The 57,671-nt window shown below is 40.6% G+C and carries 41 protein-coding genes and 3 tRNA genes (1 of these 44 running past the window's edge); 29 read left to right on the forward strand and 15 right to left on the reverse strand.

From position 1 onward, the window contains the following. Nucleotides 1–336: 336 nt before the first annotated feature. Entirely contained in the window at nt 337–759 is a 423-nt protein-coding gene (locus ACRD69_RS20865) for a helix-turn-helix domain-containing protein (protein ID WP_430817085.1), read from the reverse strand. 176 nt (nt 760–935) lie between these two features. Here ACRD69_RS20865 and ACRD69_RS20870 point away from each other — a divergent pair, with 176 nt between their 5' ends. Then, complete coding sequence (locus tag ACRD69_RS20870; RefSeq protein ID WP_430817086.1) at nt 936–1,139, forward strand: hypothetical protein; 204 nt, start codon at nt 936–938, stop codon at nt 1,137–1,139. An 83-nt stretch (nt 1,140–1,222) separates the two neighbouring features. Continuing rightward, nucleotides 1,223–1,420, forward strand: coding sequence for a hypothetical protein (locus ACRD69_RS20875; protein ID WP_430817087.1), 198 nt, complete (start codon nt 1,223–1,225; stop codon nt 1,418–1,420). Between the two features lie 439 nt (nt 1,421–1,859). On the opposite strand, the gene ACRD69_RS20880 is transcribed toward ACRD69_RS20875, so the two are convergent. Beyond that, complete coding sequence (locus ACRD69_RS20880) at nt 1,860–3,188, reverse strand: sensor histidine kinase (RefSeq protein WP_430817088.1); 1,329 nt, start codon at nt 3,186–3,188, stop codon at nt 1,860–1,862. Then, nucleotides 3,178–4,545, reverse strand: coding sequence for a sigma-54-dependent transcriptional regulator (locus ACRD69_RS20885; RefSeq protein ID WP_430817089.1), 1,368 nt, complete (start codon nt 4,543–4,545; stop codon nt 3,178–3,180). The genes ACRD69_RS20880 and ACRD69_RS20885 overlap by 11 nt, the downstream gene beginning before the upstream one ends. A gap of 178 nt (nt 4,546–4,723) precedes the next feature. Between ACRD69_RS20885 and ACRD69_RS20890 the strand changes: the two genes are divergently transcribed. The 15 genes from ACRD69_RS20890 to ACRD69_RS20960 all read left to right on the forward strand — a co-directional run bounded on the left by ACRD69_RS20890 (nt 4,724) and on the right by ACRD69_RS20960 (nt 29,773). Further along, nucleotides 4,724–5,974 carry an efflux RND transporter periplasmic adaptor subunit gene (locus tag ACRD69_RS20890; protein ID WP_430817090.1) on the forward strand — a complete coding sequence of 417 codons (1,251 nt, stop codon included), beginning with the start codon at nt 4,724–4,726 and terminating at the stop codon, nt 5,972–5,974. Between the two features lie 101 nt (nt 5,975–6,075). Next, on the forward strand, nt 6,076–6,777 hold the full coding sequence (locus ACRD69_RS20895) for an ABC transporter ATP-binding protein (protein WP_430817091.1): 702 nt from the start codon (nt 6,076–6,078) through the stop codon (nt 6,775–6,777). A gap of 339 nt (nt 6,778–7,116) precedes the next feature. Continuing rightward, complete coding sequence (locus ACRD69_RS20900) at nt 7,117–9,519, forward strand: ABC transporter permease (protein ID WP_430817092.1); 2,403 nt, start codon at nt 7,117–7,119, stop codon at nt 9,517–9,519. A 27-nt stretch (nt 9,520–9,546) separates the two neighbouring features. After that, nucleotides 9,547–11,895: an ABC transporter permease gene (locus ACRD69_RS20905; protein ID WP_430817093.1), complete on the forward strand. Its 2,349-nt coding sequence runs from the start codon at nt 9,547–9,549 to the stop codon at nt 11,893–11,895. A gap of 35 nt (nt 11,896–11,930) precedes the next feature. After that, nucleotides 11,931–14,252 carry an ABC transporter permease gene (locus tag ACRD69_RS20910; protein ID WP_430817094.1) on the forward strand — a complete coding sequence of 774 codons (2,322 nt, stop codon included), beginning with the start codon at nt 11,931–11,933 and terminating at the stop codon, nt 14,250–14,252. A gap of 28 nt (nt 14,253–14,280) precedes the next feature. Next, the gene (locus tag ACRD69_RS20915; RefSeq protein ID WP_430817095.1) at nt 14,281–16,650 is read left to right on the forward strand and encodes an ABC transporter permease; all 2,370 of its coding nucleotides are present in this window, start codon (nt 14,281–14,283) and stop codon (nt 16,648–16,650) included. Nucleotides 16,651–16,746: 96 nt separating this feature from the next. Further along, nucleotides 16,747–19,080 carry an ABC transporter permease gene (locus tag ACRD69_RS20920; protein WP_430817096.1) on the forward strand — a complete coding sequence of 778 codons (2,334 nt, stop codon included), beginning with the start codon at nt 16,747–16,749 and terminating at the stop codon, nt 19,078–19,080. A 197-nt stretch (nt 19,081–19,277) separates the two neighbouring features. Continuing rightward, the gene (locus tag ACRD69_RS20925; protein WP_430817097.1) at nt 19,278–21,599 is read left to right on the forward strand and encodes an ABC transporter permease; all 2,322 of its coding nucleotides are present in this window, start codon (nt 19,278–19,280) and stop codon (nt 21,597–21,599) included. 26 nt (nt 21,600–21,625) lie between these two features. After that, nucleotides 21,626–23,965, forward strand: coding sequence for an ABC transporter permease (locus ACRD69_RS20930; RefSeq protein ID WP_430817098.1), 2,340 nt, complete (start codon nt 21,626–21,628; stop codon nt 23,963–23,965). Nucleotides 23,966–24,007: 42 nt separating this feature from the next. Next, the gene (locus tag ACRD69_RS20935; protein WP_430817099.1) at nt 24,008–24,694 is read left to right on the forward strand and encodes an ABC transporter ATP-binding protein; all 687 of its coding nucleotides are present in this window, start codon (nt 24,008–24,010) and stop codon (nt 24,692–24,694) included. A 28-nt stretch (nt 24,695–24,722) separates the two neighbouring features. Beyond that, on the forward strand, nt 24,723–26,009 hold the full coding sequence (locus tag ACRD69_RS20940; protein ID WP_430817100.1) for a serine hydrolase domain-containing protein: 1,287 nt from the start codon (nt 24,723–24,725) through the stop codon (nt 26,007–26,009). An 888-nt stretch (nt 26,010–26,897) separates the two neighbouring features. Next, on the forward strand, nt 26,898–28,487 hold the full coding sequence (locus ACRD69_RS20945; protein WP_430817101.1) for a hypothetical protein: 1,590 nt from the start codon (nt 26,898–26,900) through the stop codon (nt 28,485–28,487). Further along, on the forward strand, nt 28,481–29,023 hold the full coding sequence (locus ACRD69_RS20950) for a hypothetical protein (RefSeq protein WP_430817102.1): 543 nt from the start codon (nt 28,481–28,483) through the stop codon (nt 29,021–29,023). The genes ACRD69_RS20945 and ACRD69_RS20950 overlap by 7 nt, the downstream gene beginning before the upstream one ends. A gap of 21 nt (nt 29,024–29,044) precedes the next feature. Further along, nucleotides 29,045–29,413, forward strand: coding sequence for a hypothetical protein (locus tag ACRD69_RS20955; protein WP_430817103.1), 369 nt, complete (start codon nt 29,045–29,047; stop codon nt 29,411–29,413). A gap of 18 nt (nt 29,414–29,431) precedes the next feature. Continuing rightward, entirely contained in the window at nt 29,432–29,773 is a 342-nt protein-coding gene (locus ACRD69_RS20960; RefSeq protein ID WP_430817104.1) for a single-stranded DNA-binding protein, read from the forward strand. Nucleotides 29,774–29,846: 73 nt separating this feature from the next. On the opposite strand, the gene ACRD69_RS20965 is transcribed toward ACRD69_RS20960, so the two are convergent. Continuing rightward, nucleotides 29,847–32,060: a DUF748 domain-containing protein gene (locus ACRD69_RS20965; protein WP_430817105.1), complete on the reverse strand. Its 2,214-nt coding sequence runs from the start codon at nt 32,058–32,060 to the stop codon at nt 29,847–29,849. 161 nt (nt 32,061–32,221) lie between these two features. On the opposite strand from ACRD69_RS20965, the gene ACRD69_RS20970 reads away from it, so the two are divergent. Continuing rightward, nucleotides 32,222–34,552 (forward strand): TonB-dependent receptor, encoded by a 2,331-nt coding sequence (locus ACRD69_RS20970; RefSeq protein WP_430817106.1) that lies wholly within the window; start codon nt 32,222–32,224, stop codon nt 34,550–34,552. 78 nt (nt 34,553–34,630) lie between these two features. On the opposite strand, the gene ACRD69_RS20975 is transcribed toward ACRD69_RS20970, so the two are convergent. Beyond that, entirely contained in the window at nt 34,631–36,064 is a 1,434-nt protein-coding gene (locus ACRD69_RS20975) for a glycoside hydrolase family 125 protein (RefSeq protein WP_430817107.1), read from the reverse strand. Nucleotides 36,065–36,119: 55 nt separating this feature from the next. Beyond that, a complete protein-coding gene (locus ACRD69_RS20980; RefSeq protein ID WP_430817108.1) occupies nt 36,120–38,504 on the reverse strand; it encodes a glycoside hydrolase family 3 C-terminal domain-containing protein in 2,385 nt (794 codons plus the stop codon). Between the two features lie 286 nt (nt 38,505–38,790). Here ACRD69_RS20980 and ACRD69_RS20985 point away from each other — a divergent pair, with 286 nt between their 5' ends. Both ACRD69_RS20985 and ACRD69_RS20990 read left to right on the forward strand, forming a co-directional pair. Beyond that, nucleotides 38,791–39,354 carry a YceI family protein gene (locus ACRD69_RS20985; protein WP_430817109.1) on the forward strand — a complete coding sequence of 188 codons (564 nt, stop codon included), beginning with the start codon at nt 38,791–38,793 and terminating at the stop codon, nt 39,352–39,354. A gap of 202 nt (nt 39,355–39,556) precedes the next feature. After that, nucleotides 39,557–41,458, forward strand: a complete 1,902-nt coding sequence (locus ACRD69_RS20990; protein WP_430817110.1) for a methyl-accepting chemotaxis protein — start codon at nt 39,557–39,559, stop codon at nt 41,456–41,458. A gap of 82 nt (nt 41,459–41,540) precedes the next feature. Here the strand turns inward: ACRD69_RS20990 and metK are convergent, their stop codons facing one another. Beyond that, nucleotides 41,541–42,794, reverse strand: coding sequence for a methionine adenosyltransferase (gene metK / locus ACRD69_RS20995; RefSeq protein WP_430817111.1), 1,254 nt, complete (start codon nt 42,792–42,794; stop codon nt 41,541–41,543). Nucleotides 42,795–43,175: 381 nt separating this feature from the next. Between metK and ACRD69_RS21000 the strand changes: the two genes are divergently transcribed. The 6 genes from ACRD69_RS21000 to ACRD69_RS21025 all read left to right on the forward strand — a co-directional run bounded on the left by ACRD69_RS21000 (nt 43,176) and on the right by ACRD69_RS21025 (nt 45,386). After that, nucleotides 43,176–43,247 (forward strand) — tRNA-Glu (locus tag ACRD69_RS21000). A 38-nt stretch (nt 43,248–43,285) separates the two neighbouring features. Continuing rightward, a complete protein-coding gene (rpsT, locus tag ACRD69_RS21005) occupies nt 43,286–43,537 on the forward strand; it encodes a 30S ribosomal protein S20 (protein ID WP_430817112.1) in 252 nt (83 codons plus the stop codon). Between the two features lie 12 nt (nt 43,538–43,549). Continuing rightward, nucleotides 43,550–43,621, forward strand: a tRNA-Glu gene (locus ACRD69_RS21010). Nucleotides 43,622–43,652: 31 nt separating this feature from the next. Continuing rightward, nucleotides 43,653–43,724 (forward strand) — tRNA-Glu (locus ACRD69_RS21015). A gap of 89 nt (nt 43,725–43,813) precedes the next feature. Next, nucleotides 43,814–44,512, forward strand: coding sequence for a RadC family protein (gene radC, locus ACRD69_RS21020; RefSeq protein ID WP_430817113.1), 699 nt, complete (start codon nt 43,814–43,816; stop codon nt 44,510–44,512). Nucleotides 44,513–44,516: 4 nt separating this feature from the next. Further along, entirely contained in the window at nt 44,517–45,386 is an 870-nt protein-coding gene (locus ACRD69_RS21025; RefSeq protein WP_430817114.1) for a hypothetical protein, read from the forward strand. Nucleotides 45,387–45,459: 73 nt separating this feature from the next. On the opposite strand, the gene ACRD69_RS21030 is transcribed toward ACRD69_RS21025, so the two are convergent. The 4 genes from ACRD69_RS21030 to ACRD69_RS21045 form a co-directional block, all read right to left on the reverse strand. Further along, on the reverse strand, nt 45,460–45,930 hold the full coding sequence (locus ACRD69_RS21030; protein ID WP_430817115.1) for a DUF4268 domain-containing protein: 471 nt from the start codon (nt 45,928–45,930) through the stop codon (nt 45,460–45,462). 12 nt (nt 45,931–45,942) lie between these two features. Beyond that, nucleotides 45,943–46,128 (reverse strand): hypothetical protein, encoded by a 186-nt coding sequence (locus ACRD69_RS21035; protein WP_430817116.1) that lies wholly within the window; start codon nt 46,126–46,128, stop codon nt 45,943–45,945. An 11-nt stretch (nt 46,129–46,139) separates the two neighbouring features. After that, on the reverse strand, nt 46,140–47,360 hold the full coding sequence (locus ACRD69_RS21040) for a hypothetical protein (protein WP_430817117.1): 1,221 nt from the start codon (nt 47,358–47,360) through the stop codon (nt 46,140–46,142). Nucleotides 47,361–47,466: 106 nt separating this feature from the next. Continuing rightward, entirely contained in the window at nt 47,467–49,020 is a 1,554-nt protein-coding gene (locus ACRD69_RS21045; protein ID WP_430817118.1) for a methyl-accepting chemotaxis protein, read from the reverse strand. Nucleotides 49,021–49,581: 561 nt separating this feature from the next. Between ACRD69_RS21045 and ACRD69_RS21050 the strand changes: the two genes are divergently transcribed. Together ACRD69_RS21050 and tpx are read left to right on the forward strand one after the other, a co-directional pair. After that, the gene (locus ACRD69_RS21050) at nt 49,582–52,677 is read left to right on the forward strand and encodes a cytochrome c biogenesis protein (RefSeq protein ID WP_430817119.1); all 3,096 of its coding nucleotides are present in this window, start codon (nt 49,582–49,584) and stop codon (nt 52,675–52,677) included. 138 nt (nt 52,678–52,815) lie between these two features. Further along, nucleotides 52,816–53,313 (forward strand): thiol peroxidase, encoded by a 498-nt coding sequence (gene tpx, locus ACRD69_RS21055; protein WP_430817120.1) that lies wholly within the window; start codon nt 52,816–52,818, stop codon nt 53,311–53,313. 176 nt (nt 53,314–53,489) lie between these two features. Here tpx and ACRD69_RS21060 read toward each other — a convergent pair whose 3' ends face one another. From ACRD69_RS21060 to ACRD69_RS21075, 4 genes are all read right to left on the reverse strand, one after another. Then, the gene (locus ACRD69_RS21060; RefSeq protein WP_430817121.1) at nt 53,490–54,767 is read right to left on the reverse strand and encodes a tetratricopeptide repeat protein; all 1,278 of its coding nucleotides are present in this window, start codon (nt 54,765–54,767) and stop codon (nt 53,490–53,492) included. A 151-nt stretch (nt 54,768–54,918) separates the two neighbouring features. Then, nucleotides 54,919–55,185: a hypothetical protein gene (locus ACRD69_RS21065; RefSeq protein ID WP_430817122.1), complete on the reverse strand. Its 267-nt coding sequence runs from the start codon at nt 55,183–55,185 to the stop codon at nt 54,919–54,921. A gap of 692 nt (nt 55,186–55,877) precedes the next feature. Beyond that, nucleotides 55,878–56,069: a hypothetical protein gene (locus tag ACRD69_RS21070; RefSeq protein ID WP_430817123.1), complete on the reverse strand. Its 192-nt coding sequence runs from the start codon at nt 56,067–56,069 to the stop codon at nt 55,878–55,880. A gap of 651 nt (nt 56,070–56,720) precedes the next feature. Beyond that, on the reverse strand, nt 56,721–56,885 hold the full coding sequence (locus tag ACRD69_RS21075; RefSeq protein ID WP_430817124.1) for a hypothetical protein: 165 nt from the start codon (nt 56,883–56,885) through the stop codon (nt 56,721–56,723). A gap of 174 nt (nt 56,886–57,059) precedes the next feature. Here ACRD69_RS21075 and ACRD69_RS21080 point away from each other — a divergent pair, with 174 nt between their 5' ends. After that, nucleotides 57,060–57,671, forward strand: the 5' portion of a protein-coding gene (locus tag ACRD69_RS21080; RefSeq protein ID WP_430817125.1) for a helix-turn-helix domain-containing protein. 372 nt of this gene lie beyond the right edge of the window; only the first 612 of its 984 coding nucleotides appear in the window; it begins with the start codon at nt 57,060–57,062; its stop codon lies beyond the right edge, outside the window.

Consider the following 57,671-nt stretch of genomic DNA (forward strand, 5'->3'; position numbering starts at 1 on the left):
TATGAGCATATTGAACAATAATAACAGTAAAGAGTAGCTTTTTGTAAGGAGGAGAGCTGATTTACATGATGCATAGATCTATACGTTTATAAAACTTCTTTTCGAACACTAAAAGGCAAAGCGCAGCGACGCCCTGGGGGTGTGTCATGTAAATAAATACCGGTGCAACAGCAATTGTTATTCAACACCACGGTGCTGATGCGCGAAGGCAATTCGACGATTCATCAATTCGACAGTTCATCAATTCGACAACACCAGGCAGACCAATTATGAAACTTTTATTGGCTGATTTTGATCAAATGAACAGAAGTGGTTGCCAAGTGCATCTCCAACTGCTTATTTGCTCTCAGCCTTCATTAGTTTTATATAGTCTTTTTGAAGCTTTATTTGTTCGGCATAACATTCGCTCAGTTGCCTGTTGGTAATCAATAATTCGTGACGTACTTCCTTTAATTCATTCTCTAAGCGCTTGATAAGATCGTCTTTGTGCTTTAGGTCTTCTGATGTTAGGTCATTGTAAGGCTTTAACGGTTCTGCGGTGGTATCCCCACCAGATAATGTCATTTTTCCATCTCCTCTTAGCAGCCAGTTCAAACTAATGTTTTGGTCGCATTTGGAAACTATTAAAGGGATGTCGTAAGAATTTCTGTTAACCCATGATTTGATAGTGTTTTCATTGGTGTCAAGTTTGGCTGATAAGTCCTTGTAGTTTCTGGCATCAAATGCCTTTTTTAGTCTGTCGATTAATCTCTCTTCCATCTGTAATAGTTACGCCATGAAACGAAGGGAGATGCAAAAAGTTACACAAATACTCATTTTGCACCTAAAGGTGGTTGCATGGTTTTAAATTAAAACATATGTTTGTAATGCCTTTATTAGTTACATGTGAATTGTGAATAATTCACAACTCTAAAATTAATTAAAAAATGCAATATATGGCATTAACCAAAATTCATGGAGTATCAAAGGATGATAAGAAACAGTTGACCCGCATGTTTAACTGCGGACCTTCATTGATCAGTATGGCATTGAACGGAAAGCGAAAAAGCGAAAAAGCCATTAAGATCAGACGCGCTGCGCTAACCCGTTTTGGAGGGGTGGAGCTTATTGTTAAACCTAAAGAAGCCACTAATTTGTGAATGGACCAGGCAAGGCGAACATGAGTGTTTGTTGTTGAATAAGAATTACCACGACATGGTATACAGGCATACCACGACTTGGTATGCGTAATTACCACGACATGGTATGCATACATATTAAGATATGGTATGCAGGCATATCAGGCAGAGTGATATTCAATACCTGTGATGAAAGCCCGTCAATGCCTGTATTAAAAGAACAGGTGGGAATCGAAGTAGGTCAATTACTTTTGCGACCTAAAAAGGTGAGTATAGTAGTCAGAGCTGTTACCGAACTTTGATTTTCTCATTCTGTTTAAGCGCCTTAATATCAAAGCTCAAGAAGATGAATTGCTTATTTTTATTTGTCTGATCAATACAAGTGCAATTACCTTATCCATAATTGTTCTGTAATCAGTATAAAAACGAGGCGCAAAGAAACAGAGGTAAACAATTTACTCAACATGTAATACAAACAATAGCAGCTCCATAAGTTTTTAGTGTTTTATATCGTGGAGTCAGGGGGTGGCTTGTTTGGGTTAAGGGCTGCCCCCAATTTGAAATAAAGGCCAACCCGGGTTTATAATGCAAATATAAACCGGTGCAACATCAATTGTTATTCCCTGCGCTTCAACTCCATGCACCGGAATAGGGAATGCAAAGTTGTTAGGCAATTCGACAATTCATCAATTCGACAGTTTCACAATTCAACGATTCCACAATTCATCAATTGTTAATAAACTAAAACAGCAAACTAACAACCGTTCCTTTGCCCTCTTCAGATTGAATTTTAAGCTGTCCGCCATGTAAGCGCATAACCTGTTGTGAAAGGGCCAGGCCTATTCCGCTGCCACCAGTGCGTGTGGTATAAAACGGAACACATACCTTGTCCAGTTCTTCCCTGGGTATGCCTTTGCCGTTATCACTCACCCTGATCTCAAGTTTATGGGCTTGTAGTTGTGCCTTTACGCTAATACGTGCTTCATCTTTATCCAGTGCCTCGATACTGTTTTTTACCAGGTTAATAAGCGATTGCTCCAATAGTTTTTCATCAATAAAATAGTTGAGTTGTTTATCGCAGTCTACTCTCAGGTCAAAGGCATCTCCATTATTTGTATACAGGGCTTGTATGCGCGTCAGCAGATCATAAATATTACAGCTTTTGGTTTGTGCGCTTTTAAGGCCGGCCATACTGCGGTAGCTTTCAACAAAACTGGTTAAACCTTTGCTTCGGGTATGAATGGCATTGAGCCCTTCAATCATTTCAAGGCGCTCATCATCATCAATGGTAACAGGTGTTTCTGAGCTTTGAAAGCGGTTCTTTAATCCGGCCGACAAGATATTGATGGGACTTAAAGAGTTCATGACCTCGTGTGTAAGCACACGAATCAGCTTCTGCCACGATTCCAGCTCTTTCTGCTCTATCTCGCTTCTGATATCCTGGAAAGCCAGCAGGCGCAGTGTTTTATCTTCCTTCTTCATCATTACTGACGTCAATGCAACCTGCAGCATCCGGTTATCCACCATTAATTCGATCAGTTTTTGCTGGTTGGGTTGCAATTGCATCAGTTCATCTGCCAGCCCAGGCTTAAAGGTATTAAGCCTGTCTATCCGGTGAAGGTAATTAATATTCAGCAGGCGAAGTAAGGCATCATTCGTCATCGTCACATTACCATGCTCATTAACCACAATAATGGCCACGCCAATTTTCTTTAAGGCAGTTTCAAAAAACAGGTATTCCTTTTCCTTATCAAGCTTTAGTTGCCTGAAAGCTTTAACAACCTGGTTAAATGATTCAAATAAATCCTGAAAGGAGCCGTCCTGATCGCTGGTATGAAAATGAATAGTGGTATCGCCAAAGCCGAATGATTCAATAAATCGTGCCAGCTCCCGATTGGTTTTTCTGACCCGCCGAATAAGCAGTATAACCTGTACAATATAGGTTACAGCAAGAAGGTACCTGAACACAAAAAACTTTTCGTATGGCCATATCAGTAATACGATAAGTGGTGTTAGAGCTAGCAGGCACGCCTGAATGACAATGCTGACTGAGAAATGCTTATAGCTCATACTTTTTAATTTTATCGTATAAAGTAGAACGGTTAATGCCTAATTTTTTAGCAGCCTTACTCATGTTGCCCTTACAGTTGGAAATGGCCTTTTCGATCAGCAGCCGCTCATGCTCAATCAGGTTAAAACAATCGGCATCGGGTATGTTGCCTGGCTGATTCAAAAGAAATAAGCCCTCGACTTCAATAAGATCTTTGTCCGATAGTATGACCGCTTTTTCAATGGCATGCTCCAGCTCCCTTACATTACCCGGCCAGTTTTGTGACTTTAGTTCTTTAAGGGCCCCGGCCGAAAAGGACATTTGACCTTTGTTATATTTATCGGCCTGCTTATTGAGAAAGAAGGTAGCTAAACCGCCAATATCCTCTTTTCTGTCTCTAAGCGCCGGCAGTTCCATTGAAATGGTATTGATGCGGTATAATAAGTCTTCACGGAAACGCCCTTCGACCACCATTTGCTGTAGTGGCATATTAGTGGCGCATATGAGGCGGATATCCACTTTTATGGGGCGTGAGCCTCCAACCGGCGTTATTTCCCTGTTTTGAAGAGCGGCCAGTAATTTGGCCTGTGCCGCAAGCGACAAATTGCCGATCTCATCTAAAAACAAGGTGCCGCCATCGGCTAGCTCAAATCGTCCTGTTCGGTCTGTCTTTGCATCGGTAAAGGCCCCTTTTTTATGCCCGAATAACTCGCTTTCAAACAAATTCTCATGAATAGCACCCAGGTCAACCGATACAAACATTTCATCTTTACGTTCAGATGACTGGTGGATGGTGCGTGCCATCACCTCTTTACCTGTTCCGTTTTCACCTAATATCAGAACGTTAACATCAGTAGGAGCTACCTTATTGATGAGGTTCATGATCTTCTGCATGGCTTCCGACTGACCTATAAACACATTGTTGTCGGCATTAATACATGCTTTAAGGTGCTCCTGTTTCTTTTTTAAACCACTGATGGCGCGTTTGGATTTTTGTAATTCATACACCGAACGCAGTGTTGACAGTATTTTATTTTCGTCCCATGACTTTTCGATGAAATCGGCGGCACCCTTTTTAATGGCTTTAACAGCCAGCTCAACATCACTGTAGCCCGTAATGAACACAACGGGCATGTCGGCATCAATGTTATGTACCTCCTGCATCCAGTACAATCCTTCGTTGCCATTATTGATGCCGGCCTTGAAGTTCATATCGAGCATAACAATATCAAACGCTTCCTTTTGCAAATGCTCTTTAATGCGATTGGGATTGTGTTCAGTCTTTATCTGCTTGAAATGAGGTTTCAGGTAAAGCTTAAGTGCTAACAACAATTCTTTATTGTCGTCAACAATTAATATGTTTCCGTCTTTAGGCATAATATAGTCTGTTGGGTTTGTTCAGGACTACAAAATACTTCTTTATTGTTGGAAATCCATACATGAGTGTTGGAATATCCGACACAAGTGAAAAAGGTATGAATTGTAAGTTGCAGATAATCAGTTAGTATTAATTTAGGCACGGCTTTGGCACAGTAGCCATTGAAAGACTAAAACTATGGATAGACAAATACAAAAAAAGCCCTGGTGGAAGAAAAATATAAAATGGTTGATAGCAGCATTTATCTTTATTGCATGGTGTATTTATTTTATAGCTTTTGCCGATCACCGCAGTCAGGTTAAAATGGATAGTGAGCGCCTGACCATTTCAACTGTGATGCAGAATGATTTCCAGGATTATATCAGTGTGACCGCAACTGTTGAACCCATTAAAACCATATATCTTGATGCCATTGAAGGTGGTCGTGTAGAACGTATTCTGCTGGAAGAAGGCAGCATGGTACAAAAGGGAGATCCGATTGCCGAACTGAGTAATACCAATCTTATACTGGAGATATCAAACAACGAAGCCAACGTGGCGCGTGCCATCAACGAATTGAGAACCGCACGCCTGCAAATGGAAATGAATGCCATGGAGCTTCAAAATCAGATCGTTCAGCTCGAAGGAGATTTATTTATTCAGAAACGTAAATACGATAATTCGTGCGCCTTTTTCAAAGAAGGCCTTATCTCTGAAGATGAGTATTTAAAAGATAAAACCAGTTACGAAGCCTCGTACCGTCAGATGAACTTGTTGAAAGAGAGCTTTAAACGTGATTCTATTTATCGCGGTATACAGATTGAAACCCTTGAAAGTTCAGCTGATCGCATGGAAGAAAATCAGGGTATTATACGTCAACGTTTAGATAACTTAACCATCAAGGCACCTGTTAAGGGGCAGCTGGCTTCTTTAAACCTTGAAGAGGGGCAGGTGATCAACTACGGAACCCGTATCGGTAAAGTAAATATATTGGAGCGTTTCAAGCTAAAGGCCGAGGTAGATGAGCACTATATTTCGCGGGTTAAAAAAGGCTTGAAAGCAAGCTGTAAATTCCCTGCCGGACAAATTGATGCCGTCGTAAGCAAGATATATGCCGAGGTCGTTGATGGCCGTTTTACAGTTGATCTGGAGTTTGATAATGCTAATAACCAACAGTTGCGAATTGGGCAAACCAGCCATGTGAAGCTTGAACTGGGTAACTCCAACCAGGCGGTGTTGTTGTCGCGTGGCAGTTTCTTCCAAAGTACAGGCGGTCAGTGGGTGTTTGTACTTAATGAAGACCGCACAGCAGCTTACAAGCGCGAAGTAACCATTGGTCGTCAAAACCCTAAATACTTTGAAGTACTGGAGGGCTTGAATCCGGGCGAAGAAGTGATAACTTCGGGATACGAAATCTTTGGTGATAATGAAGTGGTGGTGCTTAACTAATGTGACGTTAAGACCGTGTTGACGCATGGCTATCGGAGCATAAGCCTGTTAAGAAACAGAATAATCAAAAACTAAGTGCCTGGCACTAATAACTAATTCATATGTTACGAACTAATAACCTTAAGAAAGTCTTCAGAACAGAAGAGGTAGAGACTACCGCATTAAACAATGTTAATATTCATGTGCAAAAAGGAGAGTTTGTTGCCATTATGGGACCTTCGGGCTGCGGCAAATCAACCCTGTTAAACATCATCGGTTTACTGGATAACCCAAGCGATGGTGAACTGTATTTCGACGGACAGGAGATCGCTTCATTCAAAGAACGTCAGCGCACCAATCTGCGAAAAGGTAATATTGGCTTTGTATTCCAGAGTTTTAACCTGATCGATGAGTTAAATGTATTTGAGAATATTGAAATGCCATTGGTGTATTTGAAGATGTCGGCCAGGGAACGTAAAGAGCGTGTTCAAAAAGTGATGGAACGCATGCAGATCGCACACCGTGCCAAGCACTTCCCTCAGCAGTTGTCAGGTGGTCAGCAGCAGCGTGTTGCCTTTGCCCGTGCCGTGGTAGCTAATCCTAAGTTGATATTGGCCGATGAGCCGACCGGTAACCTTGATTCAAAGAATGGTGCCGAAGTAATGAACCTGCTTCGTCAGTTAAATGAGGATGGAACCACCATTGTTATGGTAACGCACTCGGCCGAGCATGCTGAATATGCACACCGCGTCATAAACTTGTTTGATGGTCATGTGGTAACCGAAAAGATCTATAAAGAGTCGCCGGTTGGAGAGATCATCTAACACACTATTTAACCTAACCAAACCTGGTTTACAGGATACAAACGATCAATAAGAGGGGAAAGCCTCAATATCTGGCATGCCCCGGCGGCAATAAAAACAAACTAAGGCCCAAGTCTTTCGTCTCATGCCTTTTGTCTAATCCTGTAAACAACGAAGCATAATCACTTTCTATGAAGAGTCTGAGACTATTTATACGACATTTTCTTGTTACGGGCCTGATAGCTTTATTGATAACGGTTTTTACAGTAACAGTCCAGGCATACAGGGCAGCCAGCCAAAACCCGGTTAAAGCACTTCGATACGAATAATAGACACCATTAACTAAAAAACAACATTAAGATGTATTCATTAAAACTGGCATTTCGCAGCTTCTTCAAAAAAGGACAATATACCTTGCCTCGTATCATTTCACTGGCTGCAGGTCTGGCATTTGGAATTCTATTGTTAGCCGAGGTCTTTTACTTCCATAGCTACGATAGTTTTTATCCGGATGCCGACAGGGTTTATGCCATTCATTCCAGTTTTAAATCTGATAAGTCACAATCTGATTTTGAGGATTACCCAAGTGTTAGCGGTGCTATTGCACCCGGTATGAAAGCTGAAGTGCCGGGAGTGGAAGCTGCCACTCGTCTTAACCCAATAGGCAATCATGTTTTTTATAACTCAGATAAGCAACGGTTCACTGCAAGAGTTATGTTGGCCGATGAGCATTGGGCTGAGGTTATTCCCCGACCCATGATCAGAGGTAATTCAGTTGAAATATTGCAAACCAACCTGAACTGTATGGTGTCAAGCACTATAGCAGATGCCATGGGAGGCAATGTGGTAGGTGAAGTGATTGAGCTAAAAAAATATCCCGGAAAAGAGTTAACGATAAAAGGTGTTTTTGAAGCGCTGCCTGAAAATACCAATTTCAATTACGACATCTTGGTTTCAATGGTATCCATCACAGAATTCTATTCATGGGATGGTTCTGTAAACTGGTTAGGAAACGACCGTTACAAGGCATTTGTAAAATTGACACCAGGTGTTGATACCAAAAGTTTGGGGCCGGCTGTGAGGAAAATGCAGGAAAAGCACCAGGATATTGTCAAGTTGGAGATGGATCAGGGTGGTGAGTTTCTTAGATATACCTTTCAGCCGATCAAAGAGATTTATTCCAACAATGTGAAAGATAAGATCATTGTACTGCTAACCATTGCTTTTGCAGTGCTTCTTGTATCCTTGTTGAATTATGTCCTGTTGAGTTTAAGTTCATTGATTAACAGGTCAAAAACATCGGCCATCCATAAAACATGTGGTGCGCAGGGCGGCGATGTTAAAGGGCTTATTTTCTCAGAAAGCCTGCTGTTTTTTATAGCTTCCATATTACTGGCAGCTATCATCATCTGGAGTGTAAAGCCCTATGCTGAAGTATACCTGGGACATCAGTTAATGGCTGTATTTACTCCTTATGTGGTCTTGCCCGTTTTGGCAGTCTTGATTCTGTTGGTGGTCCTTACCAGTTATTTTCCGGCACGCTTCTTTGCATCTATACCCGTATCCTCAGCACTCAGACAGTATAAACAAGGTAAGAACAAATGGAAGCTGGCGCTTTTATCGGTACAGTTTATAGTGGCATCTTTTATTGTAACAGTATTGGTAGTCGTTACGCTTCAATACGATGCGATGGTCAACGCCAACCACGGATACCAGTCCAAAGGTATATATTACTGTTCGACTTCAGGAATGGAAGGAAGTAAACTACCAATGGTCATCGACGAGCTTCGTAAGCTGCCTGAAGTTGAAAAAGTAGGCATGGGTGACAGGGTTCCTGTACATGGTGCTTCCGGTAATAATGTGATGTCGCCCGATCGGAAGCGGGATTATTTTAATGTTGCTGACTTTTATTCCATTGATGAAAATTACCTGTCAATACTCAATATTCCTGTTACACAAGGCAATGCTTTTAGTGCCAAAACAGCCGCTGAGGGCGATGTTCTTATCAGCAAAAAGGGAGCTGACATGTTACGCCTTAACACCCAATGGCAAAATGGTGTGACAGGTGAGTTTATAAGAATCAGTGAACATGGCGAATCGACAATTCAAGGTATCTTTCCTGATTTTGTAATTGGTTCAATCGCCAATCCCGATGAAAGGCCATCGGTCTTTTTCTATACACCAGAAGAACGTTTTAAAAAGCTGATGATTGATGACCCGTCTGAAACATTTGTTATTGTCCTTAAGGTGCGTGATGGCATGGAGCGAGGTATCATGGCAAAGTTAAAAACGGTATTTGATATAGCCATGCCACAAAATGACGCTGAAGTGACGAGTCTGGAGACTGAGCAGGTGATGGCCTACTCAGAAGCCAGGGGTTTTAGAAATGCCATGATGGCCGGCAATATGATAGTTCTGTTGATTACCATTATCGGTTTGCTGGGCTATACCACCAACGAAGCCACACGTCGTCAAAAAGAACTGGCCATTCGTCGCATTAACGGGGCCACCTTATCAAACATCATTCAGGTGTTTGTTTTAGACCTGCAGTTTATCGTTGTGCCCGCAGTGGCAATCGGTCTGTTGGGGGCCTGGTATACTGTTCAGATCTGGATGCATAATTTCAGTGAGAAGGTTCCGCTGCACTGGAGCTTGTTTGCGATTTGCAGCCTGGGTATTCTCATCGTGGCGTCGGCTATTGCAGTATATAACTATGTGAGGATTGCTAACCAAAACCCGGTAAAAGCACTGCGATACGAATAGAAGCACCCCAAACCATAATAAGCTGTCATGATCTATTACAAACAAATATTCAAATCGATTCTTAAGTATAAGACCCATACCGGACTTACGCTTCTTAGTCTCCTGGTCTCATTCTCAGGAATTATCATACTCGCTCTTTACATATCCCATGAGTGGAGTTTCGATGATTTTCATGACAACAAAGATCAGCTCTACCGCCTGGAGACAGTGATGTATGCCAATAACCTGCCGGCCCAGCTGGCCGACTTTGTTGAGAAAGATATTCCGGAGGTAGAAGATTTGACAGTATTTTGTTTTGATGGACATGATGCTGTGACAACCCCAAGTTTAAATGAACAGAATATTTGTATTTCAAGTACACTTATCACAGCTCAAAATTCACTGTTCCACTTATTTTCTTTCCCCTTGAAAGAAGGGAATATTAATACTGTGCTGACTGAGCCCAATACAGTAGTTTTGAGTGAATCGATGGCCTATAAGTTATACGGCGACCGTAATCCGCTTGGTGAAACATTGCTATACGAGAAAAGGCCGTTTAGGGTAGAGGCGGTGATGTACGACATCCCTGAAAACTCTTCTTTTAAAGCTGATTGTCTTTTCTCATTTGCCACCATCATACAGGATAAGAGCAAAGGTGTTGATTCATGGGAAGATTGGTCTTTTAACATTTTTCTTAAAACATCGGCAAGAAGCCATTACCAGGAAATTGCAAGGAAGATTGATACATCGGATAAACTGCCTGAGATATTTGGCGGGCTTAAAGAACAGTATCCTGGGCAAACATTTTTTAAACTGACACCCTTAGCTGATATTCATTACCAGCAAGGCAACCTGAGTAGTAATTATGTGACGATCAATCCCATTATCATCGATATACTGCTGTTTCTGATCGTAATACTGGCCATAATGGGCATTGTCAATTTTATTAATTTCTCCACTGCACAGGCACCTCTTCGCGCTAAAGCTCTTTCCATATCACAGGTGATGGGTGCCAGTCGAATCAACTCCATGCAACAACTAATATTGGAGTCCATCGTGGTATCGCTTATCGCCATGGTCATCTCCTTTGTTTTTTACAATGGTATTTACCGCTTCCTGGAATCCTTTTTCGGCATAGATGGCCTGTCACTGGAAGGACGCCCGCGCTTTTTATTGGGCTTTGGATTATTCGCCATACTGTATGGCATTATAGCAGGCTTGTACCCATCCATTTATATCACTTCGTCACCTGTCTTTCAGTCTGTGAAAGGTAATGCCTACTTCAGGGGCAAAGGAAGGGGTATTCGTAACAGCCTGGTCACTCTGCAGTTTGTATTTACCATTGTTTTAATCGTGTCGGCTTTTACAGTTGAAAAACAGCTTAACTACTGGCGCAATTATGACCTGGGCATTAATAAAGAGCATGTTGTATACCTGCATACCAATGATGAATTGAAAGAACATCACCAGGCCTTTGTTGATGAACTTCTTATGACAGATATGCTTGATGAATACGCCTACACTCAGTTTGCACCGGGACAGGTTGGCATGGGTTGGGGACGCGAAGTAGATGGCCAGTTCATACAGTTTATGGTATGGCCGGTTGATAATAATTTCATTGATTTCTTTGATATAGAAATAGCCGAAGGGCGTTCTTTCTCCGAGAACAATAAAACTGACATCAATAATTTTATTCTTAATCAAAAGGCCGTTGAGATTTTTAAATGGGACAATCCATTAGAGCGTAATATTGAAGGATTCGATAAGGCCGGTCAGGTTGTCGGTGTAGCAAATGATATTAATTTCTCATCGTTAAAGGATGAAATGCAGCCAATGGTATTCTGGCGAACAGAAGAGCGCAAGGACGTACTTCTATTGCGCCTGAAGCCCGGTAATTACACACAGGCCATTCAAGGTATCAGACAAATTGCTCTGCAGTTTGATCCCCAATACCTGGGTGAAGTCAAGTTTTTGGAAGAAGAACTGCAGCGCCAGTATCAGAAAGAAGAAAAGACGGCTCGCTTTATTGAGTTTATTGCAATATGGTGCGTGCTGCTGGCCATAGCAGGTATTCTCGGTTTAATGATCTTTGTGGCCCGCGATCGCGTCAAAGAAATAGGAATACGAAAAGTAAACGGTGCCAAGGTTCTCGAGATTCTGGCATTGCTCAATGTCGATTTTATTAAATGGGTGCTTATTGCATTTGTAATTGCTTGTCCGCTGGCCTGGCTGGCCATGGATAGGTGGCTCGAGAACTTCGCTTACAAAACAGGTATAAGCTGGTGGATATTTGCTTTAGCAGGTATTGTGGCCCTGGCCATTGCCCTGATCACCGTTAGCTGGCAAAGCTGGAAAGCTGCTAACAGAAATCCTGTTGAAGCGCTTCGTTATGAATAAAGATACTAACATTCTATACCTCTAACTGGAAAACTATGAATTACTTCAAATCTATTCTTACCGGTTTACGCTCAACAGGGCGGACCACTGCTTTTAACCTGGTTGGATTAAGTATTTCTTTCGCGGTATTTATGCTATTGGCAGTATACCTGTTTAACGAATATACTTATGATAGCTACAATAAAAGAGCTGATCAATTATACCTGCTTGAAAGCCATGAGATAAGCCGTGACTTACAACACCCGTTTTTGCCCAATCCAATAGGTGATTTACTTGAGAGCAACATTCCTGAGATTCAAAGTCATTGTACATTAAAATCCTGGGGAGGAACTTATTCAATAAAAGATTATCCGGACAAGACTTACGGGCTCAACCTGTATACGGCTGATTCAACCTTCACTGAATTGTTTACGCTTAATATCGTTAAGGGAAACCGGTCACCATTTCAGCAAAAGAACACAATCGTATTGTCAGAATCCTGTGCCGAAAAAATATTTGGTGAAGCTGATCCGATAGGACAGGTATTAATGCGGGGATTTAAAGAGCCTGCTACTGTTACAGCGGTATATGAAGATCTGCCGGTCAATAACTCATTGCATAATTTGGATGGGATATGCAGTTTTATTGATTACAACTGGGTAAATGACTGGAGTGAATGGAGCTTTTTTACCTATTTATACCTGCCACCAAATGTTGATAAAGCGGTTGTTGAGAAAAAGATTAGCGAAATAAAAGAGATTAAGGAGAAGTCGTTTGATAGTAACGGCAATTTAATACGCACATTGCATCTCACTGCCATGCCCGATGTACGTTTTAACAGTATGATCGGCAGGGGTAATGAAAAGTTAGCGCAAACACTATTGGTTGTTGCTTTTCTACTGATTATTATGGCTTTTGTAAACTTCCTGAATTTTTCAATAGCCAGCTTACCTAAAAAGGTAAAAGCCATTAGTCTGCGTAAAATCAGTGGTGCCAGTAACCATGAAATCTTTTTGCAGGGCTTTGCAGATACTGCCTTATTGATATCCATCGCATATGTCGTAGGTATTGGTATCGCATTAACCATTTTAAAGATCTATCCTGATGTATATGGGTATGCTATCGTTTTAAGTGATTACAAGTTGGTACTGTTCCTGTCCTATTTGTTACTATTATTGATTGGTGCTGTTGTTACATTTTTTCCTACCCGATTATTACTGGTAATTGAACCGGCACTGGGTCTTAAAAGTATTGTACCTTTTTCGGTCAAATCAGGGAAGTCAAGGCATATACTGCCCGTACTTCAATATGTGGTTGCAGCTGTATTAATAGCTGGTGTCGTGTTGATTAATAAGCAAATAGACTATGTGAAAAACTATGACCTGGGATTTGATAAAGAAAATATCCTGGTCGTATCAACCACCGGTAATATCAGGAAGCAGGAACAGGCTTTTGTCAATGAATTGCTGAAAAGTCCGAATATCACCGATTATGCTTTCTCGCAATTCGTACCTGGCGGTGTAGGTATGGGTTGGGGACGCGAAGTAGATGGCAAAGATGTTAACTTCAAATCATGGCCTGTTGACGAACGATACATGGATTTTATGGACTTTGAGATCATTGAGGGAAGACCCTTTTCAAGCAATATCAAAGCAGACGAGAATAAGTTCATATTTAATGAAGCCGCAGTGAAAACCTTTGGATGGGAAGGTGAAGTTATAGGAAAGCAAATTCCGGGCATGGGTTTTCAGGGAGAGATAGTGGGTGTGGTAAAAGACATGAAATATGCCTCTTTGTACGATGAGGTTGAACCCATGTGTTTCTGGCTGACGACCGAGCGACATAATAAGATCAGCTTAAGGATTTCAGGAGAAAATGTATCACAAACCATAAAACATGTCAAGCAGGTCTATAGCAGTTTTGAAACGAATTATCCCATTGATTACGCATTTCTGGATAAAGATCTGGATATGCAATATAAGCAGTCTGAAAAGCAAGCCGAGCTAATATCTTTCGCATGCATCGTTGCCATAATTATAGCTGCCATAGGTACGCTTGGTATGGTCATCTTTTCGTGCGAATACCGCATTAAAGAAGTTGGCATACGAAAAACAAACGGCGCCTCTGTGGTTGAAATAGTACAATTGATAAACAGATCTTTTGTAATACAAACAATTATTGCCCTGGTTATTGCATGTCCTGTAGCCTGGTATGTCATGCAACAATGGCTCGAAGGTTTTGCCTACAAAACAGAAGTCAGCTGGTGGATTTTTGCCTTAACTGCTATTGTAACACTTTCAATTACACTAATGACAGTCAGCTGGCAAAGCTGGCGGGCAGCCCGCCGAAATCCTGTTGAGGCGCTTAGATACGAATAAACAAACAGCAAACATTACCCGGACAGAGATGAATCACTTTACAAATTTTACACTGGTTATTCGCAGCTTGTTAAAAAACAAGGTTGTGAGTGTTTTAAATATAGCAGGATTGACGATTGGCTTATCACTAAGCTTGTTCATCTTTATTTTTGTGATCAACCAAAAAAGTATTGACCAGTTCTTTCCGCAGGTTGAAGATATTTATTGCGTGACCATTAACGGATCAACCTATTTGTCACAAAGCAAAATAAACCTTGTTAAGGATGAAATACCTGATCTGGAAAAACTCACCTATGTAAGTGAAGATTGGTCACCACAAATTTTTCTTAAGACTAATGAGCAGTCCTGGCATATTGAAAAGATGTTGACGGCCGACTCATGTTTTTTTCGTGTCTTTGGATTCGAGACGCTGTACGGGGATCCTTCAAAGGCCTTTGGTGGAAAGAACAAACTGGTTATCACTCGCTCGCTGTCTGAAAAAATATTTGGCGATGAAAACCCCGTAGGTCAGTCGGTGACTTACAATGCTACTTATTTACAGGGAGAGTTGCTGGAGATTGTTGGTGTAATAGAGAATTTACCCAATAACTCAGCGTGGGATTTTGAAGCTGTTTTATCCTTTGAAACCAACTATCATATCGATTGGTATGTCAATAATATGAAAAGCTGGGGTACGAATAACTACAAGGCTTTTGTCAGGTTGGAAAGCATTAATGAACAACAGGCATTGACTCAGTTAAGCAACATATCCCTGGATAAGGTGCCTGAGGGCTATAAAGAGGACTTTAAGCTTTCACTTTTTAAGTATGAGGATGTGTATTTCGATTTGCACGAACTGTCTTTTTTAAAGCATGGAAACCGATTAACAGTAACCATTATAGGAGTGCTGGGTTTTCTTGTTTTGTTGCTGGCCTGCATCAACTATATTAATATGGTGACAGCCCAGCGGGAGAAAAGGTTCCGGAACATGGGCATTGTTAAAATATTAGGGGCCGGATACCAAAAGATCATTCAGATGGTGACCATTGAATCACTGATACAGGTAGCTGTTGCATTTATTTTAACATTATTGATTGTTATTCAGTTGCTTCCTGTTTTTAACCAGCTTACATCTCTTAATTATTCAATAGTGGATGTATTCAGTTTCAAACACATTGCATTAATGCTGGGCGTTGCTATTGTTATGGTAATGGTAACGGGCATTTTACCCGGCGTTCTTTTCGGTTTAAAAGTGCCATTGTCACTGATAAAAAAAACAAATAAGCGCAACGACAAACAGTATTTACGAAACGGTCTGTTGATATTTCAGTTTACGGTAACCATAGCACTTATTGCCTCCATAATAATGATAAATAAGCAAACGCGTTATATGCAGCAGCAGAACCTGGGCTTTGATAAGGAATGTGTTATTTATGCCAACACCAATGCTGCTATCTATGACAGGATTGATGCTTTTAAAGATGCTTTGAATCAAATACCTGGAGTTGCAGAATTTACAGTCGCTGAAAACGTCATTGTGGACAATGGTGAGAATTGGGGCAGAGATATATTAATTAAAGGAAAGCGGGAAGACATTCATTTCTCAAAGCTATCGGTAGCGCCCAACTTCTTTGATTTCTTCAATATTAATCTGCTCGAAGGCAGAACATTTAATGAGAACTCCAGGAAAAATCAGGAATTCATATTTAATAAAGCTGCAACCCTTGAATTTGGCATAGATGACATTCGTGAGGCACAAATGGCCTGTGCCAAACCTGAACAAGGTCAGGTAGTTGGTGTTATTGAAAATTACAATTTTGAATCGCTCCATGTGCCGATTCGCTCTGCAGCCTATATGTGCTCTGACGATTGTGATGAGGTAATTTACATGAAACTCATTAACTCAAAGGATGAGACCGTTAAACAGACTATGTTAGCCATTGATAAAGCCTGGAATGAAGTTTCACCAGATTTTCCCTTTGAATATCACTTTTTAGATGTTAGATGGGAGGAGTATTATCATAAAGACAAACAGTTTCAGACCATTATATCCTTCACAACTTTTATCTCTATTTTCTTGTCATGCCTTGGTTTAATTGGTTTGACCTTCTTTGTTATAGAATCGCGTATTAAAGAGATAGGCGTTCGGAAAGTAAATGGTGCCAATGTTTCAGAGATATTAACACTGCTCAATAAAGATTTTGTTCGCCTGGTTATTGTGGCCTTTATCATAGCCTGTCCAATAGCATGGTTGACCATGCACCAGTGGTTGAATAATTTTGCCTATAAAGCGGATTTAAGCTGGTGGGTTTTTGCCCTGGCTGGAATATCAGCGATGGCCATTGCCCTGATCACTGTCAGCTGGCAAAGCTGGCGGGCGGCCCGCCGAAATCCTGTTGAGGCCCTGAGGTATGAATAATAAAGCCTGCAGGCACCCGACTATGATTGCAGTGTGAGTGACACAAACCGTGCTGAAGAGATGATATTATTGAACCACTATTGAAAGATTGTTATCATGACCAACATAAGAGAAATAATAAACCGAATCAGAAAACGCCCGATGATCTTTATCGTTAATTCAGTAGGTATGAGCTTGTCTATGGCAATTCTGTTGCTGATCAGCACTCATATATACAGTGAATTAAGCTTTGATGATTTCCAGACCAATGCCCATCGAATCGTGCGTATTCACCATGGCTTCGGAGCGATAACCCCACCGGCATACGGACCGTTTTTCAGTGATGAAAGCGCTGATGTTGACACCTATCTACGAACACTTAAGTTTGATGCCCAGTTAAATTCCGTTGATGAAAAAGGAAACTACAACATGTTTAAGACGGATGTGTTTTTCGTTGATTCAACGTGGAATCGCTTTTTTGAACTAAAAACAATATTGGGTAATGCCGAAACCTGTTTAGAGCAACCCAATAGTATTGTTTTAAACGCATCGACAGCGCAACGCATCTTCGGGGATAGAAATCCTGTTGGAGAAATATTAACTGGTGAAAACATAGAACTGGAAGTAACAGCTGTTATAGAGGACTATCCATACGAGTCAGTATTTGAGTTTGATGTACTGGTCAATGTGAAAGTGCTTGAACAACTGTGGGGTTGGAAGGGTATGTTTAACAACTTTGGAAGCAATAACTTTGAAACCTATCTGTTGCTACAGGAAGATGCCGATAACCAGTCACTGGCAGCCCACCTGGATGAGCGCATTCGCAAACGTCTGTCGAGCATATATCCGGAAGAAGACTTTTCCAACTATGCACACATTGAGCTATTGCCATTCAAAGATGCGCATTTCAATATAACTCAATATAGTAACCTTAAAACTGCCAATAAGAAAAAGATAACCATTTATGCTTTGCTCGCCTTATTTATCCTGCTTATTACGATTGTCAACTATATTAATATTGCAACGGTAAGGTCATTTGAATTTGCCAAATCAATGGCAGTTAAGAAATCCTTTGGCGCAAAGCGTTTTGCATTGGGATTAGAAATCATCAGTGAAGCCATTATCACGGTGTTTGTATCCATGGTCTTTGGTTTTCTTATCGCACAATTCCTGGCATCCTACTTTTCACAAGTGATAGCCAAACCGGTGTCAATTGATTTTTCAATTACTACATTGTTGTTGATTTTTATTGGTATACCTGTTCTTGTTGGGGTGATCAGTGGCTTTTACCCTGCAGTTATTTTATCGCGTATCAATGCCCTTCCTCAAAAGAATAAAACCTCAAAAATGGCTTTAAGGGTAAGGCAGTCCTTAACATTATTGCAGTTTAGCGGAACGCTTATGGTCACCATCGCCATACTTGTTATTCATCTTCAGAATAAGCACATACTCACCTATGATACCGGCTTGCAAAAAGACAATATTATTAAAATCAGTGGCAATAACCAGGCCTTAAAAAAGCTCGACGTTTTTAAAGATAAGCTATCCGAAATTGAGGGATTTGAAAGTGTTTGCTTCTCCAAAAACAACCCTGTTAAGGTGGGTGAGTTTTCTACCATGCGCTTCAAGGGAGAAGATGAGAATGTATTTTTCAAGGTGCTTTATGCATCGCCTGAATTATTTGAAACCTTTGAGATTCAAATGAAGGAGGGGCGCGTGTTTAAACAGGAGGAAACAGCGGGCGTTTGTATCATCAACGAAACAGCAGCTTCGAAAATCAACAATAACATCCCTCTTGAAAGCTATATTGAATCCACTAATGATATAAAAATTATCGGTGTTCTTAAGGATTTTAATATCTCTTCTTTACATGATGAGATTCTTCCTTTGATTGTGTATCCGGTACGCAGCAGCTGGGGCGATTACTATATACAACTGGATGAGAACCACTCCGATAAAACCATTGCTGCTGTTGAGCAGGTTTTTAATGAGGTATTTCCCGATAAACTATTCGAGTACTCCTATATCGATGATATATACAATAACATGTATAAGCAGGAAATTGAATTTCAGAGCCTGATGCCAATTCTTAGCCTGTTTGCCATTATCATATCATGTTTAGGCCTTTTTATATTGACAGTTTTTGCTGTTCAGAAAAGAACAAAAGAAATAGCGATCAGAAAAGTGAATGGAGCAAAAAGTATTCGCCTGGTTATTAATATGAACCGAAGTACCTTTAAACTGATTGTTGCAGCTTTTGTCATAGCGGTGCCGGTCGCCTGGTATGCAATGAACAGGTGGCTTGATGGCTTTGCTTATAAGATCACACTTGATTGGTGGATATTTGCCCTTGCCGGTGTTTTTACTTTAAGCATCGCACTTTTAACCGTCAGCTGGCAGAGTTGGAAAGCTGCCACCAGGAATCCTGTTGAGGCGCTAAGGTATGAGTAAGATGCCTTACTAATATTGTTGGAAATCAAGACACGAGTGTTGGAAATTCCAACATGTCATAAGCGGCTGTTTGTATGTATGTGACAGTAATATAGAGAGATAAGTTTTTGGCATGTAGTTAGTGTCATTATAAGAGAGTCAATCGCTGTAAAAATAAACAGGGAAGCCTCACAGATAGAACAAACGACCCAATACCTATGAAGAAATTACATCAAACCATCAGAAACATATTAGCACTCAAGCATATTGCCTTATTTAATGTTATCGGGCTCACCATTGGCATGAGTAGCTTTATTCTGATCTCAATATGGACCTATACGCATTTTTCCTACGACAAGAATTTTGAACACCATGATGAGGTGTATTTGATTGAGTGGGTGGATAATGAGTCTCAGGAGTCTGATTTGGTGGTTCCTTTCCAACTGGCGGGTTATATCAGGGATAAATATCCCGAGGTGGAGTCGGTTGTAACCTATCAATACTGGCCTGACAAAACGAAAATAAAAGCCGGGGAGAATATTCTGTTTGAAGAGATTAATACAACGGAAAGAGGAATTCTGAATATTCTGGATTTCAACTTTATAGCATCTAAACCCGGGTTGTTTGAGACAGGTAATGATATCATTATCTGCGAAACAATAGCCAATAAATTGTTTGGCACTGTCGACTGTATTGGTAACAATATTGTGGTGGCAGATTCGGTGAACGCAGTCGTAGGAGCTGTGTATAAGGATTTTCCATCCAATTCTAGCTTTAAGCCAACATCACTTTGTTTATTTGAACTCAGCGAAGAGCTATTCAAGCCTTGTAACAGATGGGATAACTTTTGTTATTATTCCTTAGCCAGGATCAAGCCCCAAACGCCTGTTCATGCTCTCGAAGAAAAGCTCAATGTGGTATTTGAAGAAGATCATCAGTTTGATATGACCTTGTCTTTTTATCCGCTTAACAAATTGCATTTAGATCATCCTGGAGAACCGTCTCTCAAGGGGCATGTATTATTGGTGTTTTTAAGCGGAATACTGGTTTTGATGGTGTCGTGTTTAAACTTTGTTAATTTGTTGGTTGCCAGCCTTGGCCGTCGTCAAAAACAAATGGCTGTAAAAGGCTTTTTAGGTGCCACCCGTTTTAACTATATCATGGATTGCTGGTTGGAGATCGCGGTTTATGCCTTCATCGCGATGTGCTTATCTGTTTTGATCAGCATACAGATATTACCCATTATTTCAAGGTCTTTTCAATTGAATCCCCTGGAATTATTTGGTACAGGCTGGTTCGTAGCCATGCATGTTGTCATAGCTTTCGTAATCGCCCTTATCGTCTCGGTTTACCCGAGTTTTTACTATGGAGTGAAGGCCAGGCAAAAGCTGATCAGCAATGTAAATATGAAATCAAGCCGGCCAACAATAGGTAAAGCATTCGTGATTTTTCAATTTGGTATAGCCATTGTCATTTGTATTGCAGCCTACGTCATGCAACGACAGTTGAGTTATACAACTACCAGTGATAAAGGTTATAATCCGCAGGGTGTAATTGTTGCAGAATGCTGGGATTATCCCTTACAGGAAAATAAAGCCGCTATTAGTGAATACCTTAGATCCAATCCACACATCAAGTCCTTTAGTTTTACCAATGGTAGTTTCGACGGCCTGGGTAGTCGAACCACGAGTTTTAATAAGGTAGATGCTCCCGAAGGTGAAAAGGAAATATACAAGGTGATGTATAAAGGTGATGAAAAGATGTTTGAGACCATGGAGGTTAAATTATTAGCCGGCCGGGCATTCATGCCTGAAAAATTTAATGAGTCAAACAGTGTTATTATCAATGAGACCTTTGCCAGGCAGTTGGGAGGTATTGACAGTGCAATGGATATACGTCTTAAGAATTTTAAAGAATACACTATCATAGGCGTGTGCAGTGACTTTCTGTTTGAGGATTTTTATACTGAAGTGGAGCCCCTGGTGATCCGTTACAATACGACCAGCACCTATCATTTGCTAATAAAAACTGATCCTGCTAATGTATTCAATGTACAGGCAGGTGTAAGTAATTTTCTAAAAGCGCAGGCAGATGGTCCATTTACGATTAAGCCTATGAACCTATTGGTGTCAGAGATGTATGAAAAGGAGGCAAGTCAGCAGTTATTAATTTCAGTTTTTGGCTTGTTAACGATACTGGTTAGTTGCTTGGGATTGTTAGGCTTAACCTTTTTCATTATCGATACTAAAACTAAAGAGATTGGCATTAGAAAAGTCAACGGCGCCAAGGTGTCAGAGATACTAGCCATGCTCAATAAAGATTTTGTGAAATGGGTTGCCATTGCATTTGTTATCGCCTGTCCGGTTGCCTGGTATGCTATGGATAGGTGGCTGGAGAATTTTGTCTATAAAACAGAGCTTAGCTGGTGGATATTCGCCCTGGCGGGATTGGCGGCCATGGGTATTGCCTTATTAACCGTGAGCTGGCAAAGCTGGCGTGCAGCCAGACGGAATCCGGTTGAAGCCCTGCGTTATGAATAATAGTTGAAGATTTAAACCTGTAAATTATGTTTTACCATTACCTGTTAATCGCCTGGCGAAACCTCAAACGAAAAAAGACACTGTCTTTTATTCAGGTCTTGTGTCTTGCTATTGGTTTGGCGGCTTTCTTTCTGGTAGCCCGGTATGTGCAGTATGAAAAGAACTTTGATAAATTCAATACCAATTACAAGACTATATACAGGGCGCAGGCCTACAAGCTCAATGACCGTGTGGATGACTGGAGCCAGATACCTGTTCCGGTAGCAAATTACCTGGAAACAAATGTGCCCGAGGTTGAAAAAGCACTGGTATATCGTGAAATATGGTTTGAGTTTTTGTCTCCCGATAACAAGTTGGTTTTTAAAGAGCACAATGGATGCTGGGCACCGTCTGATATTTTTGATATGTTTAGCTTTCCTCTCGTACAAGGGGATAAAAAAACATCGCTGGACGCACCCAATTCGATCGTGTTGAGTCAGTCAATGGCGGAGAGGTATTTTCCCGGTGAAAATGCCATGGGAAAAACGATCTATGATGGTCAGAAAAATGAATTGCTGGTAACCGGCATCATGCAGGATATACCGGAGCAATCTCATATGCAACTTGACTATTTTCGATCCAATGCCACGATCTTAAAGAACTATGACGATAATTGGTACAATTATTCGTTTAAGGTATATGTGCAGGTAAAACCCAATGTTGATAATTCCTATATATCACAAAAGATTAAAGATGTTCTTATTAAGCACGATCCGAATGAGGGGCGTGTTCTCTATTTGAATCCGCTCAGTACACTTCATTTAAAAGAAAATCCACGTGATGACAGGGGGGTGGTTATCTACCTGTTCTCAGTCATGGGCTTAATGATCTTACTTCTGGCATGTGTTAGTTTTATGAACCTGACAACTGCTTTTTCGTCATTGCGACAGGTGGAAATAGGAGTGAGGAAAAGCATAGGAAGCAGTAAACGAAATATTGTTATCCAGTTTTTAAGTGAAAGTGTGGCTATCTCGCTTGTTGCTTTTGTGTTGGCGGTATTTATCGCCTATCTGTTGTCGCCGGTTTTTAATTCCATGGTGGAACGTCATATCGACCTGAATCTGTTTGCCGATTATCGTTTTACCTTGTTCTTATTGGGAGTTGTTCTGCTGACTGGACTTATATCAGGTGCTTATCCTGCATTTGTGGTTTCTAACTTCAGACCGGTTGTGGTGTTAAAGCGCATCAATGTTGTCAAAAAGAATAAGATAAATGGCTTACAGGCAATGGTCTACTTTCAGTTTCTCTTATCAGTAATATTAATCACTGTCAGTCTTTGGGGCTATCGTCAGGTCAGGTTTCTGACCAATAAAGACCTGGGCTTTGAAAAACAACACCTCTTGCATTGCTCCATGCCTCAACAAAATAGTTCAGTTTCGTACCTTGCCTTAAGAGATGAAATATTATCGTATCCGGGCATCATGAATATGACAACATCCATCAACTCACCCTTGCATTCCAACTGGGGCACCCAGGTGATACCACAGGGGTGGTCAAATGAGAATTCAGTCTTTGCACGATGGAATGCGGCCTGTTCCAACTACTTAAATACAATGGGTATGACCTTGGTTGAGGGACGGAATTTATCTGATGAGCTCACCAATGATAAGCAGGCATGTCTCATTAACGAAACGGCAGCACGTGCCTTTGGCTGGGATGACCCTATCGGAAAAAAGCTTGAGCGTGAAGGTGACTATACTGTTGTTGGTGTAATCAAAGACTTTAATATTGAGGATGTTCATAATCCAATTATTCCTTATTTGCTATTTTTAAAAGACCCTGATCTGTCACAAGCCGGCGATCTGACGTTTAAGGTGCATCCTGAGAGTATGGCAGGTAGTCTGGCACATATCAATAAGGTAATGAATAAGCATTTTAAAGATGTGTTGTTTGAGGTCAGCCCCTACGATACAAATCTAAAGCGACTGGAGCTGAAGATATGGAACAGTGCCAAGAAAACAATTTTGTTTTTTACTGTCATGGCTGTTGTAATCGCAGCAATGGGATTATTCGGACTGATATATTATGCTGCCCAAAGACGGATCAAAGAAATTGGGGTCAGAAAGGTGCAGGGCGCTAAAGTCTGGCAAATATTACCTTTGATAACCAAAAGGTACCTGGTCATGGCTGTACTGGCGAATATCATAGTTTATCCCTTGGCCGATTTTCTGCAACGCTCAATGCCTGGTCAGTACAAATACGCTTTTACCATTGCCGATGTGGCATTGATATTACTGATGTCCGTTTTTATCACGCTCATATCCAGTGGCTATCAGGCTTATAAAGCCTCGGTATTGAATCCTGTCGATGCATTGCGATACGAATAAAACATATGCTATTAATTATCTAACATCTTAAACTATAGTTCCATGATCACACTGAACAACATTTTTAAATATTTCAACCACAAATCACAAAGATCCTACGTTCTTAAGGATGTAAATATCACCATTGAAGAAGGTGATTTTGTAAGTATAATGGGACCATCAGGAGCGGGTAAGTCCACACTGCTTAATATCATTGGTTTACTCGATGAAGCCAATGAAGGAGAATATCATTTCTTTGACGAAGAGATGACGACTTTAAAAGAGAAGAAGCGTGTTGAATACCATCGCAACTATATTGGTTTTATTTTCCAGGCCTATCATCTGATCGATGAGATGACCGTTGCAGAAAACATAGAAACGTCATTGGTCTATAAAGGTATTAAGCGAAAAGAACGCCAGGCAATTGTGGCCGATCTGTTGGACCGCTTCAATATGGTGGGTAAAAAAGACCTGTTTCCGGCCCAGTTATCAGGTGGTCAACAGCAGTTGGTGGGCATTGCCCGGGCCATAGCAGCCAAACCCAGGCTTTTATTGGCCGATGAGCCAACCGGTAATCTTCATTCAGAGCAGGGACGCATGATCATGGATATACTGAAAGAACTGAATAAAGAAGGAACAACCATTGTGCAGGTCACCCACAACGAGGAATTTGCCCAATATGGTAAACGCGTCATCCGCTTAAAAGACGGACGTGTTGTGAAAGAACCTGTTGAAGCTACCGTACAATAGACATTTATCTGACTTAAGAAACTAGAGTATGCAATTCAAGATCCTGACCTTAACCCTTTTTGTAGTATTGTCATCGTGCCAACTGCTGTATCGTGAGGCGGTTTATTACCAGGCCGATGTTACCGACCATAAGATTTTTCCTTATACAGAAGTCAATACCGGTGATAAGCCCTGGCACTATCACAAGGGTAACAGGGCTCTTTTTGATACCCTTAAGATCACCTTTGGTAAAGATTCGGCCATATTATTAGCGGATATGCTGGAAGCGTCCAGCACCCATGCCTTTGTGGTCATCAGAAACGACAGTGTGTTGTTTGAAAAGTACTACGAAGCTTATCAGTCCGATGATATATCAACATTCTTCTCGGTATCTAAGTCGGTAACTTCATTGCTTATGGGTATTGCCATTGATGAGGGCTATATTGATGATGTCAATGATCCGATTGTTAAATACATACCCGAATTAAAAGGCAGGGCTCCTGAATACGAACGTCTGACCCTGCAGCATTTGTTGGACATGCGTTCAGGTATGGAATTCAATGAGTCATATGGTAATCCATTCTCGCATATGGCTAAATTGTATTATGGGCGTAATCAGTTCGCTCAACTCAAGCGCCTGGAGTTTGAGCATGAGCCGGGAACAGTTCACGATTACCAAAGTTCGAGTACAGCACTGCTGGGTATAGCCATTGAAAAAGCCAGCGGCAAAGAATTGGGCCAATACCTGGAAGAAAAAGTCTGGATTCCTATGGGAATGGAAAATAGCGCGACCTGGAGCGTGGATGACAAGCACCATCGTTCGGCAAAAGCCTATTGTGGTCTCAATGCAACAGCTATCGACCTGGCTAAGATCGGCAGTTTGTATTTGAAGAAGGGCAATTGGAACGGGAAACAAATTGTTTCTGAAGAGTGGGTGACAAGCGCCACTACTCCTAATACCGGGAATGATGGTTATCAAAATCAATGGTATAGTTTTTCGGGCTATGGACGTGATAGTTTAAACACCAAATATTTTGATGATAGCAATGCAGTTCAGGAACTATGGGAACAAGAATACCAGGAAAAATATTCAGATTATTACATCCGTAAAATAGTTAAAGCCAATTACAGGGAAGGATACAGGGATAAACTCTGGAGTGATGCGGCAGAATACAAGTGGGGCCTGCAAATTTATACCGGTCAGTTTTATGCATTGGGCATAATGAAGCAAGTACTCTATGTCGATCCTGATAAAAACCTGGTAATGGTTCGCCTGGGAGCAACAGGTGATAAAGAATACACAAGCCTGATGTATACTATTGGTAAAGCCTTGTAATAATGGGTTGATAATAGATGATCTTAATAAGCTACTCTTTACCTATATTGTTGTTTATACGCTGATATACAAACATCGCTTGAACCGCGATGCTGATGCCTGAAACAATACATCCATCTCTGGTGCGCAGCAATCACCTTTAACACCTAATCCTCTCAATTTAAAAATACTTATTTTTCCCATTGACTTTCTCAATTATTTTTTTGCAATACGCTCCAGCCTGCCTTTACAGCTAAATGGAAACATTTGAAGGTTTTTTAATAGCTTGTTAATTAGGCGTATAGATGTGCTTAATAAGCGATTTTCAAACTCTGCTTAACATAGGTGATAAATACTAATTTTCCCCATATCAATTACTGATTTTTCTAATGAAATTGTCTTTGTAACCAGGTGTTGACCTGGCTATTATTTACAACTAAATCTTTACATATGGCAACTTCATTTTTAAAAGTAACAACACAACAATTGGTCACCAACGATCATGGGCAATCAACTTTCACTGTTCCCAATAAACAACAGAAGGTTCAAATTGTGTGGAGGTGTGTACGCAGTATTCTAATGGCACCAACTTGTTAAAACAAGCTCGTCTTGTTCGTTTCATGCATGTTATAGATGCAATTGGAGATTAGTACCATTACCATGTTAGTGCCTCTCACATTACCGTGTTAGTGCCTCTCACATTACCATGTTAGTACCTCCACCACATTCATCGCTTGACTGCGTGTTATCATTCAGGTCGATTCTTCCTTTTTTACAAGTGGAAAAGAGGAAGTACCATACCGCAGGTGTGGGGATGGGGATTTCACCCACACACTACAGCCCCCGACCACCGGTCTTCTGTTACCGGTCATCCCCCTTCAATTATTCCTTAACTAAAATCTGAAAGCAATGAAAAACAATTGTTTGACAACAACCAGCCTGTTCTTGCTTGTTGCCATCACCTGCTGGCACTGCCAAAAAGAAACGCCCTTACCGACAATCAGCACAGCGGTGCAAAATAATGACGCTCACTACATTATTGAGCAACTCAACAAGGTACCCGACAACGGTTTTACCGACCTGCAACAACTCTATGGACAGGCCCTGTGGGAAACAGCCTATATTGAGGGCCACAATGAAAATACACGCTATGTTATACCGTTTATAAAGGATGACATTATTCAAACCATTGTGTGTTACAAAGAACCACAAGCCGGAGACAATAGTCTGCAACCCATTATCATTGACGAGGCCTATCTGGAACAAGCCTATTTTTCTGATAAGTTTTTTTCAAGCCTTAAGTTCCACAAGCTCAAAAAGCAAGGTTATTTTATTGATGACTGTTTGGAAGAGTTCGCTGTCAATTGCCTGGAGGCAGAAGGGCCTATTGAAGATATAAAGGTTGAGCCGGAGGAGAAGTTGAAAGCAAAAAATTATCAGGGATATAATCGTGTTCATGTAGGCTTTTATTTGCCACGCGTATCACGTGGCAATACCGCAGTAGATTTAAGTCATCAAAGAATAACTCAAGACCTTCAGGGCGTTCTATGGCTATATAACTTCTATGAGGGAGAAGAAATATTTGATTACCGCAAAAGTTATGGAAACGCTGATGAGGCTTTTATTTATGTATCTTGTGGATATCATGAACTTTTTAAAGATGATAAATGGTTACTTTTTGAATATTATTCAGAAATAATGTATGCGGTAATGCAAAGGTTCATCCAGGTATTATCCAATAGCTATGAACCATTGGGTTATTACTTCCCTGAATATTATAATTATACCTGGTACACAATGCCTAATGGATGTACTGATTTTATCACAAATGATGAAAAAAATGACGACAAACCGAAAGGGGGTGTTGGTGCCAGTGTTGTAAGTCCCATACCTGATATTATAATAGATCAATCATTTGAAGATACTAAGGCAGAGTGTGTATATGATAAAATTAAAAACACTGGGCTAATGAAAGAACTACTTAAAGAGTTTGTTGGTTCTGATATTTATGATGTTACTTATAAGGTTGTGCCTGAGTTGATAGCTCGAAATGGAAACAATGCATACGGTAAAATAATTCCCGATGGCAATAGATGGACAATACTGATTAATTCACATTATTTTGACAAAAATGTACCTGTTTTTATTGCCAAAACCATTATCCATGAAACCATACATGCAGCAATATATCAAAAAGTAGCTGCAGCAGGTGGGTTAGATCAACTTGACCCAAATAGTTTTGAACAACTTTTTGCTTATTATAATCATTATGGAACCGACTATCATCATAAATATATGGCAAGACACTATGTGCCTAAATTAGCCAAAACATTAGCACTATTGGATAATAACAAGTATTCAATAGATTATTACACAGCTATTAGTTGGAGTGGATTGGATGATTCTTATGAATGGAAATCGATGACACAGGATGAGAGGGATGATATATTTGATAAAACAGAAGAATTTAATAAAGGAGAAAAAGAATGTACTTGGTAAAGATAACACAAATCATCATTATTTTCTTGTTTATGCTATCGTGCGCTAAAATAGAAAATAAAAACAACCTGCTGATTGGTTATGAAAAGGATCATAGCCATCGAGGAATGTCAGTAGTCGATACAGTAAGAACTCAAAGAATAATCACTGGAGATTCAATCTTTTATGTTACTCAAATTCCCAAAAAGAATCATGTGATGAAAGTTAGGAAGTCATATCATAATGATTCAATACTAGTTGGTCAAAATGTGATTTTCGAGCTTCACAAAACAAAGGTATACAAAATAAATGGAGCCAATTATACTGTGTATAAATACGTCTATAATGACGAACAAAGCAGTGATGAAGAAGAAGATATATTTTTCACTGATGAGTATGGAGTATTATATGATCGTTTATGGTGGTTTTCTTATGGTAGTTCATACGAATATGATCTTATTTCAACAAAACTAGTAGAATATATAACAAGTGATACAACAGGCTTTTTCAAGGAGAAAATCCTTCCGCCACCACCGAAACTTAATAAAGATGATTAAGGTGAAGCAAAATAATTATGCATGAAACTATTCATGGCGCTTTTTATCAAAAGGAATTTTCCAGGGATTTATGATTACTATAAAATATATGAATGGGATACACCCAATGGAACACCTGCTTCTGATGCACAGCATGAGATGATGGCAGCCCACTACATTGACACCCTTTCCGATCTTATTGAAAGTTTTGATAACGGAAAACATTCAAAACAGATATATGATGACTTTGCATGGATTGGGTTGAGAAATAACAATGTGACTTACGAGGGATTAAGCCACAATGAAAAGAAAGAAACAGCCTACCAATTAATCGACACTAATGGCAATACCACTACCCGTCAGCTTAGACAACGTAGCTGGCATTCAGGAACTTTATCAACAAAATATTAATCATTAAATACATTCATTATGACAATCTTAAAGAACAGAGTACAATTAGTAGGGAATTTGGGCATGGACCCGGAGACCAAGACGTTTGACAGTGGGCATAAACGATCCAAATTTACATTGGCCACCAATGAAACCTTTTTTGATGTCAACGGAAAGGAGAAAACAGAAACTCATTGGCACACTGTGATCGCCTGGGGCAAACTGGCAGAAGTTGCTCAAAAGTATTTGAAGAAAGGCGATGAACTTGCCATTGAAGGTCGCTTAACATACCGGCAATATGAAGACAAAAACAAACAGACAAGGTATGTCACTGAAGTATTGTTGGGTTGTTACATTGTTTTTCCTGGCTTAAAGAATTAGCTAAGTGCAAATAAAAAGCCCTGGAATTTATTGTGTAAGGTAAATTCCAGGGCTTTTGTATTTCTGTAGCTACTTACTTTATCGATACCTCTACCTTGTAATTGCAGCTCTTTAATTGTTCCGGTAAATTTCGAAGGTCTGCTGTTCTGACCTCTATACTCGTTGAATCCACACCCTTCTCCTGGGTAAGGTAATAACTGATGTTCTCGTTACGGTTAATAAGGAGCTTGGTAAAAGCATCATCCAGTTGATCTTCCCCAATTAATTTTCGCGAGGCAGCAGTAACCGACATGCCTTCCGAACCGGGGACTTTCGACCTGAGGTATGCAATAAAATCAGGGTCCTTGTCTTCCATTGCTGACAGACGTTCCCTGTATCGTTCAATTTGTTGTTCACTGTTCATTGGCATTGATTCCGTCAGCATTTGCTTTTTGGCAATCGCCACTGCCATGACATCTTTCTCAGTATCAGGGTCGGTGCGTTGAGCAAATTTAAAGACAAGCTGTGGTTTCTTTTCAAGTATGTGAGCAATCTTATCCAGTGTTTTCTTCTGCTCAAGAGCAATGGAATCCTGTGCATATGGCATCGGTATATATTCTAATTCCTCAGGGCGTGTACCCACAAGATTACCCAATGCGTTAAAGGGCGACGCCGCTGCTTTAACAAGCAAATTAGATAAGGCTTTCCATATCAATTTGCTGACGCTGAAATTAGGATCGGAAGGGTTACCCTCAACAGGCATATCAATTTTAATGACATCTTTCGGATCTTTCATCAGGTAAAGCCCGAGTTTAACAGGAGCTTTTACCTTTGCTTCATTTTGTGTTTTTTCACCTATTTCCAATTCATTGATCACAATGTTATTCGTATTGACCATTTGGGTTGGTTGCATATCAATGTTCAGGTGGTAATTTAAATCGCCCTGGGTAACAGGACGGGCAATATGATATTCAGAATAGGGTGAGAAACTCAATAGCTGCATTTTTTCAAAATTGGCATCAAGGCTGAAGATGAGAGGATTTACCATGTTGATAAATGATTGCCCGGCCAGTCTCCCCTGGTCATTGAGGTTGATCGAAAACGATACAGGAATATGCTCATGATCATTGGCGATATCATTAAGCTCAATATTGATGTTTTTCAAATCATATAAGAACGGACGATATAAAGTATTGTCGGCAAACAACACCTCACCATCAACAAGCTTAAACTTAGTCACCTTGTAATTCAGCGGTGTTTCAGCAGCAGTAGTATCAACTTGGGCTATGGAGTCCTGTTGAAGGCTGTCGGTGGCCATAAGCGGCAATAAAACACGTTCGAAATTACTCATGTCTTTATAAAGGCTTGCAGTAATAACCGGCTTTTTGACAAGAATTTCTGAGATGTTATATCGCTGATCGTCTATGTCAAGAGTATCGAGTGTCACTTTAGCATGTTGCAGGCGGAATAGATCAGTACCATCAGGCTCCCATAAGTATACAGAGTCTAAACTGCTGTAACCACTTACATACACTTCCATGGTATTTTCCATGCTGCCTCTGATGCGCAAATCGGTGTTTACATAGCCATTTATTCCTCCAATATTAATAGCATTTTCAGCATAGCTCGATATGTCTTTTAAGCTAAACTTATCGACCTTAAGATCAATGGCATATTTCTGATTGATCTGGTCAACCCGGGCTCCCACAAATACTTTTCCTTTTTCACCAAGGTTAAAATCAATACCCACATCGGAGGATTCGCTGTCCCAGGCGATCAAAGGTAAATTAAGTGAGAAGTCTACCAGTTTAATTTCATTGTCAACCGTTTTGTCAATGAAGTTAAAGTGACCATGTATAAATCTGATATCATGAATGGCAAAACGGAAGGGGCTGGAAGGGATCGTATCAGCCGTTTCCGTTGCACTTGAGTCTGCTACCGGCATCAGGTCATCAAAATTAAAGCCATTTTCATCCATAATGGTGTTGACAAACAGGCTATCAACTAAAATACTGGAAAAAGAATAGGTATTGCGAAATAGTTTTGTTGGGTCAAAATTGACGGATAATTCTCTGAAACCGGCAAAGGTGTCGACCTGATTGGTTTCATAAACCATTAGATCAGATGCACTGACAGCGACTTTAAAATAATTGATATGTAAGTCCCCGAGTTCGATCTTTCTGCCGGTTAACTCAAGGCTGTTTTTATTAATGTAGTTCTTTATGAAAGTAGACAGGAAAAAAAGTACGAGGAAAACAATTAGTGCTAAGGTGATAAGTACATAATACCTTTTCTTAATTTGTTTCATAGTTATGGCTAAAGCTTAATTATTATATAAACGTAAACGCGTAAAAGTACAACAAAACAAATTAAGAAATGATTGATAATTTTGAGTTTTTTTTTCTGTGATGCATCCCTGAAATTTATTAGATGTCTTTAAGGGTGAATTAACTAATCAATCATCAAGTCATGTTTTTATCAAAAAAATGGGCACTATGTGTCGTGGGAATGCTATGCCTTATTGCCAGGGCAAATAATCCATCAGCTGATAATATTATCAGGGGTAAGGTGGTCGATGAAGATACACAAATGCCATTGGTAGGAGTGGCTGTCGTTATTAATGGTTCCGATCCGGTAATTGGCACTATTACTGATTTAAATGGAGATTTTGCTTTTGAGCCCATGCCTGTTGATCGCTACGATCTGGCTTTTCGGTTTCTGGGATATGAACCCCTTGAACTACCCAATGTGCTGCTTTCTTCTGGTAAAGAAGTTGTGTTGAAAGTTGAGATGCGAGAATCAGTTACTGACTTGCAGGAGATCAAGGTCACAGGATCGAAGCAGAAGGGAAAGGCTTCCAATTCAATGGCCATGATCAGTGCCCGTTCCTTTACTGTTGAGGAGACGCAACGGTATGCGGGTGGTTTTAATGATCCCGCACGTATGGTCGCTTCTTATGCAGGGGTCATAGCCGATCCCACAGGGAATAACGAAATAATTGTCCGTGGAAATTCACCTCGCGGTTTATTATGGCGTATCGAAGGTGTGCCTGTAGCTAATCCCAATCATTTTGCCAATGAAGGGGCAACAGGTGGAGCCATTGGTATCTTGAATAGTTCTATTCTTAGTAATTCAGATTTTTACACCAGTGCCTTCCCCGCCGAGTTTGGAAATGCCGTATCAGGGGTATTTGATATTGACTTGCGAAAGGGTAATGATCAAAAACGCGAGTATGTCGTTCAGGGAGGTATCTTAGGCATCGATGCCGCTGCAGAAGGTCCCATGGCAAAGGGTGGTTCATACCTGGTTAACGGTCGTTATTCGTCCCTGGCCTTACTAAAAAACATGGGAGTGAAAGTAGCTGGTGAAGCAGTGCCTCAATATGCTGATGCCTCGTTTAATATTAATTTACCGGGATGTAAAAAAGGTAAGCTGCAATTGTTTGGCGTAGCCGGATACAGTTATATCACTGCTGATGAAGAAGATTATAAACAGGACTTTGAAGCAGATATGTGGGTAACGGGTTTGAATTACCTGTGTCCCTTAAATGACCAGACCTACCTGAAGTCAAGTGTATCATATACCGGAACATTTAATAAGTGGTATTACGAAGAGTATATAAAGGACAATGATGCGTATGAATTCAGGGGACGCGATCGCTTTGTTTACCATACCTTGAGGGCAGGGAGTGAGCTGACGCATAAATTAAATTCACAACTGACTTTTAAAGGAGGAGCCTTTTATAATCATCAGTTCTACGACATGAACATGGAGATATATGATGATGAATTACAACAAATATATACCTCATTAAATGATCAGGGGTCGGCAGGATTTGTCAACGGCTATGGCAGTGTTAAGTGGAGGCCTCTGCCCACATTGACGCTGACAGGAGGTATTCATGCGCAGTATATGAATATAAACGGTAATTACTCGGTTGATCCGCGACTTGGTTTGCGCTGGCAATTCAGGGACGACCAGGCCTTTACTGCCGGTGCCGGTCTTCACTCCAAAGCTGAAAATACATCCATCTATCTGGCTCGAACCTTATTGGAAGATGGCAGTATTGAGCAGTATAACAAACATTTGGAGCTGATGAAGTCCATGCAGTATGTTGTTGGATATGAGAACCGCATTCATCGCAACCTGCTTTTTAAACTTGAAGCCTATTATCAGTACCTGTACGATGTACCTGTTGAGATGGAAGAAGGTTCTTCCTATTCTATTCTCAACGATATGTCAGGATATATCACTGATCAGTTGAATAATGATGGTACAGGTAAAAACTATGGTGTTGAGGCTACTTTGGAGAAGTATCTGAGTAACAATACCTATTTCTTACTGACTACTTCAGTATTTGATTCAAAGTATAAAGCCTTTGATAAGAAGGAACGCAATACGCGCTTTAATAATGGTTACGTGATTAATTTCACAGGAGGAAAGGATTTCCCCTTAGGGTCGGAAAACAATAAAACCCTGGGAGTCAATCTTAGAACAGTTGTCGCAGGTGGTAATTATTATTCTCCAATTGATGTGGATGAATCCTTTGAAAAAGGCTATACGGTTCGTCCCGATGAAACCGCCTTTAGTAAGCAGCGAGATACTTTTTACAAAGTTGACCTGAAACTGAGTTATCGGATCAACAGAAAGAAGAGTACGCAGACCCTGGAGTTGGATATTCAGAATGTAAGCAATGCTCAGGCAGTTGCATACGACTACTGGAATCCTAATAAGGAGATAGTGGAGGAAGGCTATCAGTGGGCATTGTTTCCGGTTATTAACTATCGCATAGAGTTTTAATGATAATTGTCGCTTAGGTGTAAGCTCTTCAGCATACCAGATGGGTTTTAGGATGTTGAAGAGCTTTTTTGTTTTTATCTAAACAGTGACCTTTAGTATATGCGGACGCTCATGATGCAGCTTAACGATCAATTCGCCAAATAGTGTATTGGCCCATGCAAACCAGTCGCGTGTATATTTCTTAGCATCATCTTTATGAAAGCTCTCGTGCATAAAGCCTGTTCCGGCATGGGTCTCTTTCAGCATCTTCAGGCATTTTATTATCTCATCATCATCAGTGCTTGTCATGGCACGCAGTATGATGCCCATGGGCCAGATATTATCCTGTCCCGTATGGGGACTGGCCTGTCCTTCAGCGGCTTTACCTTTTAAAAAGTAAGGATTGTTGTTGCTTAACAGGAAAGCCCTTGTGCGTTTGTACAAGTCGTCATCAGGCTGATGCGCTCCAAGGTAGGCCAGAGACATTAATGATGGCACATTGGCATCATCCATAAACACTTTATTGCCAAAACCATCCACTTCATAGGCATAGATCTTACCAAAATGCATATGCTCCACGATGGCATATTGTTTAATGGCTTCATCTACTTCATCGGCAAGACTGTTACATTCGTCGGCAAAGCTTTGGTCATTGAGCAGTCCGGCATGGATCTCAGCCATTTGTCGCAGGCTCAGCACAGCAAAAACATTGGAAGGAATCAGAAATGGAAATAAGGTGGCGTCATCGGAAGGGCGGAACATAGAGCAGATAAGTCCTGTTGCTTTTATTGGCCGCCCTAAACCCCAATGTACAGGGCTGTCGAGCATTTGACCTGTTGTGCGGTTAAAGGTATAAGGCGTTGTTTTGTCTTTTCGCTGTTCTGCTTTAAAGGTTTGCACAATTAAGCGTGCGGCTTCCTGCCAGTCATCATCAAAAATGCTGTTATCTCCGGTAATCTGGTAATATTCGTTGGCCAGTCGAACGGCATAGCAAAGTGAGTCGATCTCCCACTTGCGTTCATGAATACCCGGCAGCATCTGGGTTTTGTCACTTTTCCATTTTGATACTTTGGTGACATCTTTATAAAACGCATTGGCATAAGGGTCAAGTATAATGCACTTGGTCTGACGAAAGACGAGGCCTTTAATGAGTTCCCGCAGGTCTTTGTCTTTTTTTATCAGTGGCATATAGGGCCAAACCTGCGCAGTACTGTCCCGTAACCACATGGCATCAATGTCTCCTGTAATTACAAAAGTGTCGGGTTTACCATCTATGTATTCAAAGTCTACTGTTGTGTCAAGGGTGTTAGGAAAGCAGTTTTCAAACATCCAGGCCAGTTCATGATCGGCCATGGTTGTTTTTACCTTATCAATGAGCTTTTCAACCGATTTACTTGTAAAACAGCGTTTACTTGTAACAGGTCTCATTGACTCAAAATTGATTGTCTTATCCATAGCTGTCATTATTGGTGGTGCCAGAAGCGCACCGCCCACCAACATGCCTGATCGTTTGATAAAATTTCTTCGTTTCATATTATATGCTCATTTATACAGATCGAATGGCCAGGCCATTCAAATGTCTTGGTATCTACTTTGTTTCAAACTTCTCCTTTAACCTGATATCAGTTGATGAAGATCCTATGGCTAACTGGAATATTCCCTTTTCAGTTACCTCTTCCATATTACGGTTTAAGAGGGCGAAATGCTCCGGTTTAAGTCTGAATGTTATTGTCTTGCTTTCCCCTGCCTGAAGGTGCACCCTTTCAAAGGCACGTAGCTGCCACTCATAGGTGATCACAGAGCTGAACTCATCATTAAAGTATAGCTGTGGTACTTCATCGCCTGCCCATTGTCCCGTGTTTTTAATGTTAAAGGTGACTGTCAATGTGCCTGATGTTGTCGACAGCCTGTTGTCAATCTTCAGGTCACTGTATTCAAATGTTGTATAGGACAGGCCAAATCCAAAGGGATATAAAGGATCAACTATACGGCTTTCACCGGTTCCGTTGGGACCTTCTTTGGCTTGTCCGGCCTGAGAGAATGGTTTATAGGGGAAGTTATGCGGTATTTGTCCGACTGATGCGGGCCAGGTAGTCGATAATTTTCCACCGGGGTTGTATTGTCCAAACAGAGCTTCTGCAATAGCTTGTCCGCCATATTCACCGGGAAACCAGGCCGCCAATATGGCATCTGCTTCCTGTTCAGCATAGTTAATCGAAAGGGGGCGTCCATGGATCAGCACCACAACAAGCGGTTTGCCCGTTGCTTTTAGTGCTTTGAGCAAATCGCGCTGACGCCCGGGTAAATTAAGCGATGTTCTGCTCAGGTTTTCACCAACCATTGTTTCATCTTCACCCAATACAACAATAATGGCATCACTGTTTCTTGATTTATCGACAGCCTCATTGATCATCGCGCTTTCTTCTGAGCTTAAAGGGTAATCTATCACCTCGGAGTGTGGCCAGTGTTTATCGTGCAGATTGCAACCTGGCGAATAGTCGACCTTAACCTTATCCCCGATGAATTGTCTGATGCCTTCAAGCGGCGAGATGATATCAATGCCGAGGGCTCCGTATCGGCTGATCGAACTGCTTTCTGCCATGGCATTGGGACCAACAACCAGGACATGCTTCATTTTTGTAGCATCAAGTGGTAAGACGTTGTTGTTTTTAAGTAATACAAGTGACTGGCGTGATGCTTTTTTCGCTAATTCCAGATGCTCGTCTGACCTTACCACAGCCTTAACAAGCTTCTCATCTTTGTATGGGGTGTCAAAAAGGCCCTCTTTAAATTTGACATACAATACATCCTTCACCCGTTCATTGATCAACTCAATGGACAGGGTTTCTTCATGAATGAGTTCGCGAAGTGGATTGACGAAGTTTTCGGGGTGATTAAAGGTGGTTCGAATATTAAGCCCCGCTTCAACCGCTTGCCTGACGGCATCTTTGTATGAATCGGCGACCCTGTGTTTACTGTAGATCCAGGCTACAGCATCACTGTCAGATACCACATAACCTTTAAAACCATATTGTTTTCGCAGTAGGTCATATAAGAAATAATGACTGCCTGTAACCGGGATGCCATCGTAATCGTTGTAAGAACTCATAATGCCTAAAGCACCTACCTCCTGTATGGTACGCCTGAATGGATACAGGTAAATCATATGCATTTCACGTAACGAAATATGAGGGTCAAGGCGCACATGTCCATCGCGCCCGCCCTTGGGCGCTGAGTATATGGCAAAATGCTTTAGCGTACTGCTTAAACCATTTGATTGAATGCCTTTTGTTATCTGCATGCCCAGCTCCGTAACCAAAAAGGGATCTTCGCCAAAGCTTTCCACAATGCGTCCCCAGCGCTGATCGCGCGCAACATCCAGAACCGGGGAGTAAATATTGTTGTAAGCCAAAGCACGCCCTTCTGCACCAATACATTCTCCCACACTGAGGAGAAGGTCTTTATTCCATGTACATCCCATGCCTATTTGTGCCGGAAAGGAGGTTGCTTTATAATGGTTGAGACCGCGTATCCCTTCGTTCGTAAATTCCACAGGAATTCCTAAACGTGTTTGTTCTATGAAAAACTTCTGAATTTCGTTAAGTGCCCATACATGCCTGTCATAGGGGTACTTATATTTAGCTGCTTCATATACGCCGTTAGAGGCTTCATCAATGTTTCCCAAACCATCTTTCCACAGCTCACTGGCCCATTCTTTGGTCGGTAATTCATCCTTGGCCACCCGGCCATAGCCATACAGGGTCACCATCTGACAGGTTTTTTCCTCAATGGTCATCTGACTTAATAGGTTCTCTACCCTTTCATCAATAGGGGCATCGGGATCTTCATAAACATCTTTTTGTCCGTTCTTGTTAAAATCAATCCAGTTGGTTTTATACATGCTGCTTTGGGCACCTGCTTTGTTAAGCGCAAAAAGCAACAACAGGACGAATGTCCATGTGGAAGTTTTCATAGTGGTAATTGCTTAGATGTTGTCATAGTAAAAATAGCAATCAAGCAGGTGTTTTGCCAGTGAATGGATTGACCGATGTTATCTCAATGATAGCATAGTGTTGGGTGTAATATTCAGATAAACAGTAGTTAGGGGCTGTTTGTCCGCTTTTTTTGCCGGGGTGGGTATGAACATACGACCAACTAATTTGATTGTGAGTTAACAAAGTTTTAACAGGGTGATCTTTGAACTTTTCAATGCAAGTCTATGTTTTCTTGTTAATTACTTACTTTAAAAACCCATAGATATGAAAAGGACTGTATTATTTTTTACTATCGTGATGTTTGCTTCGGTCAGCATGGTTGCTCAAACTAAATCGGTAGATGTCAAAACGAGCGATATTACCTGGTTAGGTAAAAAAGTAACCGGGGAACACACAGGAAAAATTACTTTTAAGTCAGGTAGTCTTGAAATGCAGGACAAAAAGCTGGTGGGTGGTGAGTTTGTTGTTGATATGGGCACGATAACCTGTACCGATATTGAGAATGATGATTACAATGCCAAGTTGGTAGGGCACCTTAAATCTGATGATTTCTTTGGAGTTGAAACACATCCTGTTAGTAAGTTAAAACTCAAAAAAGTGAAAGCCAAGGGCGACGGTTACGAGGTACATGGTGACCTGACCATTAAGGGTAAAACACATCCTGTTAGCTTTCACGTCAGCAACAGTGGTAATACGTTCGAAGGAAAACTTGTTGTGGACCGTACTAAATTTGATGTTCGCTATGGTTCCGGTAAATTCTTCGACAACCTTGGGGATAAAATGATTTATGATGAGTTTGAACTGGCTTTCAAAGTGGTTGTTCTTTGATGATAAAAGTGTAAACTGCCTGTTGATTCAGATTTTTATTAACTAATTATATGACCTTAATTTTTAGAGAGTCCGACCTAAAGTCGGACTCATTTGTTTAAAGTTGTTAAAAATCATTGTTCGAAAATATAACTTTTGTTTGTTTTACACGTAAACTGGATAAGCTGATAGCTAAATCCTACAAACGCCAAAAACAACCGAAGTGAATAAATTAAATCTACGCTTAAAAAGTAAGCTGTTACTTTATATTCTGGTATCATTTACAGTGATTTATGGTGCAACTTTAGGATATATTAGTATCAGTTTGAAGAATAACGCATTGGCCGATTCAAAAGCCATCATTGATGCGAACCTGAAAGCATCCCGCAACCTGATTCAAAATGATATTAACCAGGTTATAACAGCTGTTAATACTACCAGGGATAATTACGATCATTATTTATCAACTGACGAGTCTTACAGAGATGAGGTATACGACAGGCTATTGTACGGGTGGCTGGAGAGTAATCCTGATCTTTTATCAACGTGGCAGATATGGGAAATGAAAGCCCTTGATGAAACATATGCTTTGAAAAATGGCCGTCGCAGAAATGTGGTTTTTCGTTTAGGGGGTAAACTGACCCAGACATCAGAAGATGTTGATATGAATAATGATAATCTGACAAGTCTGTATTATCAAGCACGTCAGTCCAATAAGGCAGATATATGGGATCCTTATTACGATGTGGTTACCAAAGAGCTTGCAGGAATTCTAATGACATCAATTATCGCTCCTTTACAGGATGTTAATGGAGGATTTTTAGGAATGGTTGGTGTGGATATCAGCTTAAATAATATGTCTAAAATTATTTCAAGCATGGATCCGTATGAGGGTGCAGTGGCCTACCTGGTTTCGCGCGATACAAGTATCGTTGCACACACTAATGCTGAACTGACCTCGAAAAAACTGTTTGAAGCCATACAGTTTGAGTCGGAAGAATTCAAAACAGGGCTTCAGCAAACACTGGAATCCAAGGATTTTGGGTTTGAATATGTCAACCCATCAGATGAGGTTGATTACTACGTATCCTATACGCCTGTTGAATTTACAGGAATTGAAACGACATGGACACTTGGAATTGAGGTGCCTAAAGAAGTCATTTTAGCCAATGCCAACCGAATTTTCTACCGCAGTATCCTGATCGGGTTTCTGGGACTTGTTATACTATATATAATAGTATACATAACAGCCGGTAGTATTATTCGTCCCATTAATAAAAGTGCCCTCATATCACGACAGATAGCTGATGGTAACCTGAATGTAGAGATTGATGTGAACGATGACCAAAGGGATGAGGCCGGTGATCTGGGGAGAGCGCTGAAGGATATGGTTGATAATTTAAAAAACATCATCAATGAAATAGTCGAAAGCTCCGATGCGATCAATTCAGCCAGTGTCGAACTGGCAGGTTCATCCAATGAGTTATCGGCCGGTGCATCGAATCAGGCAGCCTCTTCTGAAGAAATCTCATCATCGATGGAAGAGATGGTAGCTACCATTCAACAGAATAGTGAGAACTCCAAACAAACAGAAACCATTGCCTTGCAATCGGCCAATGGCATCAAAGAGAGTTATGAGAGCTCAAAGGCCACGACGCAATCCATGCAGGAGATCTCTGAGAAGATTACCATTATTGAAGAAATTGCCAAGCAAACAAATATACTGGCCTTGAATGCGGCTGTGGAAGCAGCAAGGGCAGGTGAGCAGGGTAGAGGTTTTGCCGTGGTGGCAGCTGAAGTGAAAAAGTTGGCTGAGCGTTCTCAAAAAGCCGCTGTTGAAATTATTGACTTAACACAGCATGGTGTTGAAGCCGCTGAAAGATCAGGGCAACAACTGGAAGCCATAATTCCGGAGATAGAGAAAACAACCCAGCTGGTACAGGAAATTACAGCGTCCAGCTATGAGCAGCAAAGTGGAGCAGAACAAGTGAACAGAGCGATCCAGGAATTAAATGAAGTTACACAGCAAAACTCAGGATCGGCTTCTATTTTTACAAATAACTCAGAATACCTGACACAATTGGCAGAGAAGCTAAAAGAGACGATAGCATATTTTAAAAGGTAAAATTGTATTATCCATATAAAAAAGGCCTTAAGTTATTTTAAACTTAAGGCCTTTGTATTTTAATTATCTGAGATAACTGATCTTATAAGCCAAATGCGGATTTAACAGCATCAACGTAATCTAACTTTTCCCAGGTAAATAATTCCACTTCATAATCTTTCTTACCAAAGTATGGCGAAACGAAGGTCTTTCTAACGGTTTTAGGAGTTCGTCCCATATGACCGTAAGCCGCTGTTTCTTCATACATAGGATTACGCAGTTTTAAGCGCTCTTCGATGGCAGCCGGGCGAAGGTCGAATACTTCAGCGATCTTAACAGCAATTTCACCATCGCTTAAGTCAACTTTCGAAGTACCATATGTATCAACAAACACACCAACCGGCTTAGCAACACCAATGGCATAAGATAACTGAACCAGTACTTCATCGGCTAATCCGGCAGCAACCATGTTTTTAGCCATGTGGCGTGATGCATAAGCTGCAGAGCGGTCTACCTTACTTGGGTCTTTACCAGAGAAAGCACCTCCACCATGAGCTCCTTTTCCTCCATAGGTATCAACAATGATCTTACGACCTGTTAATCCGGTGTCTCCATGAGGACCGCCAATTACAAATTTACCGGTCGGATTAACATGAAGAATGTACTCATCATCAAATAATGCCTGAACACGCTCCGGTAATTGTGAAACTGTACGTGGTATTAATATATTACGCACATCATCCTTAATCTTAGCCAACATTGGTTCGTCAGCATCAAACTCATCGTGCTGAGTAGACACTACAATTGTATGAACGCGCTTTGGCTGGTTGTCATCACCATATTCAATGGTAACCTGGCTTTTTGAATCAGGGCGCAGATAAGTCATTTCTTTACCTTCGCGACGAATATCAGCCATATCCATTAATAAACGGTGTGATAATTCAAGCGAGATAGGCATGTAATCGTCTGTTTCTTTAGAAGCGTAACCAAACATCATTCCCTGATCTCCGGCACCTTGTTCCATCTTCTCTTCACGGTCAACACCCTGGTTGATGTCTGCCGATTGTTCATGGATAGCCGACAGTACCCCGCATGAGTCACCATCAAAGCGATATTCACTTTTTGTATAACCAATGCGGTTGATCACGCGGCGCGCTACTTCCTGCACATCTACATAGTGCTTGGAATGAACCTCACCGGCCAAAACAACCTGGCCTGTTGTAACCAATGTTTCGCAAGCAACTTTTGAATTAGGATCAAAAGCTAAAAAATTATCCAGTAAGGCATCTGAAATCTGATCAGATACTTTATCAGGATGTCCTTCAGAAACCGATTCTGATGTAAATAAATATCCCATATCATTTAAAAAAATACTCTGTAATCGTATAATACAGATTAATCATTAAAAAAAAGTTGATATGTGAAAAGGAGGGAAGTACAAACGAAATATGCGTTTTAGCACTTTTTTTAAGTGGTTGCAATCAGCCAAATCCTTCCACTTTTCACTAGGTGCAAATTAAAGGAATAATAAAAAGGTGTGCAAATTAATTAAGAGTATTTTGTCTTGATTGTATTTTTATTTCTTTGTAATATGCAGATATATAAAAGGGTAGGTATTGCTGCGAGATGAAGGGTGAAATTTTTTGCATCTTTTTTCAATAAAAAATTTGGAGGGATATGAATTTGATATATCTTTGCATCCGCAATTGAGACAGATAACAAGGTCCAAAGGCAAAAAGGTCCCTTCGTCTAGTGGTTAGGACGCAAGGTTTTCATCCTTGAAACAGGAGTTCGATTCTCCTAGGGACTGCTAAGATATAAAGAATAACAATTTTTAATTGTAGGAAGATGGCAAATCATCAATCAGCTAAAAAGCGCATTCGTCAGATAGAGAAGAGAAGAGTTCACAATCGTTACTATGCAAAAACCGCTCGTAATGCTGTGAAAGTATTGAAAGGTACATCTGAAAAAGAGGCAGCTCAGGAATTACTTCCAAAAGTAGCTTCAATGCTTGATAAATTAGCTAAGAAAAACATTATTCACAAGAATAAGGCTGCTAACTTAAAGTCAAAGTTAACTAAGCACGTTAACGCGCTTTAAGAAAAAGCATACGGTCCCTTCGTCTAGTGGTTAGGACGCAAGGTTTTCATCCTTGAAACAGGAGTTCGATTCTCCTAGGGACTGCAACTATAACTTACGCCTGAATAAGGCCTGAGGTCCCTTCGTCTAGTGGTTAGGACGCAAGGTTTTCATCCTTGAAACAGGAGTTCGATTCTCCTAGGGACTGCATAAAGCTCTTCAAAACTGAAGAGCTTTTTTTGTATCTGATATTTACTTTTTCATTTAGCCTCTTTATCTTTTCTGATAAAAGAAAAGATGGATGACAACCAACACCTCAGTATTAAAGAATGGGCTTTAGAAGACCGGCCGCGTGAAAAACTAATTTACAAAGGACTGGCATCTTTATCCGATGCCGAATTGCTTGCTATACTTATTGGTTCGGGCAGTGCCAGGGAAAGTGCCGTAGAGCTATCAAGAAAGATATTGCGCGATTGCAATAACAACCTCAACGCCCTGGGCAAGAAAACGGTTAAAGACCTGAAAACAAGCTACCATGGCATTGGGGATGCCAAAGCTATTTGTATTGTGGCTTCTCTTGAATTAGGGCGACGCAGGAAGTTACAGGAGAGTGAAGAGCGCCAAAAGATCTCTACAAGTAAAGATGTGAGCGATATTTTTCAACCCATATTGGGCGATCTGCCACATGAAGAGTTTTGGGTACTGATGCTGAACCGCTCCAATAAAGTAATTGCAAAAAACAAGGTCAGCCAGGGAGGTATTTCCGGAACAGTAATTGATGTGCGCCTGATACTTAAGTCTGCTATCGATCACCTGGCATCATCAATTATATTAGTCCACAATCATCCAAGTGGTAACAGGCAACCCAGTGAAGCTGATTCCAGGATTACCAAAAAGATGAGTGAAGCCGGGCGAATAATGGATATTCCTGTTCTTGATCACGTTGTTGTAACTGAGAATTCGTATTTTTCTTATTCTGATGAAGGGATGATATAGATCTATGGAGTTAAAGTGGCTAAAGCGGAATGATATAAACGATAAAAAATGGGATGATTGCATTAATCATTCGGCCAATGGTCATGTGTTTGCCTATACATGGTATCTCGATATTGTTTGTGATGACTGGCATGCTGTCGTCGCAGACGATTATGAAGCAGTATTGCCGGTGCCTTTTAAACGCCAGTTATTCAGGTGTGTTTATACACCACACTGGACGCCATACCTTGGTGTTATCAATCGAAAACCTGTAAGCAGGCAAGACGTCATGGATATGTTGCATGCCGTGCCGTGTTTAAATATTGATCTTGTAATGGGCACCCACAATAAGCTTCCGGGCATGAAAGCCTTAAAATGCGAATCACGCCGCTATGCGGTGTTGGACCTGATTACAGAAATATCAAGAATGGAGAAGTTGTTTAGCGCGGCTGTTAAACCTGTTATTGATTTATATAAAAAGAAGAAAATAAGCGTTGTTCGTGCCATGGATACAAGCGATTACCTGAAGTTTGTAAATAGCCCTGGTGTCATTGCAAATAGCGAGGAGCAGCCTGTTTTACTGAAGCTCATCGGTTTTGCTTTACGCTATAAAAGTGCCGGTTTATATGCAGCATACGATGAGCGAAACCAGATTATAGCAGGCTGTTTTCTGTTAAAATCAGATAAGAAGCTTTCACTCATTCACTGTGCTGATGTTTCGGATAATTTCAAGGGGGTTTTAGCTATTATTTACCACATTCTGGATCATAATGCCGGTTCTAATCTTACATTGGAATTTCCCTATTATTCTGATGAAATAGGGCGCCATTTTTCCAACAGTGAACATGTGTGCCTGGTATACAAAAAAGGCTTACCCAAGTGGATAAGCCTTTGATCCTGATTATGTGTCAGAGGATCTTAGCATTGAAATTCTGATACATAGTCCTGACCTGTTACCAGTCTGTATTTTAGCCGCCTAATTCATCGTGTAGTAAAAAGTCTTTCACTTCTAAAAAGGCCTTTTCAAGTCGAATCATTCGGTCTATCATAAACTTCATAATTTCGGGCCATTGTTCCTGACGATACATGTCGGCGGGCGATAGCATCTCATAAACGCGACATACTTCCCGTCCTTCTTCTTTCGAATAAAGGTAATCCCAGGTTAATGCCCCGCCATATTCTGTTTCGAAGATGGATTTACAGGCTTCGAGTTTTTCGTACAGTTGCAGGCGGCGATCTTCGCTGCGGTGGTTTATCTCCAGGGCCACAATGGCGCGCTGACGATTGATATCAAAACGAAGATCTAAACCCTTGATATTGGTTTCGTCAAAGATCCACTTAATCTTTTTGCCTTTCTGACCTGGAATCCGTCGCGTGCGGTTTTCCAGTTTATGCCAGAATAACTGTCTTATTTCCTTTGCCTCCTCTTTCGAAAACATGCTTGTGTGTGTTTATTCGTCGCCAGACTTTTTATTGTCAGATCCCGATTTGTTACTGAGTAACAAAAATAGCAGATAAGCACAACCTATGCCAATTAATAGCATGCTGATTATTTCCATTGTGCCCTGGGTGCTGTGTATCATTCCAAAGCCGGCTATAATCATTAGAATTGCGGTAACTGCCAGTTTTTGTTTCATCAGTTTAAGTCTTAAAAAGTATAACGCATGCTCGCTGTTAAGCGATTATTGGTGTAACTGGTCGTGTCGATTGGCTTGGCATATTCGTCATATGAACCACCATAGGCAGCCACAACATACATCCATTCAACACCGAACCATATTTTTGGAGTTGCCATAAACTTAACACGTGGAACAATTGAATACATGTTGGCAATGTTACCTCCAATTGTATAGCCTGCCAATGGTTTAGCCTTATCAAATGCGCCCATGTTTTCGGTGTAACCAAATAAAATACCAGGCTTTACCTTCTGGGAATTAGACTCAACATCGGCCCACCATGAAAAGTTTCTAAGAGCAGTATATTCACGTTCTTCAGTATCATTATCTTTTTCGGCAAAGCCACCTAACATCACCACATTGGTCATTCCGGCAGTAAACAGAGCCTCTGTTTTTACTGTGATAGCACCGAAGTCTTTTTTCACCGAACCGGTAAAGTATCCGCCTTTGGCTTTTGCATCCGTTTTTATTCCGGTGTTAGGATCAGACAATGCTGGCTGAAGTACCTTGTATCCTCCGGTTAAAGCAGCAAAAAATCCCTCTGATTTATACTTTAACTGTAAAGCTGTCTCAGGGATCAGTGAGTTTTCAGAAGCATCATGCATGCCTTTATCCAAAAAGTCATTTTGGTGCATTAAGAATCCGATTGCCTCTACTTTTTCATGTAGCTTATAGCCTAAGCGAACCATCGGCTGTCGGTTAAGCGGGTGATACGGAGTACCACAGCTCAAGTTAACTGTATTGGCAAAGTTCTCGGTAATAAATAGCGGATGCCAGTACTGACCAACCAATAGACTTGTTTTATCCCAGTTAAGTCTGATAAATGCATGACGTAAACGGAAGTTAACATCCTGATGATCAGGACTCTTATCGCCTAAGAAGTCACCTTCCATAAATGCGAAACTTTTGGCACCAAACATGTCAGGCCCTGATACTCCAATGCTAAAGCGGCTAAATGCAGCATCAATATCAGAATAGGCTTTATCGTTCAGATCATTGCCTTCCGCATCAAAGTCTGCCGGCTTTGGAAATAAGTATATGTTTCCGTTTCGTGCTGTCGCACTCTGGCGTGTGTCTAAATAGGCGTTAACGCCAACAAAACCATGTATTTCAACTTTAAATGGTTTTTTCTCCTGAGCAATCACTAATGTGGTTATAACAGCCAGCATTAGTGTAGTAAGAATTTTTTTCATTTTATAATTATCAACCTAAGTAATGTTCTTTTTAAACGCTGCAAAGCAACAAAAAAGCACCAAGCTGTGCAAGTTACTGCACAGCATATAATAATGAGTTTTGGTATTATTTAATTTTAAAGAATGCGATTGTTTCATTCAGCATTTCCGACTGGCGTGAAAGTTCCTCTGAACTGGATGCCATTTCTTCCGATGATGCTGAGTATTCAGATGTTATACTTACCAGTGACTGAATAGCTCCGTTAATATGATTGGCTCCCGCTTCCTGCTCTTTACTTGAAGCCAGAATTTCACGTATCATCTGTATGATATTAGCAATCTCAGGTAGTAATTCTTCCATGGCCTGCCATGACTTTTCAGCAATTTCCAGACTATTGACCGATAACTCGTCAATATCACCAGCTGCTGCCTGGGTTACCTCCGACAACTTGCGCACTTCACCTGCAACGACAGAGAACCCACGTCCTGCTTCTCCTGCCCGTGCCGCTTCAACCGAGGCATTAAGAGCCAGGAGATTGGTTTGTACGGCAATTTCTTTGATCACAGCTACCTTGGAGGTAATACTCTGCATAGCTTCCAGGTTCTTCTTCACTGTTTCCTGAAGTTCATTGATGCCTTTTTCAGCTTTCCCGGCTGTCACTTCAGTGCGTGTGGCGTTATTGGCATTGGACTGTATATTGGATACCATTTCTTCAATGGAAGAAGAAATTTCTTCCGTTGAGGCCGCCTGCGATGTTGCTCCATTGGAGATGTGTTCGGCAGATTGTGCCATCTGCTCACTGGCGGCAAGTACATTGCCCGAACCATCAATGATTTCGCCCATAATTTGTTTGAGCTTGTTAACGGTTTTAACCAAAGACTCCTGTAATGTCCCTATTTCATCATTCTGTGTTTTCTCAATATCAACCATAAGATTACCGTTGGCAATTTCTTCTGTTGTTTTTGAAAGTGTGATAATGTTAGTGGCAAAGCGTCTTCCTACAAAAATGATGAGACCGGCAAAAACAAGCAGAACCAAAAATGTGATCAGGGCACTGGTGATGATACTGCTACGCATCTGTGACATCTTCACTTCACTCTCGGCCAGTATCGCCTTGTCAATATCATCAATGTAATTGCCTGTTCCCACTACCCAGTTAAAAGGCTCGAAGTAGGCAGCATAACTTCTTTTGGGTGATGCCACTGTTTCACCGGGGCGGGCAAACCAATATTCCGAGTATCCATCGCCTGCAGTGGCCGCTTTTATGATGTTTTGAATTAAATAATTGCCTTTTTCATCCTGAAGATCCCAGCGACTTTTTCCTTCAACATCTTCTCTGCCAAGCAATACAACGTTGATGCCTTCTTTGGTATCTACCCAAAAATAGCCATCTTGTCCATACTTTAACTCACGAACAAGGTTGGCAGCCAGTACAATGCCTTCTTCATAGCTGATACTGTCCTTTTCTATCTGTGCATTAACTTCTTCAAGTAAGCTAATAACAGTTTGTACTTCCTGCTTCACTAGTTCATCAAAATTATTCCGAAGCATTTGCTCGAGGGCAACCAGGTCTTTCTGTTGGGTTTTATAGTTGATATAGTTCGAAGGAATGGTAATAGCCAATGCCAGTACCAACAACATCCCCAACGAAAAAAAGATAATTTTCGTTGTAATTTTCATAACACACTCAATATAGATTAGTAAATAGATTATCAATTACGAAGACTGCCGGGAAAAGTTATCATTCAGGCTTTATTTATTGTGCTTGTTTAACTTTGTAAATGGTAAGTAATCAGACTAATTGGCCTGATTGGTGCTGGTAGATTGACTGATGTACAACTCGAATTTAGAATTATAATAAATTAGTGATGCCCCATTTAATGTCCTTTAAGATTAGGAATAAAATGGTTTAATCTGCACTGCGATAAGGTATAAATGTCATGTCTGTATAATAACTTCCTATGTAATTATGACCCGGACAAACCTGTATGATATAGTTACCTTTTACACTGTGGATTCCCTTATAGTGGCAATTACGGCTAACAAGCTGTCCTCCATACGCTGTTAGCACCTCTTTTACTAAAAATTAAACAGATCTGCGAAAATGGTAAAAAATATCACGTTAAATTTCAGATTTCTTGGTCTTATTTACTATTTTGAGCAACCAATTATTTATTGTGTTGTTCGTTCTATTATCAAACAAGATGTTAGATAAGGTATATAAAATCCAATCGTTATAATATGAAGAAATTATTTGAGTTCTTAACTGCTTACTGGTTAATGGGTAGTTTACTGCTATTTTTAGGTGCTGTGCTTGGAGTAGCCACATTTATAGAAAATGATTTTGGCACCAATGCTTCTAAAGCACTTGTTTACAATGCCTGGTGGTTCGAATTGGTATTTGTGTTATTGGCCATAAATATGACAGGCAATCTGATAAAGTTCAATAGTTTTAATATTAAGAAGTTGCCGGGCCTGGTATTTCACCTTGCCTTTTTGATCATTATAGTTGGAGCTGCAATTACCCGTTATGTTGGTTATGAAGGAATGATGCACATTCGTGAAGGCGAGTCATCCAATAAAATATTGTCAAGTGAGCAATATGTCAATGTTACAGTAAACTCAGGTGACTATTCCGACTCTGATGAAGAAAGTGTTCTCTATTCAATAGTAAGTCCCAATGAATATTCCGCCAGTTTTTCTACACCTAAAGGTACCTTAAAGCTTCGAAGCGACATTTACATTCCGCAAGCCGTTTCGCGTACGGTTGAAAAACCGGGAGGCAGACCTGCTATAAATCTTGTTTTATCAGCTGCCTCCGGGCGTCAGGAGTTCTCATTGTTCGAGGGAGATGAAGTGACTGTGGGTGATTACCGTGTGGCTTTTAATCCAGCCAGGGAAGATGGTCAGACTATTGTTTTAAGCGTGAAAGATGGCATGCCACATTATAAACCTTCGATAGAGGCCAGTATGATGCAAATGCAAACAGGCACAAGCCAGACCTTTGCGGCTGATTCCGTGCACCAATTATATAATGGTGTTTTGTATAGTATTGGTGATCTGAGAATGGTCTTAACCAACTATGTTGAAAGTGCCGGTGTTGAGCCTGTTTCAGTTGAAGGTAACCAGGGCAGAGGTTTACCCGATGCCATTAAATTTGTGGCAGAGCTGGGTGATAAACGGAAAGACTTTTTTGTGTTTGGACAAAAAGATGTGCTGGGCAACGTATTTACTGAAGAGATTGACGGGGTTCAATTCAGTGTGAGCTATGGAGCCAAAATCATTCAAATACCCTTTTCACTGAAGCTTAATAAATTCGAATTAGAAAGGTATCCGGGAAGTGAAAGCCCTAGTTCATTTGCCAGTGAAGTAACACTTGTTGATGAACGTACCGGTTTAAAGGAAGACAGACGTATTTTTATGAATAATATTCTTAATTATCATGGCTACCGTTTCTTTCAATCGTCATATGACCTGGATGAGAAAGGAACTATTTTGTCGGTTAACCGTGATTGGTGGGGTACCTTGTTAACATACCTGGGATACTTTTTATTGTCATTGGGTATGTTTGCCGCGTTAATAGCGCCAAACACTCGTTTCCGTCAATTGATTAAGCGTACATCAGAAATTTATAAGAAAAAGCAAACACTGACCTTATTGCTGGTGGCCTTAATAAGCTCATCGGCCTGGGCCAGTGATCTAAATCCACCACATAAAATCAGCCAGGAAAGTGCTGACGCCTTCGGGCAACTGTGGGTGCAGGATAACGGGGGAAGGATGAAACCGCTTAATACCATGAACAGTGAGGTAGTCCGTAAACTGGCTAAGCACCACACCTTCAAAGGCTGGTCGGCCGATAAGGTGGTTCTTAGCATGATGATCGATGCATCATACTGGCAAACGGTTCCAATGATTACCGTTAAGCACGATGAGTTGAAAGGTATGCTTCAGATCAGTGGGAAAAAGGCTGCTTTTAAGGACTTTTTCACGGCCAATGGTCAGTATAAGATACGAAAGCTTGTTGAAGATTCGTATCGCAAGCGCCCTGCTTATAGGAACAAGCTGGAGCAGGAAGCTGTTAAGGTTGATGAGCAGATCAATGTATTTTACATGTCGCAAATGGGAAGCTTTCTTAAGCTGTTTCCCCAACCTGCCGATGCACAGGCCAGCTGGTTAGCGCCAGGAGCCAAGGCTGAAGGTGTTTCCCAGGATGACAGCCTGTTGGTACGCAACTTATTTGGAATGTATCTCGAAGCCTTATCATCGGGCAATAAAGCCGAAGAAGCTACATATGTTAAGGCCATTGCCGATTATCAATACAAATACGGGCGTGACATTCTGCCATCGGAGACCAAAAAGAAAATAGAGATTTTCTATAACAACAGCTCCTTGTTCATGAGCCTGATGCCTTACTTTTTGGTATTAGGGTTGGTACTATTGTTTTTTCAGTTAACAACCCTGGTTAATCCGAAGTGGCAGTTCAAATGGATCGTAAGGGGTGGGCTGTTCCTCATCGTTCTGGCCTTTACGGCTTATACCCTTGGTTTGGCTTTACGATGGTATATATCGGGGCATGCGCCATGGAGTAACGGTTATGAGTCCATGTTATACATTGGATGGAGTACCTTACTTGCAGGTTTACTATTCAGCAAGCAAAGTCCTATTGCACTATCTGTAACCTCATTCTTTGCAGGTATCATTCTGATGGTAGCTCACTTAAGCTGGATGAATCCGGAGATTACCAACCTGGTGCCGGTATTAAAATCTTACTGGTTAACGATCCACGTGGCAATTATTACAGCCAGTTACGGTTTCCTTGCCCTGGGAGCTCTCCTGGGCTTTTTAAATCTTGTTTTATTTGGCGTAAAGTCACCTAAAAACAATAAGGCTTTTTCATTGACCATTGAGGAATTATCAGGTATAGCAGAAATGTCGATGACCGTAGGACTTTATTTCCTGACAATAGGAGCCTTTTTAGGTGGTGTCTGGGCCAATGAATCGTGGGGACGCTATTGGGGCTGGGATCCAAAGGAAACATGGTCGGCTGTGACCATAGTGGTCTACGCTTTTGTTCTGCACATGCGTTTTATTCCAGGCATGAAAGGTCTGACCACATTTAACTTCTGGTCATTGATCAGCTTTAGTTCAGTACTGATGACTTACCTTGGGGTTAACTATTACCTGGCTGGAATGCATTCCTATGCAAAAGGAGATCCGGTTCCTATCCCGTCTTTTGTCTACTACACGATAGTGGTGGTAGCAGTGGTTTCATTTTTTGCCTACTACAATGAGTCAAAAGTACAGAAGGCCTTGAGTGAAGATGAAAAGAACGAATAAATTATTTTAAATACTAAGTATAACATTATCATACAGATGGCTGGAAACAGGGATGTTTTCAGCCATTTTTATTTAAGTTTCCGCAAACAAAATGGTCAAAGCCATTGTTTAGGATGCATAACAAAATTATAGAACAAAATGGCAAAAATAACATTCAAAGGAAATCCGGTTAGTACAGCCGGAGATCTTCCACGAGTAGGAGCTGAGGCCCCTGAATTTTCATTAGTAAAAACCGACTTAAGCGAAGTGTCGTTAGCCGATTATAAAGGTAAAAAAGTCGTACTGAATATTTTCCCAAGTGTTGATACCGGCGTATGCGCGGCTTCTGTTCGTCGATTTAACGCAGAAGCTTCAAAACAGGATAATACTGTTGTGCTTTGCGTTTCACGTGATCTTCCTTTCGCCCATGCTCGTTTTTGTGGTGCTGAGGGGCTGGAAGATGTGGTATCTTTATCTGAATACAAAGACGAAGTATTCAGCCAGAATTATGGTGTTAAAATGATTGACGGACCATTGGCCGGATTATTATCACGTGCTGTAGTAGTTGTTGATGAGAATGGAAAAGTTTCACACAGCGAGCAGGTTGATGATATTGTAAACGAGCCTGATTATGATGCAGCCTTAAAAGCTTTATAATATAATTAGTTGTTTAGTTTTATTCAAAAAAAGAGCTGTATCATCGAATGATACAGCTCTTTTTATTTTCTCTAACTTCTACTTTCACTGACTAAAAAGGGATCGCAACCAAATTCAGGGTCGAGGCATGAATTTTGAATCAGATCCCACTTTAGGATAGGATTCCTAAAAAGCAGTTAAATGCCATTCTTAAAGAAGTCCTCCTCAGTCAGAGTCGTTAACCTCTTTTCAGCCACCTCTTTTAGTTTAATGGCGTATCGGTCATTACCCTTTTTAGGATTTAGTTCTTCAGGCAAAACACTAATGAAGAGTTCATAGTTCTGTTTAGCCTGGGCATGATCTTTCAACTGATAATCGTATATAGATGCTTGTCGGTATAAATACTGTGGCTTATTGTCATACTTATAAGCAGAATGGTAATGGTTAATAGCTACCTTGTATTCACCCATGTCAAAATAGATCATGGCCAGTTTAACATGTGTTTTTTCCATTAATACCGGTGAGGGTTTAATCAATTGCTGGGCCAGGTATAAATACATGATGCCCTTTTGAGGCTGGTTTGATTGCCCCAGAGAAGCGCCGAGAAAGAAAGCCACTTCAGGATCATCGCCCTTTATGTGGTAAGCCGATTTAAGATACCTGGTAGCATTGTCAAAATTATCAAGTCGATAAGAAGCGATGCCCAGGTGTTTTTTTGTCAGGAAAGAACTATCGCCCTGTGCTTCGAGACGCCTGAACATAACCAGAACATTATTGTTGGAGCCATTCTTGAAATTGGCTAAGCCGGCAACCAACAGGAAGTTTTTGTTATTCTCAAGTTTCTCAATAAATGGTACACACAGGTCGTGGCATTCAACATACATTTTACTGCCCAGGTAAACACGGGCCAGTTTTAGCGCAATCTTCTGGTTATTTGGATGTTGTTCCAATATCATTTTATAAATGGATATGGCAGCATCTTTAACATTGGCTTTTTCATAGGTTTCGGCAAGCAGGGAATTAACGCTGAGGTTGGTTGAATCGTATTCTGCATATGTCTTGAGCAAATTAATGTTTGCATCATATTCCCTGTAAAAGTTATTGATTTCAGCATATCGCAAGAGGTTGCTAACATTATTTGGTTCTGTATTATAGCGGTTTTTGCAAATAGGCAGGGCTTTACTGTAATTACCGCTACTCATATAACATCTGCTTAACAGATCAAAATGCTGAGTTGAGAGCCTGGCGGAATCTTTAACTAAACAGTCAATTGCTTTTTGCGGATAGCCGCTTTGCTGATAGGCAATTGCCAGGTAGTAGGCGTTATTTAACGATAAAGTGTTGGAAGTAGGAGCAAGTTGTTCAATAACATCATTATATCTCGACTCCGCTAATAAGAGCTGCACATCACTTTGTGCTGTACTGTTAAGATGCAAAAGCATTGTCAGACAGGTAATCAAAAAGCATGTTTTCATAAATTAGGTTTTAAATTCATTCAAATATAACTAAAAGATTAGTTGAATAACAAGTGTTAAGTAGAATAAAATAAAAAAGCCGCCAGTTGTTGTAACTGGCAGCCTTTTGTATTTAAGGAGTCGTTAAGACCCGGGAAGTTTTCTGTAAAAATTAACGAGGCTCTTTACCTGGTTCGATCGGATTGGATGGAATCTGTTCTATCGGGTTAACCGGTTCTGGTATTACAGGATTTTCAATTTCAGGTCGCTCAATAGGATGATCCATATCATAATCGTAAATAGGGTTTTGTACTTCTGCCTCAATTGGAGGAGCAATAGGAGGAGCTGGCTCGATGAATTTATCATCACTACTACATGAGGTTAAACTTAGACCAACAATAAAAAGACTGACTGCGAAAATTGATTTTAAAGTTTTCATGACTCAAAATTTTAAATGATTAATTGTTTAAATATTACATTACAAAGATGCAGTGATGTGATCATGTATTTTATCCCAATTGTGTCATGTGCTATCCCGATCAGTTCATATGAATGCTGCGGAAGTGATTAATATGCAGATGGTTTGCAGCTTCTGTTCCAATAAAGCCATCCCAGGATGGCTCTCCGTTGTATGTGCATTACACCAGGACTTTTTTAGCTGCAACATGCTATTTGTACAACTGCCATGAACCCAATTATAGCTTAGAAGTCCCCACTCAGAACGATGGTTTTGACAGTGCCTTGGCCTGCCTCCCGTCTCAGGCTGAACAAGCGGGATCGGATTGATGGTAACACGCTGATGAAAGCAGGGGAAAAATGGCCGGAGAGACAGGAAAATTTATCAGGGATGCACCTGGAAGCATTAATTGGATTCACTCTTATATCTCTGCTGCATCCAATAATTATTCATCCATATCACACCCAATGATTATTCGATGATAATTAAACAAACATCGAACGAACATCGAACGAAAATCGAAGGAACATCGAAGGAACATGATACTAATTGGTAAGAATATATACCTGGTAATATTACGTTGACAAGTGCAGATACAAAAAAAGCCGCCAGTCATAACAACTGGCAGCCTTTTAATATATACGGAGTCACGAATATCGACTCAGGGATTATCTTTATTTAGGACCTATTTCAGGAGGAAGAGGATGAACCGGATCTCCTTCAGGAAGATGAGCAGGTTTTTCGTTGTAAATTGGATTTTCAGGTGAACCATCAGGCTCAATGTATTTGTCATCACTACTGCATGAGGTTAAACTAAGACCTACAATAAAAAGACTGACTGCGAAAATTGATTTTAAAGTTTTCATGACTCAAAATTTTAAATGATTAATTGTTTAATTATTACATTACAAAGATGCAGCGAAGTGGTCGTGTATTTTATCCCAAATGAGTCATGTGCTATCCCGATCAGCTCATATCCTTACTTCGGAAGTGATTCATTTGCAGATGAACTACATCTTCTATTTAGATAATACCATCCCGGGACAGCTATTCGTTGTATGTGTATTAATCCAGGGCATTTTTTCTGCACCGATGTATTTAAACACCTGCCATGAGACCAATTATAAGTTAAACTGCTCTACTCAGAGCGATGGTTTTGAGAGAGCGTTGGCCTGTCTCCCTTCTGAGCCTGGACAAGTTGGAGCTGGTTGATAGGAACACGCTGATGAAAGCAGGGGAAAAATGGTTTGTGAGACAGGGAATTTAGCAGGGATGCGCCTGGAAGCATTATTTGGATTTACTTATGTATATCTGTTGCATTCAATAATTACTCATTCATATTACAAGCAATGATTATTCGATTTTAATTGAACGAACATTGAACGAACATTGAAGGAACTTGTCCTCTCTACCTGGTAATACGTTGACAAGTGCAGATACAAAAAAAGCCGCCAGTCATAACAACTGGCAGCCTTTTAATATATACGGAGTCACGAATATCGACCCGGGGATTATTTTCAGAATGGTGATGGCTCAACTTCAATAGGATGAGTTGGCCTGTCATCAGATGGTAAATGAACTGGTTTATCAGGCTCAATGTATTTGTCATCACTACTGCATGAGGTTAAACTAAGACCTACGATAAAAAGACTGACTGCGAAAATTGATTTTAAAGTTTTCATGACTCAAAATTTTAAATGATTAATTGTTTAATTATTACATTACAAAGATGCAGCGAAGTGGTCGTGTATTTTATCCCAAATGAGTCATGTACTATCCCGATCAGCTCTTTTCATTTTTTTTGAATAAAAAGTGAATTGCATTAAATTTATCATTATTCATATAAATCAATAAGATTGGACAGAGAAGTACTTAATATACAGGAAGGACCGGCCAGTAACTATATTGAAGCGCTGCATCAGAAGTTTGGCGGGCAACGAACATCAAATACTTATTCGATTAATATAGCTTCCATAGCATGCCATTTGACGACTTATGAAATTCATAAAGGGCTTGAACTGGTTGTGACAGAGGGTTTGTATAACAAGATATTGGAAGCCAGGCATATCCCTGATGATTATCCGGATTATATTCATATCAATATATTTAAAGAAGGACAGTTAACACGTCATTATTCTTCAAAAAAAGAACATGTAGAAGCAGGAACCACAAAGGGTGTATTTGCTCACAATGGGATGTTTCCATTGGTGGCTGAATTTCCTGCCAATCATAGTTTTAAATCGATCGGATTTAAGTTTCATAAAGATGCTTTAATGGAACTGATGCCCGAAGCCATGGAAACCTATGAAGCCCTGTTTGGGGATCATAAACCAATTACTTATCACGCCAGTCTGCCCAAGGAAATTGAACGCATTACAGACGATATTTTTTACTTCAGAGAATGTGATTTTGGAAACAGATCATTGGTGATGGCCAGGGGCCTGGAAGCTTTTACTGCTTTATGGATG

Origin of the sequence: Carboxylicivirga agarovorans (assembly GCF_050589845.1) — a bacterium.
Taxonomy (GTDB): domain Bacteria; phylum Bacteroidota; class Bacteroidia; order Bacteroidales; family Marinilabiliaceae; genus Carboxylicivirga; species Carboxylicivirga agarovorans.

Coding starts and splice junctions, on each gene's coding strand:
- ACRD69_RS21025 (WP_430817114.1), top strand. CDS start 44,517: ATGGAGTTAAAGTGGCTAAAGCGGAATGATATAAACGATAAAAAATGG.
- ACRD69_RS20885 (WP_430817089.1), bottom strand. CDS start 4,545: ATGCCTAAAGACGGAAACATATTAATTGTTGACGACAATAAAGAATTG.
- metK (WP_430817111.1), bottom strand. CDS start 42,794: ATGGGATATTTATTTACATCAGAATCGGTTTCTGAAGGACATCCTGAT.
- ACRD69_RS20985 (WP_430817109.1), top strand. CDS start 38,791: ATGAAAAGGACTGTATTATTTTTTACTATCGTGATGTTTGCTTCGGTC.
- ACRD69_RS21030 (WP_430817115.1), bottom strand. CDS start 45,930: ATGTTTTCGAAAGAGGAGGCAAAGGAAATAAGACAGTTATTCTGGCAT.
- ACRD69_RS20900 (WP_430817092.1), top strand. CDS start 7,117: ATGTATTCATTAAAACTGGCATTTCGCAGCTTCTTCAAAAAAGGACAA.
- ACRD69_RS21040 (WP_430817117.1), bottom strand. CDS start 47,360: ATGAAAAAAATTCTTACTACACTAATGCTGGCTGTTATAACCACATTA.
- rpsT (WP_430817112.1), top strand. CDS start 43,286: ATGGCAAATCATCAATCAGCTAAAAAGCGCATTCGTCAGATAGAGAAG.
- ACRD69_RS21045 (WP_430817118.1), bottom strand. CDS start 49,020: ATGAAAATTACAACGAAAATTATCTTTTTTTCGTTGGGGATGTTGTTG.
- ACRD69_RS20865 (WP_430817085.1), bottom strand. CDS start 759: ATGGAAGAGAGATTAATCGACAGACTAAAAAAGGCATTTGATGCCAGA.
- ACRD69_RS20925 (WP_430817097.1), top strand. CDS start 19,278: ATGAAGAAATTACATCAAACCATCAGAAACATATTAGCACTCAAGCAT.
- ACRD69_RS20895 (WP_430817091.1), top strand. CDS start 6,076: ATGTTACGAACTAATAACCTTAAGAAAGTCTTCAGAACAGAAGAGGTA.
- ACRD69_RS20890 (WP_430817090.1), top strand. CDS start 4,724: ATGGATAGACAAATACAAAAAAAGCCCTGGTGGAAGAAAAATATAAAA.
- ACRD69_RS20915 (WP_430817095.1), top strand. CDS start 14,281: ATGAATCACTTTACAAATTTTACACTGGTTATTCGCAGCTTGTTAAAA.
- ACRD69_RS20940 (WP_430817100.1), top strand. CDS start 24,723: ATGCAATTCAAGATCCTGACCTTAACCCTTTTTGTAGTATTGTCATCG.
- ACRD69_RS20910 (WP_430817094.1), top strand. CDS start 11,931: ATGAATTACTTCAAATCTATTCTTACCGGTTTACGCTCAACAGGGCGG.
- ACRD69_RS20905 (WP_430817093.1), top strand. CDS start 9,547: ATGATCTATTACAAACAAATATTCAAATCGATTCTTAAGTATAAGACC.
- ACRD69_RS20935 (WP_430817099.1), top strand. CDS start 24,008: ATGATCACACTGAACAACATTTTTAAATATTTCAACCACAAATCACAA.
- ACRD69_RS21075 (WP_430817124.1), bottom strand. CDS start 56,885: ATGAAAACTTTAAAATCAATTTTCGCAGTCAGTCTTTTTATCGTAGGT.
- ACRD69_RS21035 (WP_430817116.1), bottom strand. CDS start 46,128: ATGAAACAAAAACTGGCAGTTACCGCAATTCTAATGATTATAGCCGGC.
- ACRD69_RS21065 (WP_430817122.1), bottom strand. CDS start 55,185: ATGAAAACTTTAAAATCAATTTTCGCAGTCAGTCTTTTTATTGTTGGT.
- tpx (WP_430817120.1), top strand. CDS start 52,816: ATGGCAAAAATAACATTCAAAGGAAATCCGGTTAGTACAGCCGGAGAT.
- ACRD69_RS21070 (WP_430817123.1), bottom strand. CDS start 56,069: ATGAAAACTTTAAAATCAATTTTCGCAGTCAGTCTTTTTATTGTAGGT.
- ACRD69_RS20880 (WP_430817088.1), bottom strand. CDS start 3,188: ATGAGCTATAAGCATTTCTCAGTCAGCATTGTCATTCAGGCGTGCCTG.
- radC (WP_430817113.1), top strand. CDS start 43,814: ATGGATGACAACCAACACCTCAGTATTAAAGAATGGGCTTTAGAAGAC.
- ACRD69_RS20955 (WP_430817103.1), top strand. CDS start 29,045: ATGAAACTATTCATGGCGCTTTTTATCAAAAGGAATTTTCCAGGGATT.
- ACRD69_RS20930 (WP_430817098.1), top strand. CDS start 21,626: ATGTTTTACCATTACCTGTTAATCGCCTGGCGAAACCTCAAACGAAAA.
- ACRD69_RS20965 (WP_430817105.1), bottom strand. CDS start 32,060: ATGAAACAAATTAAGAAAAGGTATTATGTACTTATCACCTTAGCACTA.
- ACRD69_RS20920 (WP_430817096.1), top strand. CDS start 16,747: ATGACCAACATAAGAGAAATAATAAACCGAATCAGAAAACGCCCGATG.
- ACRD69_RS20960 (WP_430817104.1), top strand. CDS start 29,432: ATGACAATCTTAAAGAACAGAGTACAATTAGTAGGGAATTTGGGCATG.
- ACRD69_RS20945 (WP_430817101.1), top strand. CDS start 26,898: ATGAAAAACAATTGTTTGACAACAACCAGCCTGTTCTTGCTTGTTGCC.
- ACRD69_RS21050 (WP_430817119.1), top strand. CDS start 49,582: ATGAAGAAATTATTTGAGTTCTTAACTGCTTACTGGTTAATGGGTAGT.
- ACRD69_RS21060 (WP_430817121.1), bottom strand. CDS start 54,767: ATGAAAACATGCTTTTTGATTACCTGTCTGACAATGCTTTTGCATCTT.
- ACRD69_RS20870 (WP_430817086.1), top strand. CDS start 936: ATGGCATTAACCAAAATTCATGGAGTATCAAAGGATGATAAGAAACAG.
- ACRD69_RS20970 (WP_430817106.1), top strand. CDS start 32,222: ATGTTTTTATCAAAAAAATGGGCACTATGTGTCGTGGGAATGCTATGC.
- ACRD69_RS20875 (WP_430817087.1), top strand. CDS start 1,223: ATGCGTAATTACCACGACATGGTATGCATACATATTAAGATATGGTAT.
- ACRD69_RS20975 (WP_430817107.1), bottom strand. CDS start 36,064: ATGAAACGAAGAAATTTTATCAAACGATCAGGCATGTTGGTGGGCGGT.
- ACRD69_RS20980 (WP_430817108.1), bottom strand. CDS start 38,504: ATGAAAACTTCCACATGGACATTCGTCCTGTTGTTGCTTTTTGCGCTT.